This window comes from Pelomonas candidula, from assembly GCF_043555985.1.
Lineage (GTDB): Bacteria > Pseudomonadota > Gammaproteobacteria > Burkholderiales > Burkholderiaceae_C > Pelomonas > Pelomonas candidula.
The window spans coordinates 1-56,690 of sequence record NZ_JBIGIC010000009.1 but is presented as its reverse complement, the minus strand read 5'-3'; the positions used below and the strand labels follow the sequence as shown (position 1 = coordinate 56,690).

Sequence of the window (56,690 nt, the reverse complement as noted above, 5' to 3'; positions counted from 1 at the left end):
AGCATTTACAGGCACCCACTCATGGATATCACCCAGCTGCTGGCATTTTCGGTCAAGAACAAGGCGTCGGACCTGCACCTCTCGGCCGGCCTGCCGCCCATGATCCGCGTGCACGGCGACGTGCGCCGCATCAATGTCGAGGCCCTGGACCACCGCGCGGTCCACGACATGGTCTACGACATCATGAACGACTCCCAGCGCAAGGTGTACGAGGAGACGCTGGAAGTCGACTTCTCGTTCGAGATCCAGGGCCTGGCGCGCTTCCGCGTCAACGCCTTCAACCAGAACCGCGGCGCGGGCGCCGTGTTCCGGACCATTCCGAGCAAGATCCTGTCGCTGGAGCAGCTCAACGCGCCCAAGGTGTTCGCCGAGCTGGCGCTGCGCCCACGCGGCCTGGTGCTGGTGACGGGGCCGACCGGCTCCGGCAAGAGCACGACGCTGGCCGGCATGGTCAACCACCTCAACGAGAACGAGTACGGCCACATCCTGACCATCGAGGACCCGATCGAGTTTGTCCACGAGTCCAAGAAGAGCCTGATCAACCAGCGGGAAGTCGGCCCGCACACGCACTCGTTCGCGAACGCGCTGCGCTCGGCGCTGCGCGAGGACCCGGACTGCGTGCTCGTCGGCGAAATGCGTGACCTGGAAACCATCCGCCTCGCGCTGACCGCGGCCGAGACGGGTCACCTGGTGTTCGGCACGCTGCACACTTCGTCCGCCGCCAAGACGGTGGACCGCATCGTCGACGTGTTCCCCGCCGCCGAGAAGGAAATGGTGCGGGCGATGGTGTCCGAGTCGCTGCAGGCCGTCATCTCGCAGAGCCTGTGCAAGTTGAAGGACGGCACCGGCCGCGTGGCCGCGCACGAGATCATGCTGGGCACCTCGGCCATCCGCAACCTGATCCGCGAGAACAAGGTCGCGCAGATGTATTCGGCCATCCAGACCGGCAACTCGATGGGCATGCAGACGCTGGACCAGAACCTGACGGACCTGGTCCGGCGCAACATCATTTCGCCGGCCGAGGCTCGGGCAAAGGCGAAGTTCCCCGAAAACTTCCCCGGCTGATCGAGGCAAAGGACACCCACCATGGAACGCGATCAGGCCTCGAAATTCATCAACGACCTGCTGCGGCTGATGCTGTCGCGCAAGGGCTCAGACCTCTTCCTGACGGCCGAGTTCCCGCCCGCCATCAAGGTGGACGGCAAGATGACCAAGGTGTCGCCGCAGCCGCTCACCGGCCAGCACACGCTGCAGCTGGCGCGGTCCATCATGAACGACAAGCAGGCCGCCGAGTTCGAGCGCACCAAGGAGTGCAACTTCGCGATCTCGCCGCACGGCATCGGCCGCTTCCGCGTCAATGCCTTCATCCAGCAGGGCCAGGTGGGCCTGGTGCTGCGGACCATTCCGTCCACGCTGCCGACCATCGCCTCGCTGGACCTGCCGGTGGTGCTGCGTGAGGTGGTGCAACAAAAGCGCGGCCTCGTCATCGTCGTGGGCGCGACGGGCTCGGGCAAGAGCACCTCGCTGGCGGCGATGATCGACGAGCGCAACGAGACGACCTACGGCCACATCGTGACGATCGAGGACCCGATCGAGTTCGTGCACCCGCACAAGAACTGCATCGTCACGCAGCGTGAGCTGGGCATCGACACCGACAGCTGGGAAGCCGCGCTGAAGAACTCGCTGCGCCAGGCGCCCGACGTCATCCTGATGGGCGAGCTGCGTGACCGCGAGACGATGGATCACGCCATCGCCTTCGCCGAGACCGGCCACCTGTGCATGGCCACGCTGCACGCCAACAGCGCCAACCAGGCGCTGGACCGCATCATCAACTTCTTCCCCGAAGACCGCCGCCAGCAGCTGCTGATGGACCTGTCGCTGAACCTGCGCGCGCTGGTGTCGCAGCGGCTGCTGCCGCGCCGCGAGGGCAAGGGTCGTGTCGCAGCCGTCGAGATCATGCTGAACTCGCCGCTGATCTCCGACCTCATCTTCAAGGGCGAGATCAGCGAGATCAAGGAGCTGATGAAGCGCTCGCGCGAGCAGGGCATGCAGACCTTCGACCAGGCGCTGTTCGACCTCTACGAGGCCGGCAAGGTCACCTACGAAGACGCGCTGCGCAACGCCGACTCGGTCAACGATCTGCGCCTGCAGATCAAGCTCAACAGCGAGCGCGCCCGCAGCGGCGACCTGTCCACCGGCACCGAACACCTGACGATCATCTGAGCATGAGCACCCGCAGCTACGACCCCATTCCCTCCCGCCGCGTCGCCTTCCTGGGCCTGGGCGTCATGGGCCATCCGATGGCCGGCCACCTGGCCCGCGCCGGCCATCAGGTCACGGTCTACAACCGCACGGCCGCCAAGGCCGAGTCGTGGGTGAAGGAATACGGCGGCGCGTTTGCCACCACGCCGGCCGAGGCCGTGCAGGGCGCGGACTTCGTGTTCTGCTGCGTGGGCAACGATGACGACCTGCGCTCGGTGGTGCTGGGCGAGCAGGGCGCGTTCGCCGGCATGGCGGCAGGCGCGGTGTTCGTCGACCACACGACGGCATCGGCCGAAGTCGCCAGCGAGCTGTACGCCGCCGCCACTGAGCGGGGCCTGCATTTCGTCGACGCGCCGGTCTCCGGAGGACAGGCCGGTGCGGTCAACGGCGCGCTGACCGTCATGTGCGGCGGTGACGCGGCGCCTTTCGATGCGGCCAGGCCGCTCGCGCTGGCCTTCGCCAAGGCCGTCACACTGCTGGGCGGCCCGGGCTCGGGTCAACTGGCCAAGATGGTCAACCAGATCTGCATCGCCGGCGTCGTGCAGGGCCTGGCCGAGGCCGTGCGTTTCGGCCAGAACGCGGGCCTGGACATGGTCCAGGTGCTCGAAGTCATCGGCAAGGGCGCGGCCCAGAGCTGGCAGATGGACAACCGCGGCAAGACCATGGTCGAGGACAAGTTCGACTTCGGCTTCGCGGTCGACTGGATGCGCAAGGACCTCGGCCTCGTCCTCGACGAGGCCCGCCGCAACGGCTCGCGCCTGCCGCTGACGGCGCTGGTGGACCAGTTCTACGCCGACGTGCAGGCGCTGGGCGGGAACCGCTGGGACACGTCCAGCCTGATCAAGCGGCTCTGATTTCGCCGCGCTTCAGTCCTTGCTGAACGCCGCCGCGGCCGCCGCGGTGTCCAGCGCCTCGCGCAGGCGCTGGATCTTGCCGTCCTGGGCGATCAGCACGCCGGCATAGGTCTGCCGGTACAGCTTGCCGGTGTCAGCGACCGCGGCCTCGACGGAATACTCGGCGAACACCTTGTCCGGGGTGTCGATCCAGACTGTCAGGTCCTTGAAGCGGAATTCGGGCACGCGCTTGAGCAGGCCGGCCACGAGGCCCTGGATCTGCTGCGGGCCGACGGCGCGCGCCTTCACGGTGGGCAGTTCCAGGATGCCGTCCTCGGCGAAGAGGGCGGCGGCGGTGGTCGGGTCCTGGATGTTGTCCAGGTAGGCCTTCAGGAGTTCGAGAGCGGTTTTCATGGGTTTCCTCGTTGGGTGTGGGCCTGTCATCCGGGCTCAGACCTGCGCCATGCCGCCGTCGACGAACAACTCGACGCCGTTGATGTAGCTGGCCGCGTCGGAACCGAGGAAGGCCACGACCTTGCCGACCTCGGACGCCTCGCCGAGCCGTCCCAGTGGCACCTGCGCTGCGAGATAGTCGAACAGGCCCTGGCGCGAAGCGTCGTCGGGCGCCAGGCCACCCAGGCCGGGCGTGCGGATGGGGCCCGGGCTGACCGCGTTCACGCGGATGCCACGATCCTTCAGGTCCAGCGCCCAGGACCGCGCGAAGTTGCGCACGGCCGCCTTGCTGGCGCTGTAGACGCTGAAGCTCACCGTGCCGAGCACCGAGGTCGTCGACGACGTCAGGACGATCGATGCGCCGTTGCTGAGCAGCGGCAGGGCCTTCTGTACCGTGAACAGGACGCCGCGGACGTTGGTGCCGAAGATGCGATCGAAGTGCTCCTCGGTGATGGCGCCCAGCGGCAGCATGTCGCCGCCGCCGGCGTTCGCGAACAGGATGTCGAGCCGGCCGGCCTGCCTGGCGATCTGGGCGTAGACGCTGTCCAGGTCGCTCAGCACCGACGCGTCGGCCCGGATGCCGGTGGCGTTGGGGCCGATTTGTCGGACCGCAGCGTCCAGCTCGGCCTGGCGGCGGCCCGTGATGAAGATCTGCGCGCCTTGGGCGGCCATTTCGGCGGCGGCGGCCAGGCCGATGCCCGAGCTGCCTCCGGTAACGAGGGCGATCTTTCCTTCGAGTGGCTTGTTCATGTTCAGCTCCTTGGTGATGACGTTGAGAGTGGCTGCCTCGAGTTCGTCGGACCTCGCTGGGGAGGCGGCTTCGCTGTCGGCATGGGCTCAATGTAGGAAAGCTGGATTGATTGAAAAATAGATTTCAATGGAATGAATATCTACGGATGTAGATAATTGAAGAGGTATGGAGGAGGACGCCTGATGGATCAGTTGCTGGCGATGCGTGCCCTCGCCCGGGTGATCGAGGCAGGGAGCTTCACGCGGGCGGCGGACTCGCTGGACATGCCCATCGCGACGGTGAGCAAGCTGGTGCGGGAATTGGAGGCGCACCTGGGTGTGCGGCTGCTGCAGCGGACCACGCGACGCGTGACCGTGACACCCGAAGGCGAGGAGTACTACGCCAAGACTGGCCGGGTGCTGCGCGATCTCGAGGACATCGACGGTGCCTTCAACCTGGCCCGGGGCAAGCCGCGTGGCCAGCTACGCATCGACGTCGGCGGGTCCACCGCGCGCGACGTGCTGATCCCTCTGCTGCCGGACTTCATGTCGCGCTATCCAGACATCCGCATCGACCTGAGCGTCTCGGACAGGTCGGTCGACCTTGTCGGCGACAACGTCGACTGCGTGATCCGCGGGGGAGCGATGGCGAGTTCTTCGCTCGTGGCCCGCCGGCTGGGCGAAGCCGTACTGCTTACCTGCGCTTCGCCGAACTACCTGAAGCAGTTCGGGACGCCCGCGTATCCCGACGAACTGAAGAACGGCCACCGGCTCGTTGCTTATGTGTCGAGCAACACGGGGCGGCCATTCCCGTTCCGCTTCGAGCGGGGCGGCGAGAAGGTGGAGATCAAGGTCGACCCCCGCGTCGGCGTCAACGAGAGCAACGCGCACCTGGCCGCCTGCGTCGCAGGGCTGGGCATCGTCCAGACGTTCGGCTACGCAGCCGCCTCGGCGCTGCGCGAGGGCACGCTCGTCGAGATCCTGCAGGCGTGGCGCCCGGCGCCGTACCCGTTCCAGCTCGTCTATCCGCAGACCCGGCACGTCACGCATCGCCTGCGCGTCTTCATGGACTGGCTGGTCGACGTGTTTCCAGATCGGGTTGCGGAGCGTCCCGGCCGAGGTTGAGGGCCGGGGCGAGAAGCGTTTACTTCTTCGGCAGCGTCTGTGCGAGTTCTTCCTCGCTGATGATCTCGAACGCCCGCACGACCTTCTTCACGCCGCTGATCTGCCGCGCGATCTCGGTGGCGCGGTCGGCCTCCCGCTCGGTCACGCGGCCCATCAGGTAGACCTGGGAGCGCTCGACGACCACGTAGAAGGCGTTGCTCAGCAGGTCGCGCGCATCGATCAGCTTGGCCTTGACCTTGCCGGCGATGACGGTGTCGTTGGTACGGCTGCCCAGCGAGCTGGCGGCCATCACCTCCACCTCGTTCATCACCTTCTGCACGTTCTCCACGCCGCCGACGATGGCGTCCAGACGGGCCCTGGATTCCTCGGAGTTGGCCTCGCCGGTGATCAGCACCGTGCGGTTGTAGCTGTTGACGCTGACGTGCACGCGCTCGCCGAGTTGCTCGCGGATGCGGTTGCCGGCCTTGACCTCGATGGTCTCGTCCTCGAGCTGGGTGCCCGAGGTGCGGCGGTCGGTGGCGACGCTGACGCCGCCCATCATGGCGCCGCCGATCAGCAGCGGTGCGCAGCCGGTGGCGAGCGTGCTGGCGAGGACGGCGGCGGTCAGGGTGAGGGTGAGCTTCTTCATCGGAGATTCCATCGGAAAAGGTGAGGGTCAACAGACCCTATTCGTCGCTGCCCAGCAGTTGCAGGTCAACGGCGTCGGCCAGCGCATGCAGCAGCACGCGCTGGGCCTCCACAACGCGCGGCTCGCGGCCGTGGCTGACGCGGATCTGGATGTCGGTGTCCTGCAGCAGGCCACGCCACTCGTCGCTGGCGCCGGGCGGCTGCGAGGTGAGCGCGATGATGCTCATCTCCTGGGCATGGGCCACCGCCAGGGCCGGCTGCCAGGCGTCGCGCTGCTCGCGCAGCGGCTCGATCATGACGAGCACGTCGCCAGGGTGGCCGTGGGCCTGCAGCAGCCGGGCCAGGTCCAGCCCGGCGGCCTCGCGGGCCTGGGCGGCGAGGCTCCATGCGGCCAGGCCGGGGCGCTCCTGCTCGAAGCGGCCGGCCAGGCGCGCGGCCAGGTAGTCAGCGTCCATGCTTGCCAGGCCCTGGGCGGCACACAGGATGCGGTTGCCGCCGGTGATGGCGTCCACCACCATCTGCGCAGCCATCGCCAGGGGCCGGGCCAGTTGCTCGGCGGCTTGGTAGAGCAGGTCGGCGCTCTCGAAGAACTGTTGCTGGATTCTTTGTTCAATCATGCCGGGCGAATCATAGTCAGCCCGCGTCGAAGGCCCCCTGTAACCAGGTGAGTTCGGTGCCGTCGATGGCCACGACGTCGAAGCGGCAGGGCGGTGGCGTGGCGTGGCGCAGCAGGTAGTGCTGCGCCGCATAGACCAGCCGCTGCTGCTTGCGGGCCGTCACGCTGGCGGCCGCGCCGCCGTGCGAGGCGTCGGCCCGGGCGCGCACCTCCACGAAGACCAGCGTGCCATCACGGTCGGCCATGATGAGGTCCACCTCGCCGGCGTGGCGGCTGGGGCCGGCGGCGACTCGATAATTCCGCTCCAGCAGGCGCAGGCCGGCGCGTTCGAGATGCGCCAGCGCCGCGTCTTCCGCCGCATCGCCGCGCGTCTTGGTCGCCGGTTTTGATCGAAAGACCCCCTTGAACATTGACGCCTCCCTGCTTCGCCAGGCCGCACAGGCCGCAGCCGGCGGCCAGCAGTATCCGGCCGCCACGCTCTACCTCGTCGCGACGCCGATCGGCAACCTCGCCGACCTGAGCCTGCGTGCCATCCACCTGCTGGGGCTGGCCGATGCGCTGGCCTGCGAGGACACGCGCCAGGGGGGCGGCCTGCTGCGCCACCTGGGCCTGCACAAGCCGCTGATCGCGCTGCATCAGCACAACGAGCGCGAGGCCAGCGCCGGCGTCATCGCGCGGCTGGCAGCCGGCGAGCGCGTCGCCTATGCGTCCGATGCCGGCACGCCGGCCATCTCGGACCCCGGCGCCGTGCTGGTGCGCGAGGTCGTTGCCGCCGGCTACCGTGTGCTGCCGCTGCCCGGGCCCAGCAGCGCGGTGACGGCGCTCAGCGTCGCCGGCGACACGGCGGCCACGAGCTTCGCCTTCGCCGGCTTCCTGCCAACCAAGGCGGGCGAGCGCCGCACGGCGCTGCAGGCGGTGCTGGCCGTCGAAGGCCAGAGCCAGGTCGTCTTCGAGGCGCCGCACCGCATCGTCGAACTCATCGGGCTGCTGGCCGAACTCGCGCCGGCGCGCCGCGTGACGGTCTGCCGCGAGCTGACCAAGCAGTTCGAGAGCGTCCACACCGCCGAGGCCGCGACGCTGCCCGGCTGGCTGGCTGCCGACGCGCAGCGCCAGCGGGGCGAGTTCGTCCTGGTGCTGCATGCCCAGGCGCCGCAGGCCGCGGCGGAGGACGACCTGCCGGCCGAAGCGCTGCGTGTGCTGGCGCTACTGGCGGCCGAACTGCCGCTGAAGCAGGCCGTCGCGCTGGCCGCGCAGATCAGCGGCGCGCCGCGGAACCGGCTCTACGACGCCGGCTTGAAGCTCAAGCGCGGCGGCGACTAGGCCGCCCCGGGCCTCACTGGCCGGTGGCTGTGCGCTCGTTGTGCTTCTTGCGGCGGATGTCGCGATTGGCGCCGTCCTGCATGGCGGTCAGGCGGCGGCGCTCCTTGGCGGTGACGGTGCCATCGGCCTTGGCCTTGGCCTCGGCGTTGTCGATGCGGCCCTGCTCCTTCTCCAGGCGCTGGGTCTCGTGCGCCGTCAGGCTGCCGTTGGCGGCGCCCTGGGCGATGCGGTCCTGCTGGCGGGCTTCGCGCTTGTCGATGCGGGGCGTGTTCGTGCCCGGCGCGGACGCGGCGGGCGCCTGGGCGAAGGCGCTGGCGGCGGCCAGCGTCAGCAGGGCGATCAGGGTGTTGCGGTAGGTGGTCATCAGTTGCTCCTTGTCAGGGTTGGGGTGAAAGGCCCCTCCACAACGACGACTGTGCACGCGCAGCCGACAGGCCGGGCGTAACCGGCGATGCCCATGTCTTTCAATGTCTGACGCGCAGCTTCCTAGAATCAACCCATGATCGCCGTCGAACCCACCCTGGCCCGCCTGGCCACCGCCCGCTCGCAACTGCTGGAGCCCTTCGGCCTGACCGAAGCGTCGCTGTCGCAGGCGCTGCGCCTCATCACCGAGCACCGGGTCGACGACGCCGACCTGTACTTCCAGACCACGCGCGCCCAAGGTTGGAGCCTGGAGGAGGGCATCGTCAAGAGCGGCAGCTTCAGCATCGACCAGGGCGTGGGCGTGCGCGCCGTGGCCGGCGAGAAGACGGCGTTTGCCTACTCGGACGACATCTCGCTGGACTCGCTGCTGGACGCCGCCCGCACGGTGCGCACCATCGCCGCGGCCGGGCAGAGCCGCAAGGTCAAGGTGCCTTCGCAGGGCCGCGTGGCCGGCAGCCGTGAGCTGTACGGCGTGGCCGACCCCATCGCCAGCCTGGACAGCGCGGCAAAAGTCGCGCTGCTGGAGCGTGCCGAGAAGATGGCCCGCGCCAAGGACCCGCGCGTCGCCCAGGTCATGGCCGGCCTGGCCGCCGAGCACGAGGTCGTGCTGATCGCCCGTGCCGACGGCACGCTGGCGGCTGACGTGCGCCCGCTGGTGCGCCTGTCGCTGACCGTCATCGCCGAGAGCAACGGCCGCCGCGAGGTGGGCAACGGCGGTGGTGGCGGCCGCTTCGGCCTGGCCTATTTCACCGACGAGATGATCGCCAGCTACGTCGACCAGGCCGTGCACGCCGCGCTGACCAACCTGGAAAGCCGCCCCGCGCCGGCCGGCGAGATGACCGTCGTCGTCGGCCCGGGCTGGCCTGGCGTGCTGCTGCACGAGGCCGTCGGCCACGGGCTGGAGGGCGACTTCAACCGCAAGGGCTCCAGCGCGTTCTCCGGCCGCATCGGCCAGCGCGTGGCCGCCAAGGGCGTGACGGTGCTGGACGACGGCACCATCCCCGACCGCCGCGGCTCGCTGAACGTCGACGATGAGGGCTGCGCCAGCCAGCGCAACGTGCTCATCGAGGACGGCATCCTGAAGGGCTACATCCAGGACGCGATGAACGCGCGGCTCATGAAGGTGGCGCCCACCGGCAACGGTCGCCGCGAGAGCTACGCCCACGTGCCGATGCCGCGCATGACCAACACCTACATGCTGGGCGGCAAGGACGACCCGAAGGAGATCGTCGCGTCGATCAAGAAGGGCCTGTACGCCACCAACTTCGGCGGCGGCCAGGTCGACATCACGAGCGGCAAGTTCGTGTTCTCGGCCAGCGAGGCCTACTGGGTGGAGAACGGCAAGATCCAATACCCCGTCAAGGGCGCCACCATCATCGGCAACGGCCCGGACGCGCTGACCCGCGTCAGCATGATCGGCAACGACATGGCGCTGGACACGGGCGTGGGCGTCTGCGGCAAGGAAGGCCAGAGCGTGCCGGTGGGCGTGGGCCAGCCGACGCTGCGCATCGACGGGCTGACCGTGGGCGGCACGGCCTGACACGAGGCCCACGGCCCGTCGCTCGGCCCGCGTCTGTGCGTTGCGCGTCTTCAGCCCCGGGCCATCAGCATCAACAGCAGCTCGCGATGAGCCTGCCGGATGCGTTCCGGCGGGTAGAGCAGATGCTCGGGCAGCACCAACTGCATCAGCAGCGCATGCACGGCCGGTGACAGCGCCAGCCAGGGCTCGCGAGCCAGCAGCGGTGTCGCGGTGTCGGGCCGCTGATCGCCCAGATGGCGGGCCAGCAACTCGCCCACGGCGACCAGGAACGGCTCGATGACGGCGCTGCGCCAGCGCGCCACCATGGCCGGCACGCGCTCGGCCTCAGCCACCAGCAGCCGCAGCACGGTGCGCAGCTCCGGCCGGCCAAAGCTGGCCTCGAGTTCATCCAGCAGCCAGTCCACCAGCACGCCGACGCCCAGCTCGGCGGCAGGCGGTTCGCCCAGCTCGGGCGCGACCAGCACGCGCGACAGCAGCGCCTCGAAGACCTCGTCCTTGCTCGCGAAATGCGCATACAGCCCGCCCTTGGACAGGCCGCTGCGCAGCGCGATGTCGTCCATGCGCGCGGCGGCGTAGCCGCGCTCGGCGAACACGGCCAGGGCGGCGTCCAGGATCTGCTGGCTGCGCACGGCCGGCGGCAGGCGCAGACGCGGGCCTTCGCGCCGGACCGGCGCGGCCATCTGTGCGTCCATTTCTATGTCTCCTTGATGACGGCCAGTAGATACCGACCGGCCAGTCGTTAGCTTGACTTCGGTCAAGTCAGCGCTGTGCGTGGCTGCCTACATTGGCTGGCGACCGGGCCGTCTGGCCCCGCACAGGACCACTGGGAGGACCGATGAGCAGCCCCGAGACCGACAGCCCGAGCCAGCGGCTTGACCAACATTTCCACGCCGCGCTGGCGCGCTGGACGCGCTCGCTTTCCGTCGTGTCACCGGCCCTGGCGCTGGCCGACTGGGCGGCGCACCTGAGCCTGTCACCGGGCCGGCGCCTGGAACTGGCCGCGCTGGCCCAGCAGCAGGCCGCCGAGCTCGTGGCCTATGCCCGCGACAGCTGGCAGGGTGCCGACCCGCCCCGGCCGCCGCTGCCCGATCGCCGCTTCGCCGGCCCCGACTGGCAGCACTGGCCGTTCAACGTGATGCAGCAGGCCTTCGTCATGCAGGAGGCCTGGTGGGCCGAAGCCACGCGCGGCGTCTGGGGCGTGGACCGGCACCATGGCGAGCTGATGGCCTTCTGGACCCGCCAGTGGCTGGACATGGCCTCGCCCGCCAACCTGCCCTGGAGCAACCCCGAGGTGCTGCGTCGCACCGCTGCCGAGGGAGGCATGAACTTCCTGCGCGGCGCGCAGGACTGGGCGGATGACGTGCAGCGCCTGGCGACCGGCGCGCCGCCGGCCGGCACCGAGGACTTCGCCGTCGGCCGCAACCTGGCGTTGACGCCCGGCAAGGTGGTCTGGCGCAACGCGCTGATGGAGCTGATCCAGTACGCGCCGCAGACGCCGACCGTCCATGCCGAGCCCCTGCTCGTCGTGCCGGCCTGGATCATGAAGTACTACATCCTCGACCTGGCGCCCGGAAGCTCGCTGATCGAGCACCTCGTGCAGCAGGGGCACACGGTGTTCGCGATCTCGTGGAAGAACCCTGGTGCCGAGCAGCGCGAGCTGGGCATGGACGACTACCTGCAGCTGGGCATCGCCGACGCGCTGCGCGCCGTCAACGCCATCGTGCCCGGGCGGCGCGTGCACGGCGTGGGCTATTGCCTGGGCGGCACGCTGCTCTCCATCGCTGCCGCCGCGATGGCGCGCGACGGCGACGAGCGCTTCGCGGCGCTGACGCTGTTCGCCGCGCAGACCGACTTCAGCGAACCCGGCGAGCTGGGCCTGTTCATCGACGAAAGCCAGCTCAGCCTGCTGGAGGCGCAGATGCAGCAGCGCGGCTATCTGCGCGCCGACCAGATGGCCGGCGCTTTCCAGATGCTGCGCTCCTACGACCTGCTGTGGTCGCGCGTGGTGAAGGAATACCTGATGGGCGAGCGCCCCGCGCTGAACGCGCTGATGGCCTGGAATGCCGACGCCACCCGCATGCCGGCGCGCATGCACGGCGACTACCTCCGCCAGCTCTTCCTGCACAACGACCTGGCCGAAGGCCGCTACCTCGTCGGCGGCCATGCCGTGGCGCTAAGCGACCTGCAGCTGCCGATGTTCGTCGTCGGCACCGAGACCGACCACGTCGCGCCCTGGCGCTCCGTCTACAAACTGCACCACCTCTGCCCGGCCGAGATCCGCTTCGTGCTGACCAGCGGCGGCCACAACGCCGGCATCGTCAGCCCGCCGGGGCAAGGTCACCGCCACTACCGCGCGGCGACTGCCGCGCCCGGCCAGCCCTACGTCGCGCCGCAGGACTGGTTCGACGCCGCGCCCGTCACCGAGGGCTCCTGGTGGCCAGCCTGGGTCGACTGGCTTGCCGGCCGCGGCGGGCCGCGCGTGAAGCCGCCGCGCCTGGGCGCCAAGGCCGCGCCCGTGCTCGGCGACGCGCCGGGCACCTACGTGCTGGAGCGCTGACATGGCCGGTGAACTGCAAGGCCTGCGCGGCCTCGTCGTCGGCGTGGCCAACGAGCACAGCATCGCCTGGGGCTGTGCCCGGGCCTGCCACGAGGCCGGCGCCGAACTGGCCTTGACCTGGCTGAACGACAAGGCCCGGCCCTTCGTCGAGCCGCTGGCCGAGCAGGTCGGCGCGCGGCTGCGGCTGCCGCTGGACGTCGAGCAGCCGGGCCAGCTGGAAGCGGTGTTCGATGCGATCCAGCGCGAGTGGGGCGGGCTGGACTTCCTTGTCCACTCCATCGCCTTCGCGCCGCGCGCGGACCTGCAGGGCCGCGTCGTCGACAGCAGCGCTGCCGGCTTCGCGCGGGCCATGGACGTGTCCTGCCACTCACTGTTGCGCATGGCGCGGCTGGCCGAACCGTTGATGACGCACGGCGGCAGCATCGTCACGATGAGCTACCTCGGCGCTGAAGAGGTGGTCGCCAACTACGGGCTGATGGGGCCGGTCAAGGCCGCGCTGGAGTCCAGCGTGCGCTACCTGGCTGCTGAGCTGGGCCCCCGAGGCATCAGCGTCAACGCCGTGTCGCCGGGGCCCGTGGCCACGCGGGCGGCGTCAGGGCTGCCGGACTTCGACGAGCTGATGGCCCGCTCGCGCGAGCGCGCGCCGCTGCGTCGGCTGGTGGACATCGCCGAGGTCGGCGCACTGTGTCGCCACCTGGTCAGCCCGCTTGGCCATGCGCTGACGGGCAACGTGCTCTACGTCGATGCCGGCCTGCACATCCTGGGATGACGCGATGCGATGGACCCTGACCGCGACCGCCCTGGCCGCACTGCTGGCGGCCTGTGCGCCGCTTGCCCCTGAGCCTGCGCCTGACGCTGGCCTGCCGCTGCGCTTCGCCGGTGACGCTGCGGAACCGGGCGTCGCCACGCCTGCCTGGCGCGACTACTTCACCGACCCGGCGCTGCAGGCCCAGATCGCGCAGGCCCTCGCGCACAACCGCGACCGCGCGCTGGCCCTGGCCCGGCTGGACGAAGCCCGTGCCCTGGCAGGCCTGCAGGCCAGCCAGCGGGCGCCGCAGATCGTGCTGGACGCGCAGGGCCAGCGCACCCGCGTGCCGGCCGACCTGAATCTCACCCGCCGCCCGCTGCTGGGCAACGACTTCCAGCTCGGCCTGGGCCTGGCCAGCTGGGAGCTGGACCTGTGGGGCCGGCTGGCCAGCCTCGACACGGCCGCCCGCCAGGCCTGGCTGGCCAGCGATGCCGCCGCGCAGGCGCTGACGCTGTCCCTGGTGCACCAGGTTGCGCAGACCTGGCTGCAGCTCGCCGAGCTGGACGAGCGCCTGCGCCTGGCCCGCCGCGCGCTGGACAGCCGTGAGGAGACGCTGCGCATCTTCACGCGCCGGGTCGAGGTGGGCGCCACCTCGCGGCTCGCGCTGACCCAGGTGCAGCTTCTGCAGACGCAGGCCGCGGCGCTGGTGTCGCAGCTGCAGCAGCAGCGCGAGGCGCAGTGGCAGGCGCTGACGCTGCTGACCGGCGGCGCGCCCGCGGCGGGCGAACCCCGCCTCACCGAGCTGGCGCCGCTGCGTGCTGGCCTGCCGGCCGAGCTGCTGCGCCAGCGGCCCGACCTCGTCGCCGCCGAGCACCAGCTGCGCGCGGCCGATGCCAACGTGCAGGCCGCCCGCGCCGCCTATCTGCCGCGCATCAGCCTGACGGCGGCGTTCGGCAGCGCGAGCGCCGAGCTGTCGGGCCTGCTGAAGGCCGGCAGCAGCGCCTGGAGCGTGACGCCCGACGTGGCGCTGCCGCTGCTGGACGGCGGCCGCCGCGAGCAGGCCCTGGCCGTGCAGCAGGCCCGCCGCCAGCAGGCGATGCTGGCCTACGAACGCGCCGTGCAGGGCGCGCTGCGCGACGTCAACGACGCGCTGTCGGCGCGCCAGCGTTACGCCGAGCAGCTGGACATCGCCGGCCAGACGCTGGCCGCCCAGGCCGAGCGCGCCCGCCTCGCGCTGCGCCGCTACGACACCGGCGCCGCCGCCTTCCTCGAAGTGCTGGACGCCCAGCGCGACCTGCTCGCCGCCGAGCAGCAGCAGGTGCAGGCCCGGCGCGCGCTGCTGGCCAGCCAGGCCAGCCTCTATGCCGCCCTCGGCGGCGGCGACCTCACGATCCAAGAACAAGCCTCCCAGGGAGCCCGCCCATGACCGCCCCGTTCCTCAAGAAGACCCTGCTGCCCGCCGCGGTGGGCCTGGCCGTGCTGGCGCTGGCCGGCTGGGGCTGGACGCGGCTGCACCCGCAGGGGCCGGGTGAGGCCTTCGTGCAGGGCAATGGCCGCATCGAGGCCACCGAGATCGACATCGCCACCAAGCTGCCGGGCCGGCTGCAGGCCGTCATGGCCGGCGAGGGCGACTTCGTCGCTGCCGGACAGCCACTGGCACGCCTGCAGGTGCAGAGCCTGGAAGCCCAGTACGCCGAGGCCCAGGCGCGGCTGCGGCAGGCCGAATCCGGCGTCGACAGCGCCCAGGCGCAGGTGGCCGTGCGCGAGAGCGACCGCCGCGCAGCCCAGGCTGTTGTTGCGCAGCGCGAGGCCGAGCTGGACGCCGCGCGCCGGCGCCTGTCGCGCTCGCAGGCGCTGGCCGAGGAGGGCGCATCGTCTGAGCAGGAGCTGGACGACGACCGCGCCCGCGTGCGCAGCGTCGAGGCGGCGTTGGCGGCGGCTCAGGCCCAGGTGGCTGCTGCGACGGCCGCCATCGAGGCCGCGCGCACCCAGGCCACCGGCATGCAGGCTACGGTCAAGGCCGGCGGCGCGACGGTGGACCGCGTCAAGGCCGACCTCGACGACGCCGTGCTGACGGCGCCGCGTGCCGGCCGCGTGCAGTACCGCATCGCCGAGGCCGGCGAGGTGCTGGGCGCCGGCGGCAAGGTGCTCAACCTCGTCGACCTCAGCGACGTCTACATGAGCTTCTTCGTGCCCGAGGCCGTGGCCGGCCGACTGGCGCTGGGCAGCGAGGTGCGCCTGGTGCTGGACGCCGCGCCCGGCCTGGTCATCCCGGCCAGGGTGTCCTTCGTGGCCAGCACGGCGCAGTTCACGCCCAAGACGGTCGAGACCGCCAGCGAGCGCCAGAAGCTGATGTTCCGCGTGCGCGCCCAGATCGCACCCGAGCTGCTGAAGAAGCACGCCGAGCAGGTCAAGACCGGCCTGCCCGGTGTGGCCTGGGTGAGGCTGGATGCGCAGCAGCCCTGGCCGGCGGCGCTGTCCAAGGTCGTTGACTGATGACGCTGGCGCGCCTGCAAGCCCTGAGCCTGCGCTACGGCGACACGCAGGCGCTGGCCGACGTGACGCTGGAGCTGCCGGCCGGCCGCATGCTGGGCCTGATCGGGCCCGACGGCGTCGGCAAGTCCAGCCTGCTGTCGCTGATCGCCGGCGCGCGCGCGCTGCAGCAGGGGCGGCTGGAGGTGCTCGGCGGCGACATGGCCTCGCGAGCCCACCGCGAGCGCGTCTGCCCGCGCATCGCCTACATGCCGCAGGGCCTGGGCCGCAACCTCTACCCGACGCTGTCGGTGGAGGAGAACCTGCAGTTCTTCGGCCGGCTGTTCGGCCACGGCGCGGCCGAGCGGCGCCGGCGCATCGACGAACTCTGCGGCAGCACCGGGCTGCTGCCCTTCCTCGCGCGGCCGGCGGGCAAGCTCTCGGGCGGCATGAAGCAGAAGCTGGGCCTGTGCTGTGCGCTGATCCACGACCCCGACCTGCTCATCCTCGACGAGCCCACCACCGGCGTGGACCCGCTGTCGCGCGCGCAGTTCTGGCAGCTCATCGCACGCATCCGTGCGCAGCGGCCCGGCATGAGCGTCATCGTCGCGACCGCCTACATGGAGGAGGCCGAGGCGTTCGAATGGCTGGTGGCGATGGACGCCGGCCGCGTGCTGGCCACCGGCACGCCGGCCGAGCTGCGCGGCGTGCAGGCCTCGCTGGAGCAGGCCTTCATCGCGCTGCTGCCCGAGGAGCGGCGGCGTGGCCACCGCGAGGTCGTCGTGCCGCCGCTGGCCGCCGAGGCCGATGACCAGATCGCCATCGAGGCGCGCGGGCTGACGATGCGCTTCGGCGACTTCACGGCGGTCGACCATGTCGACTTCCGCATCCGCCGCGGCGAGATCTTCGGCTTCCTCGGCTCCAACGGCTGCGGCAAGTCGACGACGATGAAGATGCTGACTGGCCTGCTCAGCGCCAGCGAGGGCCGGGCCTGGCTGTTCGGCCGCGAGGTGGACCCGCGCGACCTGCAGACCCGCCGGCGCGTGGGCTACATGACGCAGGCGTTCTCGCTCTACGCCGAGCTGAGCGTGCGCCAGAACCTGGTGCTGCACGCCCGGCTGTTCGAGGTGCCGGCGGCGCGGCTGGAAGCGCGTGTCGACGAGATGCTGCAGCGCTTCGGGCTGGAGGCTCAGGCGGACAGCCTGCCCGAGGCGCTGCCGCTGGGCATGCGCCAGCGCCTGTCGCTGGCCGTGGCCATGGTGCATAGCCCGGAGCTGCTCATCCTCGACGAGCCGACCTCCGGCGTGGACCCGGTGGCGCGCGACATGTTCTGGCAGCTGATGGTGGAGCTGGCCCGGCGCGACGGCGTGACGATCTTCATCTCCACGCACTTCATGAACGAGGCGCTGCGCTGCGACCGCATCTCGCTGATGCATGCCGGCCGCGTGCTGGTCAGCGACACGCCGGCCGCCATCCAGGCCGGGCGCGGCGCGGCCAGCCTGGAGGAGGCCTTCATCGCCTATCTGCAGGAGGCCACGGGCGAGGCCCCGGCGGCTGACACGGCCGGCGCGGCGCCCGCCGTGGCCGCGCCGGCGCCGCCGCGCCGCCGCTTCAGCCCGGCACGTGCATGGAGCTACAGCCTGCGCGAGGCGCTGGAGCTGCGGCGCGACCCGGTGCGCGCGACGCTGGCGCTGCTGGGCACGGCGCTGCTGATGTTCATCATCGGCTACGGCATCAGCCTGGATGTGGAGAACCTGCGCTTCGCCGTGCTGGACCAGGACCAGACCGGCCTGAGCCAGAACTATGCCCAGCGCCTGGCGGGTTCGCGCTATTTTCTGGAGCAGCCGCCGCTGCACGACCACGCCGAGCTGGACCGCCGCATGCGGGCTGGCGAGCTGGCGATGGCCATCGAGATCCCGCACGGCTTCGCGCGCGATTTGGCCCGCGGCCACGCGGCGCAGATCGGCGTCTGGGTGGACGGCGCGATGCCCACGCGCGGCGAGACCTCGCGAGGCTATGTGCAAGCCATGCACCAGCTCTGGCTCGTGGAGATGGCGCGCGAGCACTTCGGCGTCGCGCTGGCCGCGCCCAGTCATGTGGAGCTGCGCTACCGCTACAACCCCGACGTGAAGAGCCTGCCGGCCATGGTGCCGGCCGTCATCCCGATGCTGCTGATGATGATCCCGGCCATGCTGACGGCGCTGTCCGTGGTGCGCGAGAAGGAGCTGGGCTCCATCCTCAACCTCTACGTGACGCCGGTGCGGCGCAGCGAGTTCCTGCTCGGCAAGCAGCTGCCCTACGTGCTGCTGGCGATGCTGAACTTCTTCCTGCTGGTGGTGCTGGCGGTGACGGTGTTCGGCGTGCCGCTGAAGGGCAGCCTGATGGCGCTGTCGGTGGCCGCGCTGCTCTACGTCGTGGCGGCGACGGGACTGGGCCTGCTGGCCTCGACCTTCACGCGCAGCCAGATCGCGGCGCTGTTCGTCACGATGATCGGCACGCTGATTCCCTGCGTGCAGTTCGCGGGGCTGATCGATCCGGTGTCGTCGCTGGAAGGGGTGGGGTCGCTGGTCGGCCGGGTCTATCCGGCGGCGCACTTCCTGACGATCAGCCGGGGGGTGTTCAGTAAGGCGCTGGCGTTGCCTGACTTGTGGAGCAGCTTGTGGCCGTTGGCGGCGGCGGTTCCGGTCATCCTGTTGGCGGCGATGTTGCTGCTGAGGAAGCAGGAGCGGTGATGGCTTCGCGTTGCTTTGGCTTGGTGGCCAGGCCCAGCCGGGACGTCGCCCCGGCGGGCGACCTTCTTTTTGAGCGACCAAAAAGAAGGCAAAAAGTCGCCCCTGCTCCGTCGCCCCTCGCTGCGCTCGGGGTCCCCTGCGCTTCTCGGTCGCCAAGGCCCGCGCAAAACTCCCTTCGTTCGCGTCGCTCACTGCGGTCAGACAGTTGCGCGGAGTCAGTCGTTGAAGCGCGCTGCGCGCGCGCCTCGGCGCCCTGCGACGCTCGGCTCCTCCAAAGGGGGGTGAAGGAACAGCCGAACAGCCCTGGCTCCACGCCCGGAATCCGTTCGTTGCGAAGCATTTCTCTTGCTCCCTTTAGCGCCGCCGAGCAGCGGAAGGCGGTGCGGTCGGGGGGAGCTCTTTGGTTACTTTCTGGCGGTCCAGAAAACCGAAGGTTTCGGCGAAGCCAAAGTAGGTCGCCCGCCGGGGCGAAATCCCGGCACGGGCCTTGCCAAAAACCGACTGTCGGAGGTTGACCAACATGCGCAACCTCAACCTCGCCCATGTCTACCGCCTCGGCATCAAGGAGCTGTGGAGCCTGTGGCGCGACCCCATGATGCTGGTGCTGATCGCCTACACGTTCAGCATCTCCATCTACGTCGCTGCGACCGCCATGCCCGAGAGCCTGCGCCACGCGGCCATCGCCATCGTCGACGAGGACGCGTCGCCGCTGTCCGCGCGGCTGGCATCGAGCTTCTACCCGCCGCAGTTCCGCAGCCCCGACCTGATCACCGCGCGCGACATCGACGCCGGCATGGACCGCGGCGACTACACCTTCGTGCTCGTCATCCCGCCCGGCTTCCAGCGCGACGTGCTGGCGGGCCGCCAGCCGGCGCTGCAGCTCAACGTCGATGCCACGCGCATGAGCCAGGCCTTCACCGGCGGCGGCTACATCCAGCAGATCGTCGCCGGCGAGGTCAATGCCTTCGTGCAGCGCCAGGCCGGTGCCACGGCCATGCCGGTGGAGCTGGCGCTGCGCATGCGCTTCAACCCCAACCTCGAGCACGCCTGGTTCGGCTCGCTGATGGAGATCATCAACAACGTGACCATGCTGTCCATCATCCTGACCGGGGCCGCGCTGATCCGCGAGCGCGAGCACGGCACGGTGGAGCATCTGCTCGTCATGCCGGTCACGCCGGCCGAGATCATGCTGGCCAAGGTCTGGTCCATGGGGCTGGTCGTGCTTGTCGCGGCCATGGCCTCGCTGGCCCTGGTCGTGCAGGGCGCGCTGCATGTGCCGGTGCAGGGCTCGGTGGCACTGTTCGGCCTGGCCGCGGCGCTGCACCTGTTCGCGACGACGTCGATGGGCATCTTCCTCGCGACGCTGGCGCGCTCCATGCCGCAGTTCGGCATGCTGCTGGTCCTCGTGCTGCTGCCGCTGCAGATGCTGTCGGGCGGCGTCACGCCGCGCGAGAGCATGCCGGCGCTGGTGCAGTGGGTCATGGAGGCCGCGCCGACGACGCACTTCGTCGCCGCCGGCCAGGCCATCCTCTACCGCGGCGCCGGGCTCGAAGTCGTCTGGCCGCAGTTGCTAGCGGTCGCCGCCATCGGCAGCGCGCTGTTCGCCGCGGCGCTGTCACGTTTTCGCAAGACCATCAGCCTGATGGCCTGAACAGGAGTTCCCTTGAACACGCCCCCTCTGCAATTGCTGCACAACCGCAGCTTCGACGAGATCGCCGTCGGCGACAGTGCCTCGCTGGAGCGCACCGTCACGGCGGCCGATCTGCAGCTCTTCGCCGTGCTGTCGGGCGACGTGAATCCGCAGCACCTGGACGCCGGCTTCGCCGCTTCCACGCGCTTTCACGGCGTCATCGCCCACGGCATGTTCGGCGGCGCGCTGATCTCGGCCGTGCTCGGCACGCGCCTGCCCGGCCCCGGCACCATCTATCTCGGCCAGACGCTGAAGTTCCTCGCGCCGGTGCGCATCGGCGACGTGCTGCAGGTGTGCGTGACCGTCACGTCCCGCGAGGCCGAACATCGCCGGCTGACGCTGGCCTGCCGGTGCGTGAATCAGCAGGGGCAGACGGTCATCGAGGGCGAGGCCGAGGTCATCGCGCCGCAGGAACGCATCGAGTGGCAGGCCAGCCAGCTGCCTGAGGTGCGCCTGAGCGAGGGCGGTGGCGGCCTGGCGCGGTTGCTGGCGGCGGTGCGGCCGCTGGGCGCGGTCAAGGTGGCGGTCGTCCATCCCTGCGACGCCGTCAGCCTCGGGGCTGCGCTGGAGGCGCGCGACGCCGGCCTCATCGAGCCGGTGTTGGTGGCGCCGCGTGCCCGCGTGGAGGCCGTGGCCGCCGAGCAGGGTTGGAATCTGGCCGGCATCGCCATCGACGACGTCGCGCACAGCCATGCCGCCGCCGCACGCGCGGCCGCGCTGGCCGGGCACGGCGAGGTGCAGGCGCTGATGAAGGGCAGTCTGCACACCGACGAGTTGATGACCGCCGTGCTGGACGCCAGCGCCGGCCTGCGCACCAGCCGCCGCGCCAGCCATTGCTTCCTGATGCAGACGCCGGCCTATCCGCGCCCGTTCATCATCACGGACGCAGCGCTCAACATCGCGCCGACGTTGGAGCAGAAGGCCGACATCGTGCGCAATGCCATCGAGCTGGCCCAGGCCATCGGCGTGGCGCGGCCCAAGGTGGCCATCCTGGCGGCGGTCGAGACCGTCAATGCGCACATGCCGGCGACGCTGGACGCCGCGGCGCTGTGCAAGATGGCCGACCGTGGCCAGATCACCGGCGCGGAGCTGGACGGGCCGCTGGCCTTCGACAACGCCGTTTCCATCGCCGCCGCGCGCATCAAGGGCATCCAGTCCGGCGTGGCGGGCCAGGCCGACGTGCTCGTCGTGCCTGACCTGGAGAGCGGCAACATGCTGGCCAAGCAGCTCGAATACCTGGGCGGTGCGGCCAGCGCCGGCATCGTCATGGGGGCCCGCGTGCCCATCGTGCTGACCAGCCGGGCCGACGGCGCCGAGTCCCGCATCGCCTCCTGTGCGCTGGCCGTGCTGCTGGCCCACCACTACCGGAGTACGCCGCCGTGAGCCTCACCGCCAACCCGCCCGCATCGGTCGTTGCCGTGCTGAACTGCGGCTCGTCCAGCATCAAGTTCGCCCTCTTCGATGCGAGCACGCAGGACCCGCCGCGCCAGCCCTGGTGGGGTGGCAAGGTGCAGGGCATTGGCAGCGCCGGCGCGCGCCTGCAGACGCAGGACGGCCTGGACCGTGCGCTGACCCTGGGCGAGGCCAAGCCGTATCACGATGCGCTGGGCGTCATCCGCGAGGCCATCCGTGCCCGCCTCGGGGCCGTGCCGGTGCGGGCTGTGGCCCACCGCGTCGTGCACGGCGGCGCCCATCATGCGGCGCCGTTGCGCGTCGATGCGGCCGCGCTGGCCGAGTTGCGTGGCTACATCCCGCTCGCCCCGCTGCACCAGCCCTTCGCGCTGGAGGCCATGGAGGTGCTGTTGCAGCAGCGGCCCGACCTGCCCCAGGTGGCTTGCTTCGACACCGCCTTCCACCACACGCTGCCCCAGGTCGAGCAGATGCTGCCGCTGCCCTGGTCGGCCTGGGGGCGCGGCCTGCGCCGTTACGGCTTCCACGGCCTGTCCTACGAGTACCAGTCCCTCGTGCTGCCGGAGCGCCACGGCGAGCTGGCGCGTGGGCGCTGCATCGTCGCCCACCTGGGCAGCGGCGCCAGCCTGTGCGCGCTGCAGGCTGGGCACAGCGTCGCGACGACGATGGGCTTCTCGGCGTTGGACGGGCTGATGATGGGCACGCGCTGCGGCGCGCTGGACCCGGGCGCGCTGCTCTATCTGATGGAGATCGAGGGCCTGGACGTGCACGAGGTGGGGCAGATGCTCTATCACCAGTCCGGCCTGCTCGGTGTGTCGGGCCGCTCGGCCGACCCGCGCGAGCTGCTCGCCCACGAGGCCGACGACCCGCGCTGCGCGGCGGCGCTGGGGCTGTTCGTGCGGCGCATCGTGAGGGAGATCGGCGCGCTGGTGGCCGTGCTCGGCGGGCTGGACCTGCTGGTCTTCACGGCCGGCATCGGCGAGCACCAGGCCGAAGTGCGCCGGCGCGTCGTGGCAGGGTTGGGCTTTCTCGGCCTCGTGCTGGACGATGAAGCCAACGCGCGCAACGAGGCGGTCATCTCGACCCTGGCCAGTGCGGTGCGGGTGGCGGTGGAGCCGACCAACGAGGAATGGGTGGCGGCGCGCCAGGCCTTGCAGCAGCTGTCATGACGCGGCCGGTGCCATCGCGCCGCGCGACGGCTGGTTTGCAAGCCGCCGAAACCGCGCCACGGCCATCGTGCTAGATTCCGCTCCCATGTCCCGCGCTGCCTACTTTAGCTTTTGGTTTTTTCCCCGCCCCGGCGGTGGAGAGTCCTGAGCGCGCGCGCTGAACAGCAAACTCCCCAAAAACCGCCGAGGCCGCCAAGCCCGGCGGTTTTTTTGTTTCTGAAAGGCTGATTCCGATGAACGCCAAAGTCTCCTCCGTCCAACCCGAAGCCCAGCGCTGGTACTCCCAGGACGACAAGACCAGCGCCACCGACGACGAGCGCATCGTCGACGTGACGCCGCTGCCGCCGCCGGAGCACCTGATCCGCTTCTTCCCGATCCGCGGCACCGCGATGGAGAACCTGATCAGCGGCACGCGCCAGCGCATTCGCCACATCATGAGCGGCAAGGACGACCGCCTGCTGGTGGTCATCGGCCCCTGCTCCATCCATGACCCTGCCGCGGCGCTGGACTACGCCCGCCGCCTGAAGGCCGAGCGCGAGAAGTACGCCGACACGCTGGAAATCGTCATGCGCGTCTACTTCGAGAAGCCGCGCACGACGGTGGGCTGGAAGGGCCTGATCAACGACCCCTACCTCGACGAGAGCTACCGTATCGACGAGGGCCTGCGCATCGCCCGCCAGCTGCTGCTGGAGATCAACCGCCTGGGCGTGCCGGCCGGCAGCGAGTTCCTGGACGTCATCTCACCGCAGTACATCGGCGACCTGATTGCCTGGGGCGCCATCGGCGCGCGCACGACGGAAAGCCAGGTGCACCGCGAGCTGGCTTCGGGCCTGTCCGCGCCCATCGGCTTCAAGAACGGCACAGACGGCAACATCAAGATCGCCACCGACGCCATCCAGGCAGCGGCCCGCGGCCACCATTTCCTGTCGGTCCACAAGAACGGCCAAGTGGCCATCGTCGAGACGCGCGGCAACGCCGACTGCCACGTCATCCTGCGCGGCGGCAAGGCGCCGAACTACGACGCGCAGAACGTCGCTGCGGCCTGTGCCGACCTGGAGAAGTCCAAGCTGCCGCAGCGCCTGATGGTGGACTGCTCGCACGCCAACTCCAGCAAGCAGCACCAACGCCAGCTGGACGTGGCGCGCGACATCGCCGGCCAGCTGCGCGAGGGCAGCAACAGCATCTTCGGCGTCATGGTGGAGAGCCACCTCAACGACGGCGCCCAGAAGTTCACGCCCGGCAAGGACGACCCGGCGGCGTTGGAGTACGGCAAGAGCATCACGGACGCCTGCCTGGGCTGGGATGACTCGCTGGCGGTGCTGGATGTGCTGAGCGAGGCGGTGAAGGCGCGCCGCTGATCAAGGGCCGTCCACCATGGCGCGGACGGCGTCCAGGCTCGGAAAGCTGGACTGTCCCGCGCCCACAAGCGGGTAGTACATGACGTCCGTGCGCAGCATGTACTTGGTGCCGGCTGTCACCACCGAGCCGCGGTGACGCAGGCGGTGGGGGAAGACGACGACATCGCCGCGCTCGCCACGCACGTCCGTCAGCGTGCCGTCGACGTCGAAGGTGGTTTCCCCGCCTTCGTAGTCGTCGCTGAGGTAGATCAGCAGCGTGAGCTGGCTGCGTTCGCCGTTGCCGCGCTCGAACGGGCCGTCGACGTGCCAGTCGAACTTCTGCGCCGCCGTGTAGCGGTAGAAGCGGAAGCGCTCGTTCAGCCCCGCCAGGCCGCGTGCCGCCCAGACGGGCGGCAGCTGCAGTGCGACACGCCGCCACACTTCGAGGGCCAGGTCGGCGCTGTCGAAGATGACACGGTCGTTGTTGCGCACGTCGCTTTCAAAGCGCACGCCGGTCTCGGTGTTGATCGTGGCCGGCTCGAAGCCGAAGCCTTCGGCCTGCTGGATGAAGCGGGTGCAGTCGGTGGCGGAGAAGACGTGGGGTAATCGGTGGATGCCGTGTCCGAAGTTGTGCATGGTGGCTGGAGATCCGAAGGGTTTACGCTGCCGGGTTGGCGCCGGATCTTGAAATCGGCGCGCCCGGCCTCAGGTGGGCGCCCTCAGGGCGGTGATGCCCGGCGATTCCCTAAAGTCTTTTCATTGCCATGACCAAGCAAACCCACGCTTTCCAAGCCGAAGTCAAACAGATTCTGCACCTCGTCACGCACAGCCTGTACTCCAACAAGGAGATCTTCCTGCGCGAGCTGGTCAGCAACGCGAGTGACGCCTGCGACAAGCTGCGCTTCGAGGCGCTGGACAACGCGGCGCTGTTCGAGGACCAGCCCAACCTGGAAGTGCGCATCAGCTTCGACGAGGAAGCGAAAACGCTGACCATCAGCGACAACGGCATCGGCATGAGCGCCGACGAGGCGGCGTCGCACCTGGGCACCATCGCCAAGAGCGGCACGCGCGAGTTCATGGCCAAGCTGGAGGGCGACCAGAAGAAGGACGCCCAGCTGATCGGCCAGTTCGGTGTGGGCTTCTACTCCGGCTTCATCGTGGCCGACCGCATCACCGTTGAGACCCGCCGCGCCGGTCTGCCGGCCGACCAGGCCGTGCGCTGGAGCAGCGAAGGCACCGGCGAGTACGAGCTGGAAAACATCACCAAGCCGGGCCGTGGCACCGACGTCATCCTGCACCTGCGCGAGGGCGAGGAAGAGTTCCTGAAGACCTGGCGCGTGAAGTCCACGGTCGCCAAGTACAGCGACCACATCTCCCTGCCCATCCTGATGAAGAAGGAGACCTGGGACGCCGAGAACGCCAAGCAGGTCATCACGGACGAGTGGGAGCCGGTGAACAAGGCTTCGGCGCTGTGGAGCCGGTCCAAGAGCGAGGTCACGCAGGAACAGTACGAAGAGTTCTACAAGCAGATCAGCCACGACAGCGAAGCGCCGCTGGCCTACACGCACAACCGCGTGGAAGGCCGCAGCGAGTACACGCAGCTGCTCTACATCCCGCAGAAGGCGCCGTTCGATCTGTGGAACCGCGACAAGCGCGGCGGCGTGAAGCTTTACGTCAAGCGCGTCTTCATCATGGACGACGCCGAGGCGCTGATGCCGGTCTACCTGCGCTTCGTCAAGGGCGTCATCGACTCGGCCGACCTGCCGCTGAACGTCTCCCGCGAGCTGCTGCAGGAAAGCCGCGACGTGAAGGCCATCCGCGAAGGCTCCACGAAGCGCGTGCTGGGCATGCTGGAGTCGCTTGCCAACAGCGAGGACGCCGCCGAGAAGCAGAAGTACGCCGACTTCTGGAAGGACTTCGGCCAGGTGCTGAAGGAAGGCATCGGCGAGGACCACGCCAACCAGGAGCGCCTGGCCAAGCTGTTCCGCTTCGCGTCCACGCACGCCGACGAGAACGTCAGCCTGGCCGACTACGTGTCGCGCGCCAAGGAAGGCCAGGACGTCATCTACTACATCACCGCCGACAGCCTGGCCGCCGCCAAGCACAGCCCGCAGCTGGAGATCTTCCGCAAGAAGGGCATCGAGGTGCTGCTGCTGGTGGACCGCGTCGACGAGTGGATGCTCAGTCACCTCTACGAGTTCGAAGGCAAGCAGTTGCAGTCCGTCGCCAAGGGCGCCGTGGACCTGGGCAAGCTGCAGGACGAGGACGAGAAGAAGAAGGCCGAGGAAGTCGCCGAGAGCCTGAAGCCGCTGATCGACAAGCTCAAGGAGTCGCTCAAGGACCGCGCCAAGGACGTGCGCGTGACGACCCGCCTGGTCGACTCGCCGGCCTGCATCGTCGTGGAAGAGGGCGATGTCAGCGGCCACCTCGCCCGCCTGCTGAAGCAGGCCGGCCAGCAGGCGCCTGTCGCTAAGCCGACGCTGGAGATCAACCCCGAGCACGCGCTCGTGAAGCGGCTAGACGGCAGCGCGCACTTCGACGATCTGGCCCAGGTGCTGTTCGACCAGGCGGTGCTGGCCGAAGGCGGCCATCTGGAAGACCCGGCCGCCTACGTGCGCCGCGTCAACGCGCTGCTGATCGGTTGACGACTTTCACGTTGTGCAACTCAAGGCCAAGCCCGGATCGTCCCGGTCCGAGCTGGCCCAGGAAGCCCACGGCACGTGGACGGCGCGGCTGAAGTCGCCGCCGGTGGACGGCAAGGCCAATGCCGAGCTGATCGCGCTGGTGGCCAGGCATTTCGGCTGCGCCAAGTCCGCCGTCAACATCCACAGCGGCGGCGGATCGCGCTTCAAAAGGGTGCGCGCGGAGCCGCCGGACTTGGCGTTTGTCACCTTGGCGACATCATCGGCGCGTGATGCCGCGCCTCTAGCGTGTATTTGTGACGGGAACGCGACAACACCCTTCACTACGGACTTCCCCTGAGGGCGACTCATCGGTACGCTACTTCGGGTTTGTACCGAGTTTCACGCCGTTTCATGGTCCTGATTGAGCCTAGCGATTCCGTCGCTGCCGTACAGCCGGCCGCCTTCTTGACCTCCCGTCTGGCGCTGCGCCCGCCGCGAGACGGCGACCTCGATACCTTGGTGGCGCTTTACGCCGACCCGGCCGTGACGCGCTTCTGCGCCGCCGCGACGCCGAACGGCCGTGACGCGACCCAGGCCCAGTTGCATGCCTGGACCAGGCACTGGCAGATCCACGGTTTCGGCCACTGGGCCATCGCCGAGCGCGAGCAGCCGAACACGCTGATCGGCTTTGGCGGCCTCATGCACCGCAGCGTGGCCGGCCATGCGGGCCTCTACCTCTACTACCGAATCACGCCGCAGGCCTGGGGTCGCGGCCTGGCGTCCGAGATGGCGCTGTACGCGATGCAGGAGGCCTTCGAGCAGCACGGCCAGTCCAGCGTCGTCGCCGCCGTGCTGCCCAACAACGCGCCCACGCGCAAGACGCTGGAGGGCCTGGGCCTGCGCCTCAAGGGCACGCTGGCCGACGGCCCTGGTGCCGCTACAGCGCTGCTCTACGAGATGACCGCCGAGCGCTGGGCGTCGCTGCCACGTGCGGAGCCCGAGGCCGTCGCCTTCGCTGCCTGATCCTCGGCCTGGAAGCGCCGCAGGCCCGCCAGGTCCAGCACCCGCAGCCCGCCGTACTCGATGCGGATCAGCCCGGCTTGCGCCAGCCGGTGCAGCGCCTGGTTCACGCGCTGGCGTGACAGGCCCACCAGATAGCCCAGTTCCTGCTGCGTGATGCGCAGCCAGCTGCCCACGCCCGGGTACAGCGTCGGGTGGAAGAGGGCCGCGAGGTTGCGCGCGACGCGCACGTCGGGGTCGTGGATGCGGTCGGTCTCGCGCGCGCCGATGAACTGGCCCAGCCGCTCGTTCAGCTGGTCCAGCACGAAGCGGTTGAAGGCGATGCTGCCGTCCAGCAGCGCGTGGAAGCTCTCGATTGGCAACCCGGCGACGACGCTGGGCCGCAGGGCTTGGATGTTGTAGCGGTAGCTCTCGCGCTTGAGCAGCGTGCCCTCGCCGAACCAGCCGCCCGGCGGGATGCCGGTGAACGTGACGGCCTGGCCGGTCGAGTCGTCGTTGCTCATCTTCAGCAGTCCGTCGACGACGCCGAACCAGAACGTGGCCGGCCGGCCGATGCGGCACAGGCGTTCGCCGGGCTGGGCGTCGGCGACCTCCAGCGTCATGACGGCCTGTTCGCGCTGACCGCCGTCCAGCAGCTTCAGCCAGGGGATGGCGTCCAGTTCCGCGGCCGTGGGGCGGCGGGCGCGTTGGCGCAGCGGGCGGGGCGTGGTGTCGGCCATGCGGGAAAGTCTGGGCCGTGAAGACCCGCAAATTGTCGTCGTACCGACAGATGGGCGTCAAAGTCCTGCGCAGAATGGGCTGCACAGACGCGGGCCCGAGCCTGCGCAACGGAGACAGGCTTGACGACTTTTCCCAGGCTCCTGCTCGACCACGCGGCCCGCCGGCCGGACGCGCCCGCGCTGCGTGAGAAGGCCTTCGGCATCTGGCAGACGCTGAGCTGGGCCCAGCTCGCGACGCTGGTGCAGGAGCTGGCGCAGGGGCTGTCGGCGGCGGGCCTGAGGCGCGGTCAGCACCTCGTCGTCATCGGCGAGAACCGGCCCCGGCTGTACGCGAGCATGCTGGCCGCGCAGTCGCTCGGCGCGGTGCCGGTGCCGCTGTACCAGGATGCCGTCGCGGCCGAGTTCGCCTTCCCGATCAACAACGCCGAGGTCGCGTTCGCCGTCGTCGAGGACCAGGAGCAGGTCGACAAGCTGCTGGAGCTGCGCGAGCAGTGCCCGCAGCTGCATCACATCTGGTTCGACGACCCGCGCGGCCTGCGCCATTACGACGAGCCGGGCCTGGCCTCGCTGGACCAGCTTGTCGAGGAAGGGCGGGCCGCACACCAGCGGCGGCCGCACTTCTTCGCGGCCGAGGTCGATGCCGGCCAGCCGGGCGACGTCGCGGCGCTGTTCTTCACGTCCGGCACGACGGGCCACCCCAAGGGCGTCATCCACACGCACGCCACGCTGATCGACCGCGCCCAGGCCGGGCAGCGCTTCGACAAGCTGACGCCCGACGAGGAAGTGCTGGCCTACCTGCCACCGGCGTGGATCGGCCAGAACATCTTCAGTTTCGCGCAGTGGCTGGCGGTGGGCTACGTCGTCAACTGCCCGGAGTCGGCCAGCACCGTCGGCATCGACCTGAAGGAGGTCGGCCCGACCTACTACTTCGCGCCGCCGCGCGTCTTCGAGGGGCTGCTGACGACGGTCATGATCCGCATGGAGGACGCGTCCGCGCCCAAGCGCTGGCTGTTCGAGCGCTTCATGGCGTTGGCCCGTCGCGTTGGGCCCCAGCTCATGGACGGCCAGCGCGTCGGCCCGCTCGACCGCCTGGCCTACGCGCTGGGCGACCTGCTCATCTACGGCCCGCTGCGCAACACGCTGGGCTTCTCGCGCGTGCGCGTCGCCTACACCGCGGGCGAGGCCATCGGGCCGGATCTGTTCAGCTTCTACCGCGCCATCGGCATCAACCTCAAGCAGCTCTACGGCTCGACCGAGACGGCCGTGTTCGTCTGCCTGCAGCCCGACCACGAAGCCCGTGCCGACACCGTGGGCGTGCCCATCGACGGCGTGGAGATCAAGCTCACCGACAGTGGCGAACTGCTGGTGCGTTCGCCCGGGTTGCTGAAGGGCTACTACAAGAACGACGCGGCGACCGCCGAGGCGCTGACGCCGGACGGCTGGTTCCACACCGGTGACGCCGGCTTCCTGACGCCGGGCGGCCACGTCAAGATCATCGACCGCGCCAAGGATGTCGGCCGGCTCCGGGGCGGCGCCTTCGACGGCGCGATGTTTGCGCCCAAGTACGTCGAGAACAAGCTGAAGTTCTTCCCGCACATCAAGGAGGCGGTCTGCTTCGGCGACCAGCGCGAGAAGGTCTGCGCCTTCATCAACATCGACTTCGAGGCCGTCGGCAACTGGGCCGAGCGCCGCAACCTGCCCTACGCCGGCTACACCGACCTGGCCCAGCGCCCCGAGGTCTACCAGCTGATGCTGGAGTGCGTGGAGAAGGTCAATGCCGACCTGGCCCAGGACGAACTGCTGGCGGGCAGCCAGATCAGCCGCTTCCTCGTGCTGCACAAGGAGCTGGACGCCGACGATGGCGAGCTGACGCGCACGCGCAAGGTCCGCCGCGGCGCCATCGCCGAGAAGTACGGCGTGCTTATCGACGCGCTGTACGACGGCAAGGTGTCTCAGCACATCGAGACGCAGGTCAGGTTCGAGGACGGCCGCACAGCGCTGGTGGCGGCGGACCTGCGCATCGTCGAAGCCAGGACCTTCCCGGCCGTCAAGGGCGTAGCCGCATGAAGAAGATCGGCGACGTCATCCTCGACGTGAAGAACATCTCGCTGGCCTTCGGCGGCGTGAAGGCGCTCACCGACATCAGCTTCGACGTCCGCGAGCACGAGATCCGCGCCATCATCGGCCCCAACGGCGCGGGCAAGAGCTCGATGCTGAACTGCATCAACGGCGTCTACCAGCCGCAGCAGGGCGAGATCACGCTGCGCGGCCGGCACTACCACCACATGAAGCCGCGCCAGGTCGCCGAGATGGGCGTGGCGCGGACCTTCCAGAACCTCGCGCTGTTCAAGGGCATGAGCGTGCTGGACAACATCATGACCGGCCGCAACCTGCGCATGAAACGGGGCCTGCTCTGGCAGGCGCTGCACGTCGGCCCGGCGCGGCGCGAGGAGACCGAGCAGCGCGCGGTGGTGGAGCGCATCATCGACTTCCTCGAGATCCAGGCGCACCGCAAGACGCCGGTGGGCCGCCTGCCCTACGGCCTGCAGAAGCGCGTGGACCTGGGCCGGGCCCTCGCGATGGAGCCCAGCCTGCTGCTGCTGGACGAACCCATGGCCGGCATGAACGTGGAGGAGAAGCAGGACATGTGCCGCTTCATCCTCGACGTCAACGACGAGTTCGGCACGACCATCGTGCTGATCGAGCACGACATGGGCGTGGTCATGGACATCTCGGACCGCGTCGTCGTGCTGGACTACGGCAGGAAGATCGGCGACGGCACGCCGGACGACGTGCGCGGCAATGCGGACGTGATCCGCGCCTACCTGGGCGGCGAGGCGCCGCCGGCGCCGGCGGTGACGACCACGATGCATGCGGAGGCGGCGTGATGGGCCCATTTCTCGAGACACTGATCGGCGGCCTGATGGCCGGCATGCTGTATTCGCTGATCGCGCTGGGCTTCGTGCTGATCTTCAAGGCCAGCGGCGTCTTCAATTTCGCGCAGGGGGCGATGGTGCTGTTCGCCGCGCTGGCGATGGCGCGCTTCGCCGAATGGATTCAGAAGGCCACGGGGCTGGACGGCAAGCTGGTCGTCAACCTGCTGGCTTTTGCCGGGGCGATGGTGGTGATGGTCGTCGTCGCGTGGCTGGTGGAGCGGCTGGCGCTGTCCCGGCTCGTGAACCAGGAAGGCATCACGCTGCTGATGGCCACGCTGGGCATCGCCTACCTGCTGGAGGGCGCGGGCCAGATGCTGTTCGGCAACGACATCTACAAGATCGACATCGGCCTGCCCAAGGACCCGATGTTCCTGTTCGAGCAGACCTTCGAGGGCGGCATCCTTGTCAGCAAGGAAGACCTCTACGCGGCGCTGATCGCGGCGGCGCTGGTGGCAGGCCTGAGCCTGTTTTTCCAGAAGACCGCCACCGGCCGCGCGCTGCGCGCCGTGGCTGACGACCACCAGGCGGCGCAGAGCATCGGCATCCCGCTGTCGCGCATCTGGGTCATCGTCTGGAGCGTGGCCGGCTTCGTCGCGCTGGTGGCCGGCATGATCTGGGGCAGCAAGCTGGGCGTGCAGTTCTCGCTGTCGCTGGTGGCGCTGAAGGCGCTGCCGGTCGTCATCCTGGGCGGGCTGACCAGTGTGCCCGGCGCCATCGTCGGCGGTCTGCTGATCGGCGTGGGCGAGAAGCTCTCGGAGGCCTACCTCGGGCCGGCGCTGGGCGGCGGCATCGAGTACTGGTTCGGTTATGTGCTGGTGCTCGTCGTGCTGCTGGTGCGGCCGCAGGGCCTCTTCGGGGAGAAGATCATTGATCGCGTCTGAGCCCATTTCGACACGGTGTGTTCTTGTGCCGGCCGGGAGCTGACCATGCTCTACCGCGAAAACGGCCAGTTCAAGACGACCTACCCGGCGGACAGCCAGATCCTGCCCATCCGCCAGGATCGCATCGCCTTTGCCGTGCTGATGGCCGTGGCCTTCGTCGCCGTGCCGCTGCTGTCCAGCGAGTACCTGCTGCGCGCGGTGCTGATCCCGTTTCTCATCCTGTCGCTCGCGGCGCTGGGCTTGAACGTGCTGGTCGGCTATTGCGGCCAGATCTCCCTCGGCTCGGGCGCCTTCATGGCCGTGGGCGCCTACGTGGCCTACAACTGCCAGGCTCGCTTCGAGGGCATGCCGCTGATCGTGTCGCTGCTGGCCGGTGGCCTGGGCGCGACCGTGCTGGGCGTGGCTTTCGGCCTGCCGTCGCTGCGCATCAAGGGGCTGTACCTGGCGGTCGCGACGCTGGCCGCACAGTTCTTCGTCGACTGGGCCTGCCTGCGGCTGAAGTGGGTCACCAACGATTCGACGTCGGGCTCGGTCAGCGTGGCCAACCTGAATCTGTTCGGCGTACCCATCGAGTCGCCGCAGTCGCGCTACCTGCTGTGTCTGGGGCTGGTCGTGTTGTTCGCGTTGCTGACGAAAAACATCGTGCGCGGCCACATCGGCCGCTCGTGGATGGCCATGCGCGACATGGACGTTGCGGCCGCCGTCATTGGCATCCGGCCCATGCAGGCCAAGCTCAGCGCCTTCGCCGTCAGCAGCTTCATCATCGGCGTGGCCGGTGCGCTGTGGGGCTTCATCCACCTGGGTTCGTGGGAGCCGGCGGCCTTCGGCATCAACCGCTCGTTCGACCTGCTGTTCATGGTCATCATCGGCGGACTGGGCTCGATCTCGGGCGCCTTCTTCGGCGCCGCCTTCATCGTCGTGCTGCCGCTGCTGCTGGACAAGCTGCCCTACTGGACGGGCCTGCCGATGGACACGGCCACCGCCTCGCATCTCGCGCTGATGATCTTCGGTGCGTTGATCGTCTTCTTCCTCATCAAGGAACCCCACGGTCTCGCGCGACTCTGGGCCACGGCCAAGGAGAAGCTGCGCCTCTGGCCGTTTCCCCATTGAATCCGCCGCATTGATCCTCACTGACCACAACGACGACAGGAGACAACGCTCATGAAGACCTTCATCGCCTGTGCGGCCCTGGCCGCTTTGCAGTTGTTCGCGGCACCCGCTGCCGTGGCGCAAGCCAAGGAGCAGTTCTTTCCGTTGCTGGTCTACCGCACCGGTCCCTACTCGCCCAACGGCACGCCCTGGGCCAACGGCAAGCAGGACTACATCAAGCTCATCAACGCCCGCGACGGGGGTGTCAACGGTGTGAAGCTGACCTATGAAGAATGCGAGACCGGCTACGCGACCGACAAGGGCGTGGAGTGCTACGAGCGGCTGAAGGGCAAGGGCCAGTTCGGCGCGACGCTGTTCGACCCGCAGGCCACCGGCATCACGTTCGCGCTGACCGACAAGGTGCCGCACGACAAGATCCCGCTGGTCACGCTGGGCTACGGCCTGTCGGCGTCGGCCGATGGCGGCGTGTTCGCGTGGAATTTCCCGCTGATGGGCAGCTACTGGACGGCGGCGGACGTGCTGATCCAGCACCTCGGCAAGAAGGAGGGCGGGCTCGACAAGCTCAGAGGCAAGAAGATCGCGCTGGTCTATCACGACAGCCCCTTCGGCAAGGAACCCATCCCGCTGCTGGAAGAGCGCAGCAAGATGCACGGTTTCGAGCTGGTGAAGATCCCCGTCACGGCGCCGGGCGTGGAGCAGAAGTCGGCCTGGCTGGAGGTGCGCAAGCAGCGGCCCGACTACGTGCTGCTGTGGGGCTGGGGCGTCATGAACTCCACGGCGCTGAAGGAGGCCCAGGCCACCGGCTACCCGCGCGAGAAGATGTACGGCGTCTGGTGGTCGGGCGCCGAGCCCGACGTGAAGGACGTGGGCGAGGGCGCCAAGGGCTACAACGCGCTGAACCTCAACACGTCGGGTCAGTCGCCCAAGGTCATCCAGGACATCCTGAAGCTGGTGCATGACAAGGGCCAGGGCACGGGGCCGCGCGACGAGGTGGGTTCGGTGCTGTACACGCGCGGCCTCGTCATCCAGGCGCTGGCGGTCGAAGGCGTGCGGCGTGCGCAGGAGCGCTTCGGCAAGGGCAAGGTCATGACCGGCGAACAGGTCCGCTGGGGCCTGGAGAACCTGGCGCTGGACGACAAGAAGCTGGCGGCGCTGGGCCTCACGGGCGTGATCCGCCCGATCAGCACGAGCTGCTACGACCATCAGGGCTCGACCTGGGTGCGCGTGCACACCTGGGATGGCAAGCAGTGGGCGTTCAGCTCCGACTGGTACCAGGCCGACGAGCAGATCATCAAGCCGATGGTGAAGGCTGCGGCGGACAAGTACGCGAGCGAGAAGAAGCTGACGCGGCGGACGCCGGCGGAGTGTCAGAGCTGATGATGGCTTCCCGCTGCTTTGGCTTGCTGGCAAGGCCCAGCCGGGAGTTCGCCCCGGCGGGCGACCTTCTTTTTGAGCGACCAAAAAGAAGGCAAAAAGTCGCCCCTGCTCCGTCGCCCCTCGCTGCGCTCGGGGTTCCCTGCGATGCTCGCAACCCGAGGCTCGCGCAGAACTCGCTCTGCTACGCGCCGCTCAAACAGCTGCGCGAAGTCAGTGGTCGAAGCGCGCTACGCGCGCGCCTCGGGTTGCTGCGCTTCTCGGCTCCTCCAAAGGGGTGTGAAAGAGCAGCCGAGCAGCCAACAGCCAAACCCGCAAGCCGGCTGACGCCGGCTGTTCGGGTTGCCCCCTTTAGCACCGCCGAGCAGCGCAGGGAACCGCTCGCTTGGCGAGCGGCGGTGCGGTCGGGGGGAGCTCTTTGCCTACTTTCTGGCGGTCCAGAAAACCGAAGGTTTCGGCGAAGCCAAAGTAGGTCGCCCGTCTGGGCGAAATCCCGGCACGGTCATGGGCATCGAGCCGACATCGCGAAGGGCATCCAATGACCGCACCGTTCCTCAACGTCAACGGCATCGAGGTCATCTACAACCACGTCATCCTCGTGCTCAAGGGCGTCTCCCTGCAGGTCAACGAAGGCAGCATCGTCGCGCTGCTCGGAGGCAACGGCGCTGGCAAGACGACCACGCTCAGAGCCGTGTCCAACCTGCTGGAAGGCGAGCGCGGCGAGGTTACCAAGGGTGCCATCGAGCTGCGCGGCGAGCGCATCGAGCGGCTGTCCACGGCAGCGATGGTCGACCGCGGTGTCGTGCAGGTCATGGAGGGCCGGCACTGCTTCGCTCACCTGACCATCGAGGAGAACCTGATGACCGGCGCCTACACGCGCAAGGACGGTCGCGGCGCGGTCGCGGCGACGCTGGAGAAGGTCTACGCCTACTTCCCGCGCCTGAAGACGCGCCGCGCCAGCCAGGCGGCCTACACGTCCGGCGGCGAGCAGCAGATGTGCGCCATCGGCCGCGCGCTGATGGCCAACCCGAAGATGGTGCTGCTGGACGAGCCGTCGATGGGCCTGGCGCCACAGATCGTCGAGGAGGTGTTCGAGATCGTGCGCGACCTCAACGCCAAGGAGCGCACGACCTTCCTCATCGCCGAGCAGAACACCAGCATGGCGCTGCGCCATGCCGACTATGGCTACATCCTGGAAAACGGCCGCGTCGTCATGGACGGCTCGGCCGCCGACCTGCGCGAGAACGAGGACGTCAAGGAGTTCTACCTCGGCGTCGGCGGGGAAGGGCGGCGCAGCTTCAAGGACGTGAAGAGCTACAAGCGAAGGAAGAGGTGGCTGGCATGAGTGACGAGACCTGGGACATCCCCGCGCCGGCGTTCAATGCGGAGGCAACCCTGCTGACGCTCAAGCGCTTCATCCGCGATCAGGGCGGACTGGCGGAGCGCGGCGATGGCTGGGTGCTGGGCGGCAACGTCGTGCTGAAGCTGGCGCTCGATGGCACTGCGATCAAGGCGCAGCTGGCGAGGCGGCCGGCGAACACGCCCGAATGGGACAGCTTCACGCTGAAGTCCGCGCCCGACGCGCGCAAGCTGCAGGACGAACTCAAGCGACGGTTGCTGCGCTGGAAGGACCGGGAGTGAAATCCGGAGATTTTTTTGACGCCCTGGAGACGCGTGATCCCGCCGAGCGCGAGGCCGCGCTGATGGCCGCGCTGCCGGTGCAGGTCGCGCATGCGCAGGCCAGCAGCCCGGCCTACACGGAGCTGCTGGCGGGCGTCGATGCGGCGGCCATCACGTCGCGCGTCGCGCTGGCCACGTTGCCGCTGACGCGCAAGAGCAGCCTCGCCGCGGCCCAGGCTGCGCGGCGCTCGCTGCGGCTGGGCGGGTTCGCGGCCGGCGCGCCGCGGCGCGTGTTCCAGTCGCCCGGCCCGCTGTACGAGCCCGAGCCCGATGCCGACGGCGCCGACCCCTGGCGCATCGCCCGTGCGCTGCACGCGGCCGGCATCCGCGCGGGACAGCTGGCGCACGTGAGCTTCAGCTATCACCTGACGCCGGCCGGCGCCATGATGGAAGCCGGCCTGCGCGCCATCGGCGCGGCGAGCTTTCCGGGCGGTGTCGGCAACACCGAGTTGCAACTGCAGGCGCTGCTTGACCTGCAGCCCGAGGCCTATGCCGGCACGCCCAGCTTCCTGCGCATCCTGCTGGAGAAGGCCGCCGACGCCGGCCACACGCTGCCGTGGCTGCGGCATGCCCTCGTCAGCGGCGAGGCCTGCCCACCAGCACTGGTGGCCTGGTTCGCCGAGCGCGGCGTGGACGCCAGCCAGTGCTATGCGACGGCCGACCTGGGTCTCATCGCCTACCAGACCGCGGCGCGCGACGGGCTGGTCGTCGACGAAGGTGTCATCGTCGAGATCGTGCGCCCGGGCTCGGGCGAGCCTCTGCCCGAGGGCGAGGTCGGCGAGGTCGTCGTGACGACGCTCTCGCCAGGCTACCCGCTGATCCGCTTCGCCACGGGCGACCTGTCCGCGGTGCTGCCGGGCGCGAGCCCTTGCGGCCGCACCAACCAGCGCCTGCGCGGCTGGCTGGGCCGGGCCGACCAGTCCGCCAAGGTGCGCGGCATGTTCGTGCACGCCGGGCAGGTGGCCGAGGTGCTGGCGCGTTGCGGCCAGCGTGGCCGCGCCCGGCTGGTCGTCGACGGCGAACTCGCCAACGACCGCATGAGCCTGCAGGTCGAGGCGCCGGCCGAGGAAGGCCTCGTCGAGCGCCTGCAGCTGGCGCTGCGAGACGTCACCAAGCTGCGCGGCGATGTGGAGCTGCAAGCGCTGGGAAGCCTCCCCAACGACGGCCGCGTCATCGAGGACCGCCGTCAGGTGGGGTGACGCTCAGGCGTTGACCTGATCGACCACCAGGCGGTGGGCCTCGTCGAACACCCAGGCATCCTCGTAGTCGACCTCGAACAGATGGCCGTCCGGGTCGGCGAAGTAGCCGGCGACGCCCCAGTGCGTGCGCGTGGCCGGCTTGACGAGACGGCCGCCGGCCGACACGGCCCGAGCCAGGATGCGCGCGACGTCATCGGGTGAGCGGGCCAGATGGATGAGGGCGATGCCCGCAAAGCCGCTGCCGTACGGTGAGTCGAACTGCGCGTCCTTCGCCAGATCCGTCCGCGAGATCAGGCACAGCGCCTGGCCGCCCAGGTCGAACTTCGCGAAGCCGGCGTTGCCGGTGGGCGACTTCGTCCAGCCGAGCGCCTCGTAAAACTGCGTCGAGCGCTCGACGCTTTCCACGCCCAGCAGGATCAGGTGCAGCCGCTGGCTGGGCGGCAGCGCCTCGCGGGCGTTGGCTTGGAAGACGTGGCCGACTGGTTGCTCCAGCATTCCGAATCCCTGCGTGTCGTGGCGGCGATGGGATCAGACGGCGTTGGTGTTCGCGTCGGGACTGACGTCTGGCGTCGTGGCAGGCAGCCGCGCGAGTTCGCGCACGCGCATCACGCCTCGGAAGATGAAGAAGAGGGCCAGCGCATGAAAACCGACCGACATCCAGTCCTCGAACATCACGTAGATCGCCGTGTCGACGGCGTATACCGCCAGCCCGACGAAGAAGGCCCACAGCTTGCCGCGCTGCGCGTGCAGTCCCATGAAGAAATAGAAGCCAACCGTGATGGCGATGCCGGCGATTGCGAGCGCAGGCTTGGCGGCATAGAAGGCGCTGGCCAGCGTCGTCATGGCCAGACCCAGCACGAAGTTGGTCTCACTGCCGGAGATGAACATCGCTGCGTTGACGAGCGAGAGCCCGGCGATCCACCAGAACCAGCGCGCTGCGGATCGAATGATGGGGTCTTGGTTCATGTGTCGTGCCCTCCCTGATGTTTTTGGCGGGGCGCACGATAGCAGCGGATAACGGGACGTCGGGTTGGTAGTTGCCAGCGCTGTCCTGTTGTCGTCGCGCATCGCTTGGGCCTTGTTTTCGGATGCGGGGTAAACACGCTGTTGACGCGATCAAGCCGCGCCGACAAAATGTCGTGTAAACGTTTACATGACAGCCGGCAGGCGCAAGCCCAGCCGGTCCGACGGATGAGACAACCGTTCCCGCCTGGCTTCCTTTGGGGCTGCGCGACCTCTGCCTACCAGATCGAAGGCTCGCCGCTGGCCGATGGCGCCGGCGTCAGCAACTGGCATCGTTTCGTGCGCACGCCGGGCCGTGTGCTGGGCGGCGACACGGGCGATGTCGCCTGCGACCACTACCGCCGCATGAAGGACGACGTCGCGCTGATGCGCGAGCTGGGCCTCACGGCCTACCGCTTCAGCATCGCGTGGAACCGCGTCATGCCCGATGGCCGGGGCCGCGTGAACGCAGCCGGCCTGGGCTTCTACGAGCGCCTCGTCGACGAGCTGCTGGCCGCCGGCATCACGCCGATGGCGACCCTGCACCACTGGGACCTGCCTGCCGCGCTGGATGACCGCGGTGGCTGGCTCAACCCCGACATGCCCGGCTGGTTCGCCGACTACGCGCAGGTCTGCTTCAAGGCGCTGGACGACCGCGTGCCGATGTGGACGACGCTCAACGAGCCCTGGGTCGTGGCCGACGGCGGCTACATGCACGGTGCGCTGGCGCCCGGCCACAAGAGCGCCTACGAGGCGGCCATCGTGGCCCACCGGCTGATGCAGTCGCATGCCAGTGTCGTGCAGGCCTACCGCGCGGTGGGGCGCAACAAGATCGGCCTCGTCGTCAACATCGAGCCCAAGCACCTGCCACCGGATGCGACGGACGCCGACCGCCACGCCGCGAAGCTGGCCGATGCCTACATGAACCGGCAGTACCTCGACCCGGCCCTGCTCGGCAGCTACCCCGAGGAGCTGCGCGAGGTGTTCGGCGAGGCCTGGCCCGACTGGCCGGCGGCCGAGGTCGAGGCGCTCAAGGTCCCCATCGACTTCCTGGGCCTGAACTACTACACGCGCGCCGTCGTGCGCCACGACGCCAAGGCCTGGCCCGTGCCGGCCGCGCCGCAGCGCCAGCCGGGCGGCATCTATACCGAGACGGGCTGGGAGCTGCACCCGCAAAGCCTGGCCGACACGCTGGTCTGGATGCACGAACGCTACGGCGGCCTGCCGCTGTACGTCACCGAGAACGGCGCCGCCTTCTACGACCCGCCGGCCGCGATCGATGGCCGCGTCGACGACCCGCTGCGCGTGCACTACCTGCGCACCCACATCGCCGCCGTGCAGGACGCGATCTCGCGCGGCGCCGACGTGCGCGGCTACTGCGCCTGGTCGCTGTTCGACAACCTGGAGTGGGCGCTGGGCTTCGCCAAACGCTTCGGTCTGGTGCATGTCAACTTCCAGACACAGCAGCGCACGCCCAAGGCCAGCGCGCGCTTCTATGCTGAGGTCATCGCTGCGCACGGCAGCAACCTCTGACCCACCCATGACGATCACTCCCGCCACGATCAAGGATGTCGCCCGCGTTGCTGGCGTGTCGGTAGCCACCGTCTCGCGCGCGCTCAACGGCGCCGAGAACGTGCTGCCCCACACCCGCCAGCGCATCGTCGACGTGGCGCGCGAGCTGCGCTACTCGCCCTCGGGCGCCGCGCGCAGCCTCATCACGCGCCGCACCGACACCATCGGCGCGCTGCTGCCCGACCTGCACGGCGAGTTCTTCTCCGAACTCATCCGCGGCATCGACCAGGCGGCGCGCGCGCGCGGCCTGCACCTGCTGCTGTCCAGCTCGCACGACGACGCCGACGAGGCCGCCGCCGCGCTGCGCGCGATGAACGGCCGCGTGGACGGCCTGGTCGTCATGTCGCCGCATGCGGACGACGACTTCCTGTCGCAGAACCTGCCGCCCGCGCTGCCCGCCGTGCTGCTGAACTCGGGCGTGCGCCAGCCCACGCAGCGCGTCTTCGCCATCGACAACTTCGGCGGCGCGCGCGCGATGACGGAGCACCTCGTGCGCACCGGCCGCCGCCGCCTCGCCTTCCTCGGCGGCCCGGCCGCCAACTTCGAAGCCCGCGAGCGCGAGCGCGGCTACCGCGCCGGCTTGCCCGCGGGCACGCAGCCCTGGCTGCTGGAAGGCGACTTCTCCGAGGCCGGCGGCGAACGCGCCGGCGCGCAGCTGCTCGCCTTGCCCGCGGCCGAGCGCCCCGATGCCGTCTTCGCCGCCAACGACATCATGGCCGTCGGCCTGCTCGGCACGCTGGTTGCCGGCGGCGTGCGCGTGCCCGACGACATCGCGCTGGCCGGCTTCGACGACATCCCCATCTCGCGCTACGTCAGCCCCGCGCTGACGACGATGCGCGTGCCCATCGCGGACCTGGGCGAGCAGGCCCTCGACGCGCTGGCCGACGCGCTGGAGAGCAACGCCACCGACGCCAGCACCACCGTCATGCCGGTGCAGCTGATCGTGCGCCGCTCCTGCGGCGCCGGCAGAACCTAAATTCCCGTCCGAGACCACAGACAACACAGGAGACATGGACATGAGCAGAGCCCCGAATCGCACGCCCTGGCGTCACCACGCATTGGCGACGGCCGTCTTCTTCGCGCTGGCCGGCGCCGCCCAGGCGCAGTCTTCCAACGCCACCGTGCGCGGCACCATCACCGCGGCCGGTGCCACGGCGCCCGCGGGCACCGACGTCGTCGCCGTCAACAAGGCCAACGGCAACACCTACCGCACCAAGACGCTGGCCGACGGCAGCTACGTGCTGGTGGGGCTGAACCCCGGCAGCTACGAGATCCGTGTGGGCGGCGCCAGCAGCGGCAGCCTCGTCACGCTGTCGGTGGGCCAGAACGCCACGCTGGACCTGGCGAGCGCCAACGCCCAGCTCGGCACCGTCGTCATCCAGGGCAGCGCGCAGCGCCAGGGCGTCATCGACTCGCAGGTCGGTACCACCGTGTCGAACAAGATGATCGAGGCCATCCCGCAGGCCACGCGCAACTTCCTGTCGGCTGCGGACTTCGCACCCGGCGTGCGCTTCGACACTGACCCCAGCGGCAACACGCGGCTGCGTGGCGGCTCGCAGAACATGGATAACGTCAACGTCTTCATCGACGGTGTCGGCCGCAAGAACAACATCCTGCGCGGCGGCGTCGGCGGCCAGGACACCAGCCAGGGCAACCCCTTCCCGCAGACGGCCATCGCCGAGTACCGCGTGCTGACGCAGAACTACAAGGCCGAGTACGACCAGGTGTCCAGCGTGGCCATCACCGCAGTCACCAAATCGGGCGGAAATGAAACGCATGGAAACGTTTACGCCAACCGCACGGGTAGCAACTGGACGTCGCTGAGCCCCATCCAGAAAGAGGACCAGGCCAATGGCGTTGCCGCGCCGTCGTACCAGCAGGTCGAGGCTGGCTTCAGCATTGGCGGTGCGATCAAGCCCGACACGCTGCACTACTTCCTGGCCTACGACGGCAAGACCATCGACAAGCCCAAGCAGCTGACGGCGCAGAACCTGGACAAGTACCCGGGCAGCCCCGGCGTCATCCCGTCGCTCGCGGCGCAGCAGATCGGCTTCCGCAACAAGTTCAAGGAGCACCTGCTGTTCGGCAAGCTGTCCGCCGAGATCGACGACCGCCAGCGGCTGGATCTGTCCGTGACGCTGCGCAAGGAAACCAGCTACGCCGTCGACGGCGACCACACGAGCGCGACGACGGCGATCAACAACAACAACAACGAGTACCGCGTCGACCTGACGCATGAATACACGGGCGACCGCTGGCTCAACGAGGCCCGCGTCGGCCTGGAGCGCGCGCAGTGGAACCCGCAGTCGGACTCGACCGACCCGTTGGTGCACTACAAGTACTCGCCGACCAACAACCTGAACAACGTCCAGGACATCTTCTTCACCGGCGGCTCGCCCAACGCACAGGACCGCCGCCAGAGCGGCGCCTACTTCAAGGACGACCTGACCTACACCGGCGTTGCCGGCCATGTCTTCAAGGGCGGCTTCCAGCTGAAGGCGATGAAGTACGAGCTGGGTGGCACGGCCTTCCGCGTGCCGACCATCGACACCGTCGTCAACACGACGACGGGCCAGGCCTACTTCAGTGGCCTGACCTGCACCGGCACCAACGTCGCCAGCGACGGCCTGAGCAGCGACCAGTGCCGCATCACGCCGGCCGCTCCGTCGGCGGCGGTCAACCTCAGGAACAACCAGTACGGCCTCTACTTCCAGGACGACTGGAAGTTGACGAAGCAGCTGGAGCTCAACCTCGGTGCCCGCTGGGACTACGAGGACAACATGCTCAACAACGACTACGTGACGCCGGCCGACCGCGTCGCTGCGCTACGCGGGCTGGACGGCCGCACCGTCGCCGGCATCACCGCACCGGCCGGCCAGACCTACGCGCAATCGCTGGCCAAGGGCGGCATCAACATCGAGGACTACATCTCCACCGGCAACTCGCGCAAGGCCTACAAGGGCGCGCTGGCGCCGCGCCTGGGCGCGTCCTACGACGTGTGGGGCGACAAGGAAACGGTGGTCTACGGCGGCTGGGGCCGCAGCTACGACCGCAAGATGGCCAACAACGCGCTGGACGAGTCGCAGAAGAACGCCCAGGCCGGCGGCGAGATCTGGCTGATCAAGAACAAGTTCAAGATGCCGTTCGCCGACCAGTTCAGCCTGGGCGTGCGCCAGGCGATCGGGTCGTGGAACGCGGACATCGCGGTGTCCAGCATCCACGCCAAGAACCAGTTCACCTGGTTCGGCGGCAATCGCGATCCCAATGGCGGCTACGGCACGCAGAGTTCCATCGACCCGCTGTGGGGCGGGCCGAACGGCTTCGGCACGCTGGTGCTGGGCGACTTCGTCGGCGAGACCAAGTCCAGCAGCCTGTACGTGTCGCTGGACAAGCCCTATACGCCGGCCAGCGGCTGGAGCATGACGGTGGCCTACACCTACATGAACGCCAAGACCAAGGACCGTGATTGGAACGACGCCGACGTGTTCGACTGGACCTACGGCAAGTCCACCCACGGCTGGAACCCCAACAAGGACACCGAGAAGCACCGCCTGGTCGTCGGCGGCCTGATCGACAAGCTGCCCTGGGGCCTGGCGCTGTCTGGCAAGTTCACCTACGGCAGCGGCAACCCGCGCCAGGTCACGGACTGCCACCTGGGCTGGGACCAGTGCCGCTACCTCGAGGCGGACTCCGATTCGTTCAAGCAACTCGACGCGGCGCTGTCCAAGAACTTCAAGGTCTACGGTGGCGACCTCCAGGTGCGGCTGGACGTGCTGAACCTGTTCAATACGGCCAACTGGGGCTACTACAACGACTGGGGCGGCGGCCCGACGTCGACCCCGTCCAACGCCATTGGCGGCGACAACCCCGACCTGGGCAAGCGCACCGGCGTGCGCGGACCGATGCGCCAGTTCAAGCTCGGCGTGAACTACGTGTTCTGACCGTTGTCCCTCAGGGAGCCGGCGTGCGCCGGCTCCCACAATCACTCCCATCATGGACCTGCTGACCCGACGCGCCCTGCTCACGCATGGCGCCGGCCTGGCGCTGGCCGGCACGCTGCCGGCCTGGGCGGACGCTCCCGCGCCCGCCGCCGCCGAGGCCTTCCTTGCCGACCTCGAACGCCGCACCTTCGACTTCTTCTGGGAGACGACCAACGCGAAGACTGGCCTTGCGCCTGACCGCTGGCCCACGCCGTCCTTCGCGAGCATCGCGGCCGTGGGCTTTGCGCTCAGCGCCTATCCCGTCGGCGTGGCGCGCGGCTACATCACGCGCACGCAGGCGCGTGACCGCACGCTGACGACGCTGCGCTACCTTGCCAACCTGCCGCAAGGCCCGGGCAAGACCGGCGTGGCTGGCTACAAGGGCTTCTTCTATCACTTCCTCGACATGAAGACGGGGCTGCGCTTCGAGCGCTGCGAGCTGTCCACGGTCGATACCGCGCTGCTGCTGATGGGCGCGCTGCACGCGCAAAGCTTCTTCGACGCCGACCAGCCCGAGGAGGCCAGCATCCGCAGCCTCGTCGACGAGCTCTACGGCCGCGTCGACTGGGCCTGGGCCCAGGTGCGGCCGCCGTCCATCAGCCACGGCTGGACGCCGGAGGCGGGCTTCATCCCGAGCGACTGGAAGGGCTACAACGAGGCCATGATGGTCTACCTGCTCGCGCTGGGCTCGCCCACGCGGCCGGTCAAGCCCGAGGCCTACGGTGCGTGGCTCAGCACCTACGACCAGCACAGCTGGGGCGAGAGCTACGGCCAGACGCTGCTGCGCTTCCCGCCGCTGTTCGGCCATCAGTTCACGCATTGCTGGGTGGACTTTCGCGGCATCCGCGACGCCTACATGCGCGACAAGGGCTTCGACTACTTCGAGAACTCGCGCCGTGCGACCTACGCGCAGCAGGCCTACGCCAAGGCCAACCCGCTGGGCTGGCGGGGCTACAGCGACGAGGTCTGGGGCGTCAGCGCCAGCGACGGCCCGGCCGACGTCACGCTGCCGTACACGACGACGGCGGGCAAGACCGAGCCGCGCCGCTTCATCAGCTACGCCGGCCGCGGCATGGGCCTGTACGACGACGGCACGCTGGCGCCCTACGCGGCCGGCAGCTCCATCGCCTTCGCGCCGGAGATCGTCGTCCCTGCGCTGATGGCCATCAAGCAGCGCTACCCGCACACCTGGGGCCGCTACGGTTTCTGGGACTCGTTCAATCCCAGCTTCAACTATCCCGACGTGAAGCCTCAGCACGGCCGCATCGAGCCGGGCAAGGGCTGGGTGGATACCGACATGCTGGGCATCGACCAGGGCCCGCTGCTGGCGATGATGGGCAACCATCGCGGTGAGCTGATCTGGCGCGTGATGCGCAAGAACGCCCACCTCGTGCGGGGGCTGAAGCGGGCCGGGTTCACCGGGGGCTGGCTGGGCTGATGACGATGCGCCGCCGCGATCTGCTCACGGCCGCGGGCGCTGCCGCCCTGGCGGGCTGCGCGCGCGACGCCGACAAGACGTTGCGCTTCTGGGCGATGGGCCGCGAGAGCGAGGTCGTCGCCGAGCTGATGCCGGCCTTCGAGCGCGAGCATCCTGGGGTGCGCGTGAAGGTGGAGCAGTTGCCGTGGACGGCTGCGCACGAGAAGCTGCTGACCGCCTTCGCCGGCGATGCCACCCCCGACCTCGCCCAGGTCGGCAACACCTGGCTGCCGGAGATGCAGGCGCTCGGCGCGCTGGAGCCGCTCGACCCCTGGCTGGCGCGCACACCGGCGCTGGCCGCGGCCGATTACTTCGACGGCATCTGGGCGACGAACGCGCCGGGCGGCCAGCGCGTGGGCCTGCCCTGGTACGTCGACACGCGGCTGATGTTCGTGCGACAGGATCTGCTGGCCAGGGCCGGCGTGAAGGACATGCCGCGCGACTGGGAGGCCTGGCGCGAGGCGCTGGCCCGCTTGCGCCGGCATGGCGTGGACAAGCCCATCCTGCTGCCCACCAACGAATCCGCGCCGTTGCTGGCGCTGGCGCTGCAGCAGCCGGGCGAGGTGCTGCGGGACGGTGGCCGCTACGGCAACTTCTCGGCGCCGGGGTTCCGCACCGCCCTGGGCTTCTATCTGGAGCGCTTCCAGCGCGGCGAGGCGCCCGCGGCCAGCGAGGTGCAGATCGGCAACCTCTGGCAGGAGTTCGGCCGCGGCAGCTTTGCGTTCTACCTGTCGGGGCCGTGGGACATTGGCGAGTTCAAGCGCCGGCTGCCGCCCGAACTGGCCGATGCGTGGATCACCGCGGAGCTGCCCGGTCCGACCGGGCTGGGCACGTCCACCGCCGGCGGCGCCAGCCTCGCGGTGTTCAAGCGCTCGCGTCACAAGCCCGAGGCCTGGGCCCTCATCAGCTACCTGAGCCGGCCCGATGTGCAGCTGGAGTTCTATCGCCTGACCGGCGACCTGCCGGCACGGCGCAGCGCGTGGGCGCTGCCGCTGAACGGCGCGACGCTGGCCGAGGACCGCCACGCCGCCGCCTTCCACCGCCAACTGCAACGTGTGCGCGCGGCGCCGGCCGTGCCTGAGTGGGAGCGCATCGAGAAGGAGATGCAGCTGGCCGCCACACGTGCCGTGCATGGCGTGACGGACCTCGACACGACGGTGCGGGAACTGGATGCGCTCGTCGACGGCATCCTGGAGAAGCGGCGCTGGATGCTGGATCGGGCCGTGGCATGAGAAGCGTGCGTCGCGAATCTCTCGCCGCCTGGGCCTTCGCCGCCCCGGCCCTCATCGTCATCGCGCTGTTCTTCGGCGTGCCGGTCTTTGCCGGCCTCGCCCTGAGCCTGACCGACTTCGACATCTATGCGCTGGCGGACCTGCGCAACCTGCGCTGGCAGGGATGGGACAACTACGTCCATGTGCTGACGCTGCCGCTGTTCTGGAAGGCGCTGGGCAACACGGCCTACTTCGTCGCCTTCGGCGTGCCGCTGTCCATCGGCCTGTCGCTCGCGGCGGCGGTGCTGCTGCAGTCCAAGCTCGTGCGCTTCAAACCCCTGCTGCGCACGGCGCTGTTCGCGCCTGTCGTCACCACGCTGGTGGCCGTGGCCGTGATCTGGCGCTACCTCTTCCACGTGAAGTACGGCCTCGTGAATTACACGCTGCAGTCCTTCGGTGTCGACCCCGTCGACTGGCTGGGTGATCCGCACTGGTCGATGCCGACCATCATCGGCTTCGCCGCGTGGAAGAACTTCGGCGGCAACATGATCATCTTCATCGCCGCGCTGCAGGCGGTGCCGCACGACCTGTACGAGGCCGCGCGGCTGGACGGCGCGAAGTCCTGGGCGCAGTTCCGGTTCATCACGCTGCCCGGCATCGCGCCGACGCTGCTGATGGTGGCCATCCTGACGACGGCCGGCTACTTCCAGCTCTTTGCCGAGCCTTATGTGATGACGCAGGGCGGCCCGCTGCAGAGCACGGTCAGCGTGCTGTACCTGATGTACGAGGAAGGCTTCAAGTGGTGGAACCTGGGCCTGGCCTCGGCCGTGGCCTTTGTGCTGTTCGTCATCATCGTCGTCGTCAGCAAGGGACTCATCGCGCTGCAGCGGCGCTGGACGGGGGAGGGCGCGTGAAGCGGATCGTCGTCAACGCGCTGCTGTGGGCCTTCGCGGGCCTGGCGGTGTTCCCGCTCGTGTGGATGGTGTGCGTGTCGCTGATGCCCGCGGGAAGCGCCTCCAGCCTGCCACCGCCGCTGATGCCCATGCACCCGACTCTCGACCACTACCGCGCGCTGCTGGGCGACGGCGGGCTCAAGCGCGCCTTCGTCAACAGCCTGGGGCTGGCGGTGGTCAGCACCTTCGTGTCGGTGAGCTTCAACACGCTGGCCGGCTACGCGTTCGCCAAGCTGCGCTTCCGCCACCGCGAGCGCGTGTTCGGGCTGCTGATCGCGGCGCTGGTCATCCCAGGGCAGGTGGCGATGCTGCCGCTGTTCCTGATGCTCAAGGGCATGGGCCTCGTGAACACGTGGATGGGCGTGCTGATTCCCAGCATGGCCGGCATCTTCGGCATCTTCCTCGTGCGGCAGTACACGCGGGGCGTTCCCGACGAACTACTGGAAGCTGCGCGGCTGGACGGCGCGAACGAATGGCGCATCTTCTGGAACATCGTGCTGCCGACGTTGAAGCCGGTGCTGGTCACGCTGGCGGTGTTCGCCTTTCTAGGAAGCTGGAACGATTTCATGTGGCCGTTGATCGTGCTGACCGATGGCGACATGCACACGCTGCCGGTCGCTCTTGCCGCGCTGTCGCGGGAGCATGTGAACGACAGCGAGCTGATGATGGCGGGGGCGGTCATCACGGTGCTGCCGGTCTTGTTGTTGTTCGTGGCGCTGCAGAGGTATTACATGCAGGGGTTGTTGATGGGGAGCGTGAAGTGATCGCTTCTTCGCCGCATCTGTGCTTTGGCTTGCTGGCCAGGCCCAGCCGGGAATTCGCCCCGGCGGTCGACCTTCTTTTTGAGCGACCAAAAAGAAGGCAAAAAGTCGCCCCTGCTCCGTCGCCCCTCGCTATGCGAGGGGTTCCCTGCGATGCTCGAACGACGAGGCCCGCGCGGAACTCGCTTCGCTACGCTGCCCTCAGACAGCCGCGCGAAGTCAGTCCACGAAGCGCGCTGCGCGCGCGCCTCGCCGTCCTGCGCTTCTCGGCTCCTCCAAAGGGGTGTGAAGGAACAGCCGAACAGCCAACAGCCAAACCCCGAAGCCGGCTGGCGCCGGCTGTTCGGGTTGCCCCCTTTAGCACCGCCGAGGAACGGAAGGTCTTGAAGCCGCGTGCGCAGCACGCTTCAACGTCTAACTCCGCGCAGCTGTTCGAGCAGAGCGTAGCGGCGCGAGTTCTGCGCGGGGCTTCAAGGCCTGAGTACCGCAGGGAACCCGCAGCTTCGCTGCGGGCGGTGCGGTCGGGTGGAGCTCTTTGCCTACTTTCTGGCGGTCCAGAAAACCGAAGGTTTCGGCGAAGCCAAAGTAGGTCGCCCGCCGGGGCGAATTCCCGGCACCACGCGTTGCGCAAAGGAGGTGCAACGTGAGACATCTCCTCCTCACGCTGCTGGCATTCGTCCAACTGGCGAGCGCCGCCGTCCTCGACGACATGAAGGACTCCGCCCCCTGGAAGGCCACCGCCTCCGACCAGGTCAAGGCCAGCGTGCGCCGCGACGCCCAGGATGACAGCCTCTGCCTGGACTACGACTTTGCCGGTGTCTCCGGCTATGCCGTGCTGCGCCGTGAGCTGCCGCTGGACTGGCCCGCCGACTTCGCGCTGACTGCCCAGCTCAAAGGCAAGGGCGGCGCCAACGACGTGCAGATCAAGTTCGTCGACGCGAGCGGCGACAACGTCTGGTGGATCAACCGCCCGGCGATGCCGTTGCCCGACACGCTGACGGACCAGACCTTCAAGCGGCGCCACATCGCTTTCGCCTGGGGGCCGACGCCGGACCGCACGCTGAAGCGAAGCCAGTTCGTCGAATTCGTCGTCGTCGCCGGCCAGCAGGGTGGCGGAGCGGGCACGCTTTGCGTCGGTGCGCTGGGCCTGGAGCCGCGCGAGCCTGCACCCAAGGCCTGGTCCGAGCCCAAGCGCACGCGCGGCGCGGCCGAGTTCACGCTGGACTTCCAGACGCTGCGGGAGTTCAACGGGCTGTGGTTCGCCAGCGGCACGCCCGTTCGCGTGGAGGTGTCGGACGATAACCGGCGCTGGAAGCTGCTGTCGGCCCGCCCTGGCCGCGCGATGTTCCTGGGTGAGCAGGAATGGCGCTGGCTGCGCGTGCGCTACGAGGGCAAAAAGCCGCCCGAGGTCGAGCTGCGAGACGCGACCCAATGGCCGGACCGCAATGCGGCCGTCGCCGAGGTGGCCCGTTCGCTGCCGCGGGGCGAGTTGCCGCGCGCCTTCGTCGGCGAACAGAACTACTGGACGGTCGTCGGCGTGGACGGCGGCGCGCAGCGCTCCGGCCTCGTCAGCGAAGACGGCGCCATCGAGCTGACGCGCGGCGGCCCCAGCATCGAACCCTCCGTAAGGCTGGCCGACGGCCGCCTCGTCACCTGGGCGCAGGTGCGTGCCGAGCACAGCCTCGTCGAACATGCGATGCCCGTCGTGCAATGGCGGCACGCGGACGTGGAGCTACGTGTCGAAGCCGGTGCCGACGGCCCCGCCAAGGACCCGAAGCTGCTGGCGCGCTACACGCTGCGCAACCCGACGAGCAAGCCGCAGCATTACTCGCTGCTGCTGGCGCTGCGGCCCTGGCAGGTCAACCCGCCGCAGCAGTTCTTGTCGACACAGGGCGGCATCAGCACGCTGCCGTCTCTCACGTGGGCCGACGGCAGCCTCACCACGCCAGGCCTGCGCATCACGCCGCGCGAGAAGCCCGCCGAGGTCCGCGCCGCGCCGTGGAGCGCCGGCCCCGGCCTGGCGACGCTGCTGGAGGCGCCGCCGCTCACGCATCTGGTCGACGCCGACACCCTGCCGTCCGCGCTGCTGCGCTTCGACGTGGACCTCGCGCCCGGCGAGTCTCACAGCATCGGCTGGGTGAGCGGTAACGGCGACGCCGCCGCGCTCGACACGCGCCTGGCCGTCGCCGCCGCGCAGTGGCGTGACCGCCTCGGCGCGCTGGAGCTGCAGCTGCCGCCGCAGGCCCAGCCGGTCGTCGACACGATGCGCAGCGCGCTCGCGCAGATCCTCATGTCGCGCGACGGCCCCGCGCTGCGCCCCGGCACGCGGTCCTACGCCCGCTCGTGGATTCGCGACGGCGCCATGATGGTGGCCGGCCTCGTGCGCATGGGCGAGTCGAAAGCCGCGCAGGAGTTCGTCGACTGGTTCGGCGGCTACATCTTCGACAGCGGCAAGGTGCCATGCTGCGTGGACCAGCGCGGCGCCGATCCGGTCGTCGAGAACGACAGCCACGGCCAGTACCTGTTCGCCGTCGCCGAGCTCTGGCGCCACACCCAGGACCGCGAGCTGCTGCAGCGCCACTGGCCCAAGGTGCAGAAGGTGGTCGCGTGGATGGAGGCGCTGCGCCAGAGCGAACGCAAGCCCGACGCCGACCCGCGTTTCAAGGGAATGATGCCGCCGTCCATCAGCCACGAGGGCTACAGCGACAAGCCGGCCTATTCGTACTGGGACGACTTCTGGGCGCTGCGCGGATACAAGGACGCCGTGCAGATCGCGCAGGCGCTGGGCGACACCGCCGTCGCCTCGCGCTGGGCCACGTCCCGCGACGAGTTCGAGGCCGATCTCGTGGCATCCATCACCGCGACGGCTCAGCATTACAAGCTCGATCACATCGCCGGCGCGGCCGACCGCGGCGACTTCGATGCCACGTCCACGACGATGGCGCTGAACCCCGCACAGGCTGAGGGCAAGCTGCCGCCCGAGCTGCTGCGCGGCACCTTCGACCGCTACGTGGCCGAGGCCGACGCGCGCATCCAGGGCCGAAAGGCCTGGAAGGACTACACGCCCTACGAGCTGCGCAACGTCAGCGCGCTGGTGCGGCTGGGCCGCGTGGACGACGCGCACCGGCTGCTGGCCTGGTTCCTGACGCACCGGCTGCCGGCCGGCTGGAACCAGTGGGCCGAGGTCGTGCTGCCCGACGTGCGTCAGGTGCAGTTCCGTGGCGACATGCCGCACGCGTGGATCTCGTCGGACTACCTGCGTGCTGCGCTGGACTTGCTGGCCTACGAACGCGAATCGACAGGCACCGTCGTGCTGGCCGCGGGCGTGCCCGCTGCCTGGCGCACGGCCGGCGACATCGGCGTGACCGGCCTGTCCACCGCCTGGGGCCGGCTGGACTACCGCCTGCTGAAGCGCGACAGCGGCTGGACGCTGCAGATCGACCGTCGCCCCGAGCGCCTGCCTGGTGAGTTGCGCCTGGCCTGGCCCGGCGACGGCCCGCTGCCGCGCGCTAACGTCGAGACCCAGCAGCTGGTCTGGCAGGGGCGCGAACTGCCGCTGCCAGCCGGCGCCACGACCGTGCAACTGGAGACCCTGCCATGACGATGAACCGCCGCGACTGTCTGCTGGCGACGCCGGCCCTGCTGAGCGCCTGCGCCTCCCCACCGTCCACCGTCCCCGATGCCTTGGCCGTCGGCGAGCAGCGCGCCTGGACGCTGGCCGGCGAGCGCTTCTGGATCTGGCTGCCGCCCGGGTACACGCAGACCTCCGCGCGCTGGCCGCTGGTGGTCTTCCTGCACGGCTCCGGCGAGCGCGGCACCGACCTCGCCAAGGTCAAGGTCCACGGCCCGCCGAAGCTGGTGGCACAGGGCCAGGCCTGGCCCGCCGTGCTCGTCAGCCCGCAATGCGAGGACGGCGCGCACTGGGAGCCCGAACGGCTGCACCGGCTGCTGGGCGCGCTGAAGGCCCGGCTGAACGTCGACCCGCACCGCTGCACGGGCACGGGCCTGTCGATGGGCGGCTTCGGCGTGTGGAACTGGGCCACGGCCTATCCGCGCGACCTCGCGGCCATCGCGCCGGTCTGTGGCTATGGCGACCCGGCCAAGGTGGCTGCGATGCGCGGCGTGCCGGTGCGGGCCTATCACGGCGACGCCGACCCCGTCGTGCCTGTCGCACCGCACGTGGCCTGCGTCGAGGCGCTGCGCGCCGCGGGCGGCACCGCCTCGCTGACCCTCTACCCCGGCGTGGGCCACGACTCGTGGACGGCCGCCTACAACGACCCCGAACTGCTGCCGTGGCTGTTGGCGCAGAAGCAAACATGACTCCGCACCTGATCCGCAACCAGGCCGGCCTCGAAGCCGAGCTGCTCTCCCACGGCGCGCTGCGCCGGCTGCTGCTCGCGCCGGGCCTGATGCTCAACCTCTTCCCCGGCAACGAGCTCGAAGGCGGGCCGGCCAACGTCTGGCTGCGCCGGCGCGACACGGGTGGCAGTTGGCAGGCCGTGCCGCTGCTGGGCCCGCAGTCGCCGCTGCAGGTGCATGCGGACGAAGGCGGCTTCGAGATGCGCGGCAGCTGGGCCGGCCTGGCGCTGCGCCTGCAGCTGCGCCTGGCCGCGGACGAGGCCACGCTGTTCTGGCATCTGCTGGCCGAGAACCGCAGCGGCGCGGCTTGCGAGATCGCGCCCGTGCTCGTGCACGACGTGGGCCTGGCCGACTACGGCGCCGTGCGCACCAACGAGTTCTACGTCAGCCACTACATCGACCTGCAGCCGCTGCACGACGCTAACCACGGCGTGCTGCTGGCCGCGCGTCAGAACCAGGCACAGCGCGGCCGGCACCCGTGGCTGCTGGCCGGCTCGCTGCGCCGCGCCGAAAGCTTCGCGACGGACGCCGCGCAGGTCTGGGGCCACGCGGCCCGCGAGGGTCTGGCGCCACCGGCCATCGCCGCCGGCCTGCCGGGCCAGCGGCTACAGCAGGAGCATGCCGTCGTCGCGCTGCAGGACGAAGCCGTCACGCTCGCGCCCGGCGACAGCGTTGCCGCCGGTTTCTTCCTGGCCGTGCAGGCTCACCATCCCGAGGCCAGCAGCGATGCCGACCTCGCCCGCGTGCCGGCCTTGCTGGCGCTGCCCGAGGCGCAGCCCGCCGGGCCGCTGGATGTGCCGGGCCTACGGCCTGCGGCCAGCCTGTTCGCCACCGCGCCGCAGCTGGCCAGCCGCGATCTCGAGTTCTCCGACGGGTTGCGCCACACCGAGTGGCAGGGCAGCCGGCTGCTGAGCTTCTTCAGGGAAGACGCCAGTCACGTCGTGCTGCGCGCCAAGGAGCTGCTGGTGCAGCGCCCGCACGGCCACATCCTGCGCAGCGGTGACCACCTCGTGCCCGACGAGGGCGCGCTGACGTCCACCTGCTGGATGGGCGGCGTCTTCCATTCCATGCTGACGCAGGGCCATGTCAGCATCAACCGGCTGCTGGCCACGCAGCGCAGCCTGCTGGGCCTGTTCCGCACGGCCGGGCTGCGCGTGTTCGTGCGGCCCGCGTCCGGCGGCGACTGGCAGCTGCTGGGGCTGCCGTCCGCCTTCGAGATGCGGCCGCAGCGCTGCCGCTGGCTCTACGCGCATGCGGGCGGCCTCATCGAGGTCGTGGCGGACGCCGGCGCGGTGCCCGACGAAATGGGCTTCGCGCTGCGCGTGCTGGACGGCACCCCGCTGCGCGTGCGCGCCAGCCTCAACCTCGCGATGGGCGGCGACGACGGTGCCGACCCGGCCCGGCCCGCCTGGGTGCACAGCGGCGACCGCCTGCGCATCACGCCGCCCGAGGGCAGCGAACTGGCCAGGCGCTTCCCCGATGGCGCCTTCGTCATCGACGCGCCGGGCCTGGCCATCGTCGGCGACGATGGCCGGCTGTTCGACGACGGCGCCAGCCGCGGCGAGCCGCTGCTGGTGCTGGACTTCGCGCCGGCGGCGGCCGTGCAGATGACGCTGCGCGGCGAGCTGCTGCGGGCCGCAGCGCCGGCACCGCAGCCGCTCGTGCTGCCGCAGTGGCAGGCCGCACACCCGTCGCTGGCGCCGCTGCGCGACATCCTGCCCTGGTACGCCCACAACGCGCTGGTGCACTACCTGTCCCCGCGCGGCCTGGAGCAGTACTCGGGCGGTGGCTGGGGCACGCGCGACGTCTGCCAGGGGCCGCTGGAGATGCTGCTTGCGCTGGGGCAGACAGCGCCCGTGCGGGACCTGCTGCTGCGCACCTTCGCCGCGCAGAACCCCGATGGCGACTGGCCGCAGTGGTTCATGTTCTTCGAGCGTGAAGCGGGCATCCGCGCGGGCGACTCGCATGGCGACATCGTGTTCTGGCCGCTGCTGGGGCTGGCGCAGTACCTCATCGCGTCGGGCGATGCGGCGCTGCTCGACGAGGTGCTGCCCTTCCATGGCGGCGAGCCGGTGACGCTGGCCGCGCATGTCGAGCAGGCCCTCGCGCTGATCCGCCGGCGCGTCGTGCCCGGCACGGGCCTGGCGGCCTACTGGCATGGCGACTGGAACGACTCGCTGCAGCCGGCGGACCCCGCGCTGCGCGAGCGTATGTGCAGCGCCTGGACCGTCACGCTGCATCACCAGACGCTGCACACGCTGGCCCGCGCGTTCGCGCAGATCGGCCGTGCCGACGAGGCCGCCGGCCTGGTCGCCGAGGCCGCCGGCGTGCGCGCTGAGTTCCAGCGCCTGCTGGTGCAGGACGACGTCGTCGCCGGGTATGCGCTGTTCCCGGAAGGGGGCGAACGCGAGCTGTGGATTCACCCGCGCGACACCCGCACCGGCCTGCGCTACAGCCTGCTGCCGATGATGCATGCCGTGCTGGACGATCTCTTCACGCCGGCCCAGGCGCTGCGCCAGGCCGAGCTGATCGAGCAGCACCTGAAGGGCCCCGACGGCGCGCGGCTGTTCGATGCACCGCTGCCCTACCGCGGTGGGCCGTCGCGCTTTTTCCAGCGCGCCGAAACCAGCACCTTCTTCGGCCGCGAGATCGGCATCATGTACATGCACGCCCACCTGCGCTACGCGCAGATGCTGGCGCACCTGGGTCACGCCGAGGCCTTCCTGCGGGCGCTGACGCTGGCCCACCCCATCGCGCTGATCGAGCGCGTGCCGAGTGCGAGCCGGCGCCAGGCCAACTGCTACTACTCCAGCTCCGATGCGGCCTTCCCCGACCGCTACGAGGCCCAGGCCCACTACGGCCGCGCGCTGGCCGGCGAGGTGACGCTGGACGGCGGCTGGCGCATCTACTCCAGCGGCCCGGGCATTGCGCTGGGCCTGGTCATCGGCTCGCTGCTGGGCCTGCGGCTGGAGCATGAGGCGCTGGTCGTCGACCCCGTCATGCCGCCGGTGCTGGACGGGCTGACGGTGCAGCTGCAGCTGGCCGACCTGCGCTTCGAGCTGACCTACCGCGTCGGCCCGCGCGGCCATGGGGTCGAGCGTGTGCGCGACGAGGCAGGGTACGAGCTGCCGGCGCAGCGCCGCCCGCATGCCTACCGCATGGGCGCGCTGGCGCTGCCGCGGCCCGCGGCGGGCGGCATCCACCGTTGGGTCATCGAGCTGGGGTAGGGGCGGTTGCCGCGATGGCAGGGGCGGGTGGTGAAGGACGTGCCTTCATGGGAGGCTCAAGTCCATGCCAAGCATCCTCGCGAGCCCGAAAGTGAGGAGCAGCAGAACCAGGAGCAGCAGCACGAAGATGACCGCCATCTTGCCGCCCATGCGTAGCAGCGCGCGCCGGTCCGTTCCCTGCTTCTCCCGGTCGTAATGCCACTTGATGGCGAAATACATGCCCGTGGCGAACACCAGGCCCTTGAACAAAACGAAACCTACAAGAACCCAATCCACTGGAGCATTCCCGGCTGTTGCTCGACGCCATCCATCTTGACCGTAAACAAGATCTGGCGATATTGGACGTTTTGACTCACTGCCTGCGTGCAGGCGTGCGGCCGCCTGAGGCCGGCTTCGAGGTGCGAGTCGATGGCCGGCGTGACGAGCGGCGGGTTACGACCCGTTACGGAACTTCAAACGATGAGGTTCGACGCCCGAGAGCCGTCCTTGGACCACGCGTATCCGAAAGAGCACAGCAGCGGCTTCGGCTTCAAAATCACTGCAAGAGGCGCTCAATTGGAGC

At 69.4% G+C, this 56,690-nt stretch carries 48 protein-coding genes; 36 read left to right on the top strand and 12 right to left on the bottom strand.

Annotated features, from left to right (window positions below; genetic code table 11):
• Window positions 1-21: 21 nt before the first annotated feature.
• The 3 genes from ACG04R_RS17865 to ACG04R_RS17855 are packed head-to-tail and all read left to right on the top strand — an operon-like array spanning window position 22 to window position 3,116.
• Entirely contained in the window at window positions 22-1,065 is a 1,044-nt protein-coding gene (locus ACG04R_RS17865; protein ID WP_394413705.1) for a type IV pilus twitching motility protein PilT, read from the top strand.
• A 21-nt stretch (window positions 1,066-1,086) separates the two neighbouring features.
• Window positions 1,087-2,223, top strand: a complete 1,137-nt coding sequence (locus tag ACG04R_RS17860) for a PilT/PilU family type 4a pilus ATPase (RefSeq protein ID WP_394413702.1) — start codon at window positions 1,087-1,089, stop codon at window positions 2,221-2,223.
• Window positions 2,224-2,225: 2 nt separating this feature from the next.
• Window positions 2,226-3,116, top strand: a complete 891-nt coding sequence (locus ACG04R_RS17855) for an NAD(P)-dependent oxidoreductase (protein WP_394413699.1) — start codon at window positions 2,226-2,228, stop codon at window positions 3,114-3,116.
• Between the two features lie 12 nt (window positions 3,117-3,128).
• Here the strand turns inward: ACG04R_RS17855 and ACG04R_RS17850 are convergent, their stop codons facing one another.
• Window positions 3,129-3,509, bottom strand: coding sequence for a nuclear transport factor 2 family protein (locus ACG04R_RS17850; RefSeq protein WP_394413696.1), 381 nt, complete (start codon window positions 3,507-3,509; stop codon window positions 3,129-3,131).
• Window positions 3,510-3,545: 36 nt separating this feature from the next.
• Window positions 3,546-4,298, bottom strand: a complete 753-nt coding sequence (locus ACG04R_RS17845; protein WP_394413693.1) for an SDR family oxidoreductase — start codon at window positions 4,296-4,298, stop codon at window positions 3,546-3,548.
• Between the two features lie 183 nt (window positions 4,299-4,481).
• Between ACG04R_RS17845 and ACG04R_RS17840 the strand changes: the two genes are divergently transcribed.
• The gene (locus ACG04R_RS17840) at window positions 4,482-5,402 is read left to right on the top strand and encodes a LysR family transcriptional regulator (protein WP_394413690.1); all 921 of its coding nucleotides are present in this window, start codon (window positions 4,482-4,484) and stop codon (window positions 5,400-5,402) included.
• Between the two features lie 19 nt (window positions 5,403-5,421).
• On the opposite strand, the gene ACG04R_RS17835 is transcribed toward ACG04R_RS17840, so the two are convergent.
• Genes ACG04R_RS17835 through ACG04R_RS17825 form a run of 3 tightly spaced genes read right to left on the bottom strand, consistent with a single transcriptional unit; the run spans window position 5,422 to window position 7,055 of the window.
• Window positions 5,422-6,030 carry a BON domain-containing protein gene (locus ACG04R_RS17835; RefSeq protein WP_394413687.1) on the bottom strand — a complete coding sequence of 203 codons (609 nt, stop codon included), beginning with the start codon at window positions 6,028-6,030 and terminating at the stop codon, window positions 5,422-5,424.
• A gap of 37 nt (window positions 6,031-6,067) precedes the next feature.
• Window positions 6,068-6,646: an SIS domain-containing protein gene (locus ACG04R_RS17830; protein ID WP_394413684.1), complete on the bottom strand. Its 579-nt coding sequence runs from the start codon at window positions 6,644-6,646 to the stop codon at window positions 6,068-6,070.
• A 16-nt stretch (window positions 6,647-6,662) separates the two neighbouring features.
• On the bottom strand, window positions 6,663-7,055 hold the full coding sequence (locus ACG04R_RS17825) for a YraN family protein (protein WP_394413681.1): 393 nt from the start codon (window positions 7,053-7,055) through the stop codon (window positions 6,663-6,665).
• Between ACG04R_RS17825 and rsmI the strand changes: the two genes are divergently transcribed.
• Window positions 7,048-7,965 carry a 16S rRNA (cytidine(1402)-2'-O)-methyltransferase gene (gene rsmI, locus ACG04R_RS17820; RefSeq protein WP_394413678.1) on the top strand — a complete coding sequence of 306 codons (918 nt, stop codon included), beginning with the start codon at window positions 7,048-7,050 and terminating at the stop codon, window positions 7,963-7,965. The genes ACG04R_RS17825 and rsmI overlap by 8 nt on opposite strands.
• Window positions 7,966-7,978: 13 nt before the next feature.
• Here rsmI and ACG04R_RS17815 read toward each other — a convergent pair whose 3' ends face one another.
• Window positions 7,979-8,329: a hypothetical protein gene (locus ACG04R_RS17815; RefSeq protein ID WP_394413675.1), complete on the bottom strand. Its 351-nt coding sequence runs from the start codon at window positions 8,327-8,329 to the stop codon at window positions 7,979-7,981.
• Window positions 8,330-8,464: 135 nt separating this feature from the next.
• On the opposite strand from ACG04R_RS17815, the gene tldD reads away from it, so the two are divergent.
• Window positions 8,465-9,928, top strand: coding sequence for a metalloprotease TldD (gene tldD, locus ACG04R_RS17810; protein ID WP_394413672.1), 1,464 nt, complete (start codon window positions 8,465-8,467; stop codon window positions 9,926-9,928).
• 50 nt (window positions 9,929-9,978) lie between these two features.
• Here tldD and ACG04R_RS17805 read toward each other — a convergent pair whose 3' ends face one another.
• On the bottom strand, window positions 9,979-10,620 hold the full coding sequence (locus tag ACG04R_RS17805; RefSeq protein WP_394413669.1) for a TetR/AcrR family transcriptional regulator: 642 nt from the start codon (window positions 10,618-10,620) through the stop codon (window positions 9,979-9,981).
• Between the two features lie 143 nt (window positions 10,621-10,763).
• Here ACG04R_RS17805 and ACG04R_RS17800 point away from each other — a divergent pair, with 143 nt between their 5' ends.
• The 9 genes from ACG04R_RS17800 to ACG04R_RS17760 all read left to right on the top strand — a co-directional run bounded on the left by ACG04R_RS17800 (window position 10,764) and on the right by ACG04R_RS17760 (window position 24,064).
• Window positions 10,764-12,485, top strand: coding sequence for a PHA/PHB synthase family protein (locus ACG04R_RS17800; protein ID WP_394413666.1), 1,722 nt, complete (start codon window positions 10,764-10,766; stop codon window positions 12,483-12,485).
• A 1-nt stretch (window position 12,486) separates the two neighbouring features.
• Window positions 12,487-13,254 (top strand): enoyl-ACP reductase FabI, encoded by a 768-nt coding sequence (fabI, locus tag ACG04R_RS17795; RefSeq protein ID WP_394413663.1) that lies wholly within the window; start codon window positions 12,487-12,489, stop codon window positions 13,252-13,254.
• A gap of 4 nt (window positions 13,255-13,258) precedes the next feature.
• Window positions 13,259-14,659: an efflux transporter outer membrane subunit gene (locus ACG04R_RS17790; RefSeq protein ID WP_394413660.1), complete on the top strand. Its 1,401-nt coding sequence runs from the start codon at window positions 13,259-13,261 to the stop codon at window positions 14,657-14,659.
• Window positions 14,656-15,729: an HlyD family secretion protein gene (locus tag ACG04R_RS17785; RefSeq protein WP_394413656.1), complete on the top strand. Its 1,074-nt coding sequence runs from the start codon at window positions 14,656-14,658 to the stop codon at window positions 15,727-15,729. The genes ACG04R_RS17790 and ACG04R_RS17785 overlap by 4 nt, the downstream gene beginning before the upstream one ends.
• On the top strand, window positions 15,729-18,437 hold the full coding sequence (gene rbbA / locus ACG04R_RS17780) for a ribosome-associated ATPase/putative transporter RbbA (protein ID WP_394413653.1): 2,709 nt from the start codon (window positions 15,729-15,731) through the stop codon (window positions 18,435-18,437). The genes ACG04R_RS17785 and rbbA overlap by 1 nt, the downstream gene beginning before the upstream one ends.
• Before the next feature lie 520 nt (window positions 18,438-18,957).
• Complete coding sequence (locus ACG04R_RS17775) at window positions 18,958-20,088, top strand: ABC transporter permease (protein ID WP_394413650.1); 1,131 nt, start codon at window positions 18,958-18,960, stop codon at window positions 20,086-20,088.
• A gap of 12 nt (window positions 20,089-20,100) precedes the next feature.
• Complete coding sequence (locus ACG04R_RS17770) at window positions 20,101-21,510, top strand: bifunctional enoyl-CoA hydratase/phosphate acetyltransferase (protein WP_394413647.1); 1,410 nt, start codon at window positions 20,101-20,103, stop codon at window positions 21,508-21,510.
• On the top strand, window positions 21,507-22,706 hold the full coding sequence (locus tag ACG04R_RS17765; RefSeq protein ID WP_394413644.1) for an acetate/propionate family kinase: 1,200 nt from the start codon (window positions 21,507-21,509) through the stop codon (window positions 22,704-22,706). The genes ACG04R_RS17770 and ACG04R_RS17765 overlap by 4 nt, the downstream gene beginning before the upstream one ends.
• 233 nt (window positions 22,707-22,939) lie before the next feature.
• Window positions 22,940-24,064: a 3-deoxy-7-phosphoheptulonate synthase gene (locus ACG04R_RS17760; protein ID WP_394413641.1), complete on the top strand. Its 1,125-nt coding sequence runs from the start codon at window positions 22,940-22,942 to the stop codon at window positions 24,062-24,064.
• Here the strand turns inward: ACG04R_RS17760 and ACG04R_RS17755 are convergent, their stop codons facing one another.
• Window positions 24,065-24,679: a 2OG-Fe(II) oxygenase gene (locus ACG04R_RS17755; protein WP_394413638.1), complete on the bottom strand. Its 615-nt coding sequence runs from the start codon at window positions 24,677-24,679 to the stop codon at window positions 24,065-24,067. It lies immediately after the preceding gene.
• A gap of 128 nt (window positions 24,680-24,807) precedes the next feature.
• On the opposite strand from ACG04R_RS17755, the gene htpG reads away from it, so the two are divergent.
• The 3 genes from htpG (at window position 24,808) to ACG04R_RS17740 (ending at window position 27,690) form a co-directional block, all read left to right on the top strand.
• Window positions 24,808-26,688, top strand: a complete 1,881-nt coding sequence (gene htpG / locus ACG04R_RS17750) for a molecular chaperone HtpG (protein ID WP_394413634.1) — start codon at window positions 24,808-24,810, stop codon at window positions 26,686-26,688.
• A 13-nt stretch (window positions 26,689-26,701) separates the two neighbouring features.
• Window positions 26,702-27,025 carry a DUF167 domain-containing protein gene (locus tag ACG04R_RS17745; RefSeq protein ID WP_394413631.1) on the top strand — a complete coding sequence of 108 codons (324 nt, stop codon included), beginning with the start codon at window positions 26,702-26,704 and terminating at the stop codon, window positions 27,023-27,025.
• A 107-nt stretch (window positions 27,026-27,132) separates the two neighbouring features.
• Window positions 27,133-27,690, top strand: a complete 558-nt coding sequence (locus ACG04R_RS17740; RefSeq protein ID WP_394413629.1) for a GNAT family N-acetyltransferase — start codon at window positions 27,133-27,135, stop codon at window positions 27,688-27,690.
• Here the strand turns inward: ACG04R_RS17740 and ACG04R_RS17735 are convergent.
• Window positions 27,618-28,406 carry a Crp/Fnr family transcriptional regulator gene (locus ACG04R_RS17735; RefSeq protein ID WP_394413626.1) on the bottom strand — a complete coding sequence of 263 codons (789 nt, stop codon included), beginning with the start codon at window positions 28,404-28,406 and terminating at the stop codon, window positions 27,618-27,620. The two genes, ACG04R_RS17740 and ACG04R_RS17735, sit on opposite strands and share 73 nt — an antisense overlap.
• A 120-nt stretch (window positions 28,407-28,526) precedes the next feature.
• On the opposite strand from ACG04R_RS17735, the gene ACG04R_RS17730 reads away from it, so the two are divergent.
• The 8 genes from ACG04R_RS17730 to ACG04R_RS17695 all read left to right on the top strand — a co-directional run bounded on the left by ACG04R_RS17730 (window position 28,527) and on the right by ACG04R_RS17695 (window position 37,586).
• Complete coding sequence (locus tag ACG04R_RS17730; RefSeq protein ID WP_394413623.1) at window positions 28,527-30,473, top strand: AMP-dependent synthetase/ligase; 1,947 nt, start codon at window positions 28,527-28,529, stop codon at window positions 30,471-30,473.
• A complete protein-coding gene (locus ACG04R_RS17725) occupies window positions 30,470-31,294 on the top strand; it encodes an ABC transporter ATP-binding protein (protein WP_394413621.1) in 825 nt (274 codons plus the stop codon). Before ACG04R_RS17730 ends, ACG04R_RS17725 begins: the two co-directional genes overlap by 4 nt.
• The gene (locus ACG04R_RS17720) at window positions 31,294-32,223 is read left to right on the top strand and encodes a branched-chain amino acid ABC transporter permease (protein WP_394413618.1); all 930 of its coding nucleotides are present in this window, start codon (window positions 31,294-31,296) and stop codon (window positions 32,221-32,223) included. The genes ACG04R_RS17725 and ACG04R_RS17720 overlap by 1 nt, the downstream gene beginning before the upstream one ends.
• Before the next feature lie 45 nt (window positions 32,224-32,268).
• Entirely contained in the window at window positions 32,269-33,333 is a 1,065-nt protein-coding gene (locus ACG04R_RS17715) for a branched-chain amino acid ABC transporter permease (protein ID WP_394413615.1), read from the top strand.
• Between the two features lie 51 nt (window positions 33,334-33,384).
• Window positions 33,385-34,710 (top strand): ABC transporter substrate-binding protein, encoded by a 1,326-nt coding sequence (locus ACG04R_RS17710; protein ID WP_394413612.1) that lies wholly within the window; start codon window positions 33,385-33,387, stop codon window positions 34,708-34,710.
• 535 nt (window positions 34,711-35,245) lie between these two features.
• Window positions 35,246-36,052 (top strand): ABC transporter ATP-binding protein, encoded by an 807-nt coding sequence (locus ACG04R_RS17705; RefSeq protein WP_394413610.1) that lies wholly within the window; start codon window positions 35,246-35,248, stop codon window positions 36,050-36,052.
• Window positions 36,049-36,348 carry a hypothetical protein gene (locus tag ACG04R_RS17700; RefSeq protein ID WP_394413607.1) on the top strand — a complete coding sequence of 100 codons (300 nt, stop codon included), beginning with the start codon at window positions 36,049-36,051 and terminating at the stop codon, window positions 36,346-36,348. The genes ACG04R_RS17705 and ACG04R_RS17700 overlap by 4 nt, the downstream gene beginning before the upstream one ends.
• A gap of 62 nt (window positions 36,349-36,410) precedes the next feature.
• Entirely contained in the window at window positions 36,411-37,586 is a 1,176-nt protein-coding gene (locus ACG04R_RS17695; protein ID WP_394414275.1) for a phenylacetate--CoA ligase family protein, read from the top strand.
• Between the two features lie 3 nt (window positions 37,587-37,589).
• Here the strand turns inward: ACG04R_RS17695 and ACG04R_RS17690 are convergent, their stop codons facing one another.
• Both ACG04R_RS17690 and ACG04R_RS17685 read right to left on the bottom strand, forming a co-directional pair.
• On the bottom strand, window positions 37,590-38,081 hold the full coding sequence (locus tag ACG04R_RS17690) for a VOC family protein (RefSeq protein ID WP_394413604.1): 492 nt from the start codon (window positions 38,079-38,081) through the stop codon (window positions 37,590-37,592).
• A 33-nt stretch (window positions 38,082-38,114) separates the two neighbouring features.
• On the bottom strand, window positions 38,115-38,552 hold the full coding sequence (locus tag ACG04R_RS17685; protein ID WP_394413601.1) for a hypothetical protein: 438 nt from the start codon (window positions 38,550-38,552) through the stop codon (window positions 38,115-38,117).
• A gap of 225 nt (window positions 38,553-38,777) precedes the next feature.
• Here ACG04R_RS17685 and ACG04R_RS17680 point away from each other — a divergent pair, with 225 nt between their 5' ends.
• The 10 genes from ACG04R_RS17680 to ACG04R_RS17635 all read left to right on the top strand — a co-directional run bounded on the left by ACG04R_RS17680 (window position 38,778) and on the right by ACG04R_RS17635 (window position 56,128).
• Window positions 38,778-40,121, top strand: coding sequence for a GH1 family beta-glucosidase (locus ACG04R_RS17680; RefSeq protein WP_394413598.1), 1,344 nt, complete (start codon window positions 38,778-38,780; stop codon window positions 40,119-40,121).
• Window positions 40,122-40,128: 7 nt separating this feature from the next.
• Window positions 40,129-41,136, top strand: coding sequence for a LacI family DNA-binding transcriptional regulator (locus ACG04R_RS17675; RefSeq protein WP_394413595.1), 1,008 nt, complete (start codon window positions 40,129-40,131; stop codon window positions 41,134-41,136).
• A gap of 40 nt (window positions 41,137-41,176) precedes the next feature.
• The gene (locus ACG04R_RS17670) at window positions 41,177-44,101 is read left to right on the top strand and encodes a TonB-dependent receptor (RefSeq protein WP_394413592.1); all 2,925 of its coding nucleotides are present in this window, start codon (window positions 41,177-41,179) and stop codon (window positions 44,099-44,101) included.
• A 52-nt stretch (window positions 44,102-44,153) separates the two neighbouring features.
• A complete protein-coding gene (locus tag ACG04R_RS17665; RefSeq protein WP_394413589.1) occupies window positions 44,154-45,578 on the top strand; it encodes a glucoamylase family protein in 1,425 nt (474 codons plus the stop codon).
• Between the two features lie 5 nt (window positions 45,579-45,583).
• Complete coding sequence (locus tag ACG04R_RS17660; protein ID WP_394413587.1) at window positions 45,584-46,849, top strand: sugar ABC transporter substrate-binding protein; 1,266 nt, start codon at window positions 45,584-45,586, stop codon at window positions 46,847-46,849.
• Complete coding sequence (locus tag ACG04R_RS17655; protein ID WP_394413585.1) at window positions 46,846-47,742, top strand: carbohydrate ABC transporter permease; 897 nt, start codon at window positions 46,846-46,848, stop codon at window positions 47,740-47,742. Before ACG04R_RS17660 ends, ACG04R_RS17655 begins: the two co-directional genes overlap by 4 nt.
• The gene (locus ACG04R_RS17650; RefSeq protein ID WP_394413582.1) at window positions 47,739-48,545 is read left to right on the top strand and encodes a carbohydrate ABC transporter permease; all 807 of its coding nucleotides are present in this window, start codon (window positions 47,739-47,741) and stop codon (window positions 48,543-48,545) included. The genes ACG04R_RS17655 and ACG04R_RS17650 overlap by 4 nt, the downstream gene beginning before the upstream one ends.
• 640 nt (window positions 48,546-49,185) lie before the next feature.
• The gene (locus tag ACG04R_RS17645) at window positions 49,186-52,143 is read left to right on the top strand and encodes a glucosidase family protein (protein ID WP_394413579.1); all 2,958 of its coding nucleotides are present in this window, start codon (window positions 49,186-49,188) and stop codon (window positions 52,141-52,143) included.
• The gene (locus ACG04R_RS17640) at window positions 52,140-52,862 is read left to right on the top strand and encodes a carboxylesterase family protein (RefSeq protein ID WP_394413576.1); all 723 of its coding nucleotides are present in this window, start codon (window positions 52,140-52,142) and stop codon (window positions 52,860-52,862) included. Before ACG04R_RS17645 ends, ACG04R_RS17640 begins: the two co-directional genes overlap by 4 nt.
• On the top strand, window positions 52,859-56,128 hold the full coding sequence (locus ACG04R_RS17635; protein ID WP_394413573.1) for a hypothetical protein: 3,270 nt from the start codon (window positions 52,859-52,861) through the stop codon (window positions 56,126-56,128). Before ACG04R_RS17640 ends, ACG04R_RS17635 begins: the two co-directional genes overlap by 4 nt.
• A gap of 45 nt (window positions 56,129-56,173) precedes the next feature.
• Here the strand turns inward: ACG04R_RS17635 and ACG04R_RS17630 are convergent, their stop codons facing one another.
• Window positions 56,174-56,377, bottom strand: a complete 204-nt coding sequence (locus ACG04R_RS17630) for a hypothetical protein (protein ID WP_394414287.1) — start codon at window positions 56,375-56,377, stop codon at window positions 56,174-56,176.
• Window positions 56,378-56,690 lie beyond the last annotated feature (313 nt).

What these genes read in the sequence shown, in the direction of transcription:
- ACG04R_RS17790 (WP_394413660.1), top strand. Translation starts at nt 13,259, where the DNA reads ATGCGATGGACCCTGACCGCGACCGCCCTGGCCGCACTGCTGGCGGCC.
- ACG04R_RS17635 (WP_394413573.1), top strand. Translation starts at nt 52,859, where the DNA reads ATGACTCCGCACCTGATCCGCAACCAGGCCGGCCTCGAAGCCGAGCTG.
- ACG04R_RS17825 (WP_394413681.1), bottom strand. Translation starts at nt 7,055, where the DNA reads ATGTTCAAGGGGGTCTTTCGATCAAAACCGGCGACCAAGACGCGCGGC.
- ACG04R_RS17640 (WP_394413576.1), top strand. Translation starts at nt 52,140, where the DNA reads ATGACGATGAACCGCCGCGACTGTCTGCTGGCGACGCCGGCCCTGCTG.
- ACG04R_RS17785 (WP_394413656.1), top strand. Translation starts at nt 14,656, where the DNA reads ATGACCGCCCCGTTCCTCAAGAAGACCCTGCTGCCCGCCGCGGTGGGC.
- ACG04R_RS17760 (WP_394413641.1), top strand. Translation starts at nt 22,940, where the DNA reads ATGAACGCCAAAGTCTCCTCCGTCCAACCCGAAGCCCAGCGCTGGTAC.
- ACG04R_RS17675 (WP_394413595.1), top strand. Translation starts at nt 40,129, where the DNA reads ATGACGATCACTCCCGCCACGATCAAGGATGTCGCCCGCGTTGCTGGC.
- ACG04R_RS17720 (WP_394413618.1), top strand. Translation starts at nt 31,294, where the DNA reads ATGGGCCCATTTCTCGAGACACTGATCGGCGGCCTGATGGCCGGCATG.
- ACG04R_RS17855 (WP_394413699.1), top strand. Translation starts at nt 2,226, where the DNA reads ATGAGCACCCGCAGCTACGACCCCATTCCCTCCCGCCGCGTCGCCTTC.
- ACG04R_RS17735 (WP_394413626.1), bottom strand. Translation starts at nt 28,406, where the DNA reads ATGGCCGACACCACGCCCCGCCCGCTGCGCCAACGCGCCCGCCGCCCC.
- ACG04R_RS17670 (WP_394413592.1), top strand. Translation starts at nt 41,177, where the DNA reads ATGAGCAGAGCCCCGAATCGCACGCCCTGGCGTCACCACGCATTGGCG.
- ACG04R_RS17660 (WP_394413587.1), top strand. Translation starts at nt 45,584, where the DNA reads ATGCGCCGCCGCGATCTGCTCACGGCCGCGGGCGCTGCCGCCCTGGCG.
- ACG04R_RS17700 (WP_394413607.1), top strand. Translation starts at nt 36,049, where the DNA reads ATGAGTGACGAGACCTGGGACATCCCCGCGCCGGCGTTCAATGCGGAG.
- ACG04R_RS17710 (WP_394413612.1), top strand. Translation starts at nt 33,385, where the DNA reads ATGAAGACCTTCATCGCCTGTGCGGCCCTGGCCGCTTTGCAGTTGTTC.
- ACG04R_RS17800 (WP_394413666.1), top strand. Translation starts at nt 10,764, where the DNA reads ATGAGCAGCCCCGAGACCGACAGCCCGAGCCAGCGGCTTGACCAACAT.
- ACG04R_RS17755 (WP_394413638.1), bottom strand. Translation starts at nt 24,679, where the DNA reads ATGCACAACTTCGGACACGGCATCCACCGATTACCCCACGTCTTCTCC.
- ACG04R_RS17715 (WP_394413615.1), top strand. Translation starts at nt 32,269, where the DNA reads ATGCTCTACCGCGAAAACGGCCAGTTCAAGACGACCTACCCGGCGGAC.
- rbbA (WP_394413653.1), top strand. Translation starts at nt 15,729, where the DNA reads ATGACGCTGGCGCGCCTGCAAGCCCTGAGCCTGCGCTACGGCGACACG.
- ACG04R_RS17690 (WP_394413604.1), bottom strand. Translation starts at nt 38,081, where the DNA reads ATGCTGGAGCAACCAGTCGGCCACGTCTTCCAAGCCAACGCCCGCGAG.
- ACG04R_RS17665 (WP_394413589.1), top strand. Translation starts at nt 44,154, where the DNA reads ATGGACCTGCTGACCCGACGCGCCCTGCTCACGCATGGCGCCGGCCTG.
- fabI (WP_394413663.1), top strand. Translation starts at nt 12,487, where the DNA reads ATGGCCGGTGAACTGCAAGGCCTGCGCGGCCTCGTCGTCGGCGTGGCC.
- ACG04R_RS17865 (WP_394413705.1), top strand. Translation starts at nt 22, where the DNA reads ATGGATATCACCCAGCTGCTGGCATTTTCGGTCAAGAACAAGGCGTCG.
- ACG04R_RS17860 (WP_394413702.1), top strand. Translation starts at nt 1,087, where the DNA reads ATGGAACGCGATCAGGCCTCGAAATTCATCAACGACCTGCTGCGGCTG.
- ACG04R_RS17835 (WP_394413687.1), bottom strand. Translation starts at nt 6,030, where the DNA reads ATGAAGAAGCTCACCCTCACCCTGACCGCCGCCGTCCTCGCCAGCACG.
- htpG (WP_394413634.1), top strand. Translation starts at nt 24,808, where the DNA reads ATGACCAAGCAAACCCACGCTTTCCAAGCCGAAGTCAAACAGATTCTG.
- ACG04R_RS17830 (WP_394413684.1), bottom strand. Translation starts at nt 6,646, where the DNA reads ATGATTGAACAAAGAATCCAGCAACAGTTCTTCGAGAGCGCCGACCTG.
- ACG04R_RS17695 (WP_394414275.1), top strand. Translation starts at nt 36,411, where the DNA reads ATGGCCGCGCTGCCGGTGCAGGTCGCGCATGCGCAGGCCAGCAGCCCG.
- ACG04R_RS17775 (WP_394413650.1), top strand. Translation starts at nt 18,958, where the DNA reads ATGCGCAACCTCAACCTCGCCCATGTCTACCGCCTCGGCATCAAGGAG.
- ACG04R_RS17655 (WP_394413585.1), top strand. Translation starts at nt 46,846, where the DNA reads ATGAGAAGCGTGCGTCGCGAATCTCTCGCCGCCTGGGCCTTCGCCGCC.
- ACG04R_RS17850 (WP_394413696.1), bottom strand. Translation starts at nt 3,509, where the DNA reads ATGAAAACCGCTCTCGAACTCCTGAAGGCCTACCTGGACAACATCCAG.
- ACG04R_RS17845 (WP_394413693.1), bottom strand. Translation starts at nt 4,298, where the DNA reads ATGAACAAGCCACTCGAAGGAAAGATCGCCCTCGTTACCGGAGGCAGC.
- ACG04R_RS17705 (WP_394413610.1), top strand. Translation starts at nt 35,246, where the DNA reads ATGACCGCACCGTTCCTCAACGTCAACGGCATCGAGGTCATCTACAAC.
- ACG04R_RS17680 (WP_394413598.1), top strand. Translation starts at nt 38,778, where the DNA reads ATGAGACAACCGTTCCCGCCTGGCTTCCTTTGGGGCTGCGCGACCTCT.
- ACG04R_RS17805 (WP_394413669.1), bottom strand. Translation starts at nt 10,620, where the DNA reads ATGGACGCACAGATGGCCGCGCCGGTCCGGCGCGAAGGCCCGCGTCTG.
- ACG04R_RS17840 (WP_394413690.1), top strand. Translation starts at nt 4,482, where the DNA reads ATGGATCAGTTGCTGGCGATGCGTGCCCTCGCCCGGGTGATCGAGGCA.
- ACG04R_RS17685 (WP_394413601.1), bottom strand. Translation starts at nt 38,552, where the DNA reads ATGAACCAAGACCCCATCATTCGATCCGCAGCGCGCTGGTTCTGGTGG.
- ACG04R_RS17725 (WP_394413621.1), top strand. Translation starts at nt 30,470, where the DNA reads ATGAAGAAGATCGGCGACGTCATCCTCGACGTGAAGAACATCTCGCTG.
- ACG04R_RS17815 (WP_394413675.1), bottom strand. Translation starts at nt 8,329, where the DNA reads ATGACCACCTACCGCAACACCCTGATCGCCCTGCTGACGCTGGCCGCC.
- tldD (WP_394413672.1), top strand. Translation starts at nt 8,465, where the DNA reads ATGATCGCCGTCGAACCCACCCTGGCCCGCCTGGCCACCGCCCGCTCG.